The 55291-nt window shown below is 72.1% G+C and carries 54 protein-coding genes, 1 rRNA gene and 1 riboswitch (1 of these 56 cut by a window edge); of the genes, 34 read left to right on the forward strand and 21 right to left on the reverse strand.

From position 1 onward, the window contains the following. Positions 1-141 precede the first annotated feature (141 nt). From rrf to ACIO6U_RS17135, 11 genes are all read left to right on the forward strand, one after another. A 5S ribosomal RNA gene (gene rrf / locus ACIO6U_RS17085) occupies positions 142-258 on the forward strand. 114 nt (positions 259-372) lie between these two features. After that, a complete protein-coding gene (locus ACIO6U_RS17090) occupies positions 373-981 on the forward strand; it encodes a CDP-alcohol phosphatidyltransferase family protein (RefSeq protein WP_401719777.1) in 609 nt (202 codons plus the stop codon). Positions 982-1003: 22 nt separating this feature from the next. Further along, on the forward strand, positions 1004-3499 hold the full coding sequence (locus ACIO6U_RS17095; protein ID WP_355335743.1) for a mannose-1-phosphate guanyltransferase: 2496 nt from the start codon (positions 1004-1006) through the stop codon (positions 3497-3499). A 63-nt stretch (positions 3500-3562) separates the two neighbouring features. Next, positions 3563-4504 (forward strand): DUF881 domain-containing protein, encoded by a 942-nt coding sequence (locus ACIO6U_RS17100; RefSeq protein ID WP_391051111.1) that lies wholly within the window; start codon positions 3563-3565, stop codon positions 4502-4504. After that, on the forward strand, positions 4501-4833 hold the full coding sequence (locus ACIO6U_RS17105; RefSeq protein WP_033175851.1) for a small basic family protein: 333 nt from the start codon (positions 4501-4503) through the stop codon (positions 4831-4833). Before ACIO6U_RS17100 ends, ACIO6U_RS17105 begins: the two co-directional genes overlap by 4 nt. 7 nt (positions 4834-4840) lie before the next feature. After that, on the forward strand, positions 4841-5695 hold the full coding sequence (locus ACIO6U_RS17110; RefSeq protein ID WP_391051113.1) for a DUF881 domain-containing protein: 855 nt from the start codon (positions 4841-4843) through the stop codon (positions 5693-5695). A 358-nt stretch (positions 5696-6053) separates the two neighbouring features. After that, on the forward strand, positions 6054-6587 hold the full coding sequence (locus ACIO6U_RS17115; protein WP_355335734.1) for an FHA domain-containing protein: 534 nt from the start codon (positions 6054-6056) through the stop codon (positions 6585-6587). A gap of 46 nt (positions 6588-6633) precedes the next feature. Next, positions 6634-7368, forward strand: coding sequence for a MerR family transcriptional regulator (locus ACIO6U_RS17120; protein ID WP_401719783.1), 735 nt, complete (start codon positions 6634-6636; stop codon positions 7366-7368). A 179-nt stretch (positions 7369-7547) separates the two neighbouring features. Beyond that, complete coding sequence (locus ACIO6U_RS17125; protein ID WP_031518684.1) at positions 7548-8021, forward strand: bifunctional nuclease family protein; 474 nt, start codon at positions 7548-7550, stop codon at positions 8019-8021. Between the two features lie 166 nt (positions 8022-8187). Next, positions 8188-8793 carry a MerR family transcriptional regulator gene (locus ACIO6U_RS17130; RefSeq protein ID WP_355335727.1) on the forward strand — a complete coding sequence of 202 codons (606 nt, stop codon included), beginning with the start codon at positions 8188-8190 and terminating at the stop codon, positions 8791-8793. A gap of 69 nt (positions 8794-8862) precedes the next feature. Continuing rightward, positions 8863-10353: a DNA polymerase IV gene (locus ACIO6U_RS17135; protein ID WP_401719786.1), complete on the forward strand. Its 1491-nt coding sequence runs from the start codon at positions 8863-8865 to the stop codon at positions 10351-10353. Here the strand turns inward: ACIO6U_RS17135 and ACIO6U_RS17140 are convergent. After that, on the reverse strand, positions 10269-10646 hold the full coding sequence (locus ACIO6U_RS17140; RefSeq protein ID WP_401719789.1) for a PRC-barrel domain-containing protein: 378 nt from the start codon (positions 10644-10646) through the stop codon (positions 10269-10271). The genes ACIO6U_RS17135 and ACIO6U_RS17140 overlap by 85 nt on opposite strands. A 137-nt stretch (positions 10647-10783) precedes the next feature. Continuing rightward, a riboswitch (glycine riboswitch) is annotated at positions 10784-10879 on the forward strand. Between the two features lie 185 nt (positions 10880-11064). Between ACIO6U_RS17140 and gcvP the strand changes: the two genes are divergently transcribed. Beyond that, positions 11065-13959: an aminomethyl-transferring glycine dehydrogenase gene (gene gcvP, locus ACIO6U_RS17145; RefSeq protein ID WP_391051121.1), complete on the forward strand. Its 2895-nt coding sequence runs from the start codon at positions 11065-11067 to the stop codon at positions 13957-13959. Positions 13960-14154: 195 nt separating this feature from the next. Here the strand turns inward: gcvP and ACIO6U_RS17150 are convergent, their stop codons facing one another. Further along, positions 14155-14361, reverse strand: a complete 207-nt coding sequence (locus ACIO6U_RS17150; protein WP_355335718.1) for a DUF5999 family protein — start codon at positions 14359-14361, stop codon at positions 14155-14157. 253 nt (positions 14362-14614) lie between these two features. Next, complete coding sequence (locus tag ACIO6U_RS17155) at positions 14615-15211, reverse strand: hypothetical protein (protein WP_355335715.1); 597 nt, start codon at positions 15209-15211, stop codon at positions 14615-14617. 457 nt (positions 15212-15668) lie between these two features. On the opposite strand from ACIO6U_RS17155, the gene ACIO6U_RS17160 reads away from it, so the two are divergent. Beyond that, complete coding sequence (locus tag ACIO6U_RS17160; RefSeq protein ID WP_355335712.1) at positions 15669-17159, forward strand: glutamate--cysteine ligase; 1491 nt, start codon at positions 15669-15671, stop codon at positions 17157-17159. 47 nt (positions 17160-17206) lie between these two features. Here ACIO6U_RS17160 and ACIO6U_RS17165 read toward each other — a convergent pair whose 3' ends face one another. Next, positions 17207-19003 (reverse strand): substrate-binding and VWA domain-containing protein, encoded by a 1797-nt coding sequence (locus tag ACIO6U_RS17165; protein ID WP_401308107.1) that lies wholly within the window; start codon positions 19001-19003, stop codon positions 17207-17209. Between the two features lie 106 nt (positions 19004-19109). Between ACIO6U_RS17165 and ACIO6U_RS17170 the strand changes: the two genes are divergently transcribed. After that, a complete protein-coding gene (locus ACIO6U_RS17170) occupies positions 19110-19907 on the forward strand; it encodes a type II CAAX prenyl endopeptidase Rce1 family protein (RefSeq protein WP_391051129.1) in 798 nt (265 codons plus the stop codon). Between the two features lie 154 nt (positions 19908-20061). On the opposite strand, the gene ACIO6U_RS17175 is transcribed toward ACIO6U_RS17170, so the two are convergent. Continuing rightward, a complete protein-coding gene (locus ACIO6U_RS17175) occupies positions 20062-20883 on the reverse strand; it encodes a PhzF family phenazine biosynthesis protein (protein ID WP_355335705.1) in 822 nt (273 codons plus the stop codon). A gap of 214 nt (positions 20884-21097) precedes the next feature. Here ACIO6U_RS17175 and ACIO6U_RS17180 point away from each other — a divergent pair, with 214 nt between their 5' ends. Then, positions 21098-21715, forward strand: coding sequence for a PadR family transcriptional regulator (locus ACIO6U_RS17180; protein WP_188283150.1), 618 nt, complete (start codon positions 21098-21100; stop codon positions 21713-21715). A 69-nt stretch (positions 21716-21784) separates the two neighbouring features. Here ACIO6U_RS17180 and ACIO6U_RS17185 read toward each other — a convergent pair whose 3' ends face one another. Beyond that, entirely contained in the window at positions 21785-22804 is a 1020-nt protein-coding gene (locus tag ACIO6U_RS17185) for a substrate-binding domain-containing protein (protein ID WP_391051132.1), read from the reverse strand. A 248-nt stretch (positions 22805-23052) separates the two neighbouring features. Here ACIO6U_RS17185 and ACIO6U_RS17190 point away from each other — a divergent pair, with 248 nt between their 5' ends. Further along, complete coding sequence (locus tag ACIO6U_RS17190; protein WP_401719796.1) at positions 23053-25272, forward strand: glycoside hydrolase family 3 N-terminal domain-containing protein; 2220 nt, start codon at positions 23053-23055, stop codon at positions 25270-25272. Between the two features lie 73 nt (positions 25273-25345). Here ACIO6U_RS17190 and ACIO6U_RS17195 read toward each other — a convergent pair whose 3' ends face one another. Next, entirely contained in the window at positions 25346-25801 is a 456-nt protein-coding gene (locus ACIO6U_RS17195) for an SRPBCC family protein (RefSeq protein ID WP_355335695.1), read from the reverse strand. A gap of 77 nt (positions 25802-25878) precedes the next feature. After that, the gene (locus ACIO6U_RS17200; RefSeq protein WP_355335693.1) at positions 25879-26418 is read right to left on the reverse strand and encodes an HAD domain-containing protein; all 540 of its coding nucleotides are present in this window, start codon (positions 26416-26418) and stop codon (positions 25879-25881) included. Positions 26419-26513: 95 nt separating this feature from the next. Between ACIO6U_RS17200 and ACIO6U_RS17205 the strand changes: the two genes are divergently transcribed. From ACIO6U_RS17205 to ACIO6U_RS17220, 4 genes are all read left to right on the forward strand, one after another. Next, positions 26514-27395 (forward strand): pyridoxal 5'-phosphate synthase, encoded by an 882-nt coding sequence (locus tag ACIO6U_RS17205; RefSeq protein WP_401719800.1) that lies wholly within the window; start codon positions 26514-26516, stop codon positions 27393-27395. Between the two features lie 110 nt (positions 27396-27505). After that, the gene (locus ACIO6U_RS17210; RefSeq protein WP_355335688.1) at positions 27506-28021 is read left to right on the forward strand and encodes a Clp protease N-terminal domain-containing protein; all 516 of its coding nucleotides are present in this window, start codon (positions 27506-27508) and stop codon (positions 28019-28021) included. A 12-nt stretch (positions 28022-28033) separates the two neighbouring features. Then, entirely contained in the window at positions 28034-28993 is a 960-nt protein-coding gene (locus tag ACIO6U_RS17215) for an EamA family transporter (RefSeq protein WP_355335685.1), read from the forward strand. A 520-nt stretch (positions 28994-29513) separates the two neighbouring features. Then, complete coding sequence (locus ACIO6U_RS17220; protein ID WP_401719804.1) at positions 29514-30491, forward strand: DMT family transporter; 978 nt, start codon at positions 29514-29516, stop codon at positions 30489-30491. Positions 30492-30495: 4 nt separating this feature from the next. Here the strand turns inward: ACIO6U_RS17220 and ACIO6U_RS17225 are convergent, their stop codons facing one another. After that, a complete protein-coding gene (locus ACIO6U_RS17225) occupies positions 30496-31182 on the reverse strand; it encodes an FMN-binding negative transcriptional regulator (RefSeq protein WP_401719807.1) in 687 nt (228 codons plus the stop codon). A 10-nt stretch (positions 31183-31192) separates the two neighbouring features. Beyond that, a complete protein-coding gene (locus ACIO6U_RS17230) occupies positions 31193-31867 on the reverse strand; it encodes a pyridoxamine 5'-phosphate oxidase family protein (RefSeq protein ID WP_391051141.1) in 675 nt (224 codons plus the stop codon). Between the two features lie 35 nt (positions 31868-31902). On the opposite strand from ACIO6U_RS17230, the gene ACIO6U_RS17235 reads away from it, so the two are divergent. Continuing rightward, entirely contained in the window at positions 31903-33252 is a 1350-nt protein-coding gene (locus ACIO6U_RS17235) for an aminotransferase class I/II-fold pyridoxal phosphate-dependent enzyme (protein WP_401719810.1), read from the forward strand. Here ACIO6U_RS17235 and ACIO6U_RS17240 read toward each other — a convergent pair. Beyond that, positions 33243-34382, reverse strand: coding sequence for a DMT family transporter (locus ACIO6U_RS17240; RefSeq protein WP_401719813.1), 1140 nt, complete (start codon positions 34380-34382; stop codon positions 33243-33245). The two genes, ACIO6U_RS17235 and ACIO6U_RS17240, sit on opposite strands and share 10 nt — an antisense overlap. Positions 34383-34454: 72 nt before the next feature. Here ACIO6U_RS17240 and ACIO6U_RS17245 point away from each other — a divergent pair, with 72 nt between their 5' ends. Further along, positions 34455-35360 carry a LysR family transcriptional regulator gene (locus tag ACIO6U_RS17245; protein ID WP_401719816.1) on the forward strand — a complete coding sequence of 302 codons (906 nt, stop codon included), beginning with the start codon at positions 34455-34457 and terminating at the stop codon, positions 35358-35360. 83 nt (positions 35361-35443) lie between these two features. Here ACIO6U_RS17245 and ACIO6U_RS17250 read toward each other — a convergent pair whose 3' ends face one another. Further along, positions 35444-35938: a pyridoxamine 5'-phosphate oxidase family protein gene (locus tag ACIO6U_RS17250; RefSeq protein WP_401719819.1), complete on the reverse strand. Its 495-nt coding sequence runs from the start codon at positions 35936-35938 to the stop codon at positions 35444-35446. A gap of 142 nt (positions 35939-36080) precedes the next feature. On the opposite strand from ACIO6U_RS17250, the gene ACIO6U_RS17255 reads away from it, so the two are divergent. After that, positions 36081-36710 carry an isochorismatase family protein gene (locus ACIO6U_RS17255; RefSeq protein ID WP_401719822.1) on the forward strand — a complete coding sequence of 210 codons (630 nt, stop codon included), beginning with the start codon at positions 36081-36083 and terminating at the stop codon, positions 36708-36710. A 168-nt stretch (positions 36711-36878) separates the two neighbouring features. Here ACIO6U_RS17255 and ACIO6U_RS17260 read toward each other — a convergent pair whose 3' ends face one another. Beyond that, positions 36879-37406, reverse strand: coding sequence for a Rieske 2Fe-2S domain-containing protein (locus ACIO6U_RS17260; RefSeq protein ID WP_391051153.1), 528 nt, complete (start codon positions 37404-37406; stop codon positions 36879-36881). Positions 37407-37482: 76 nt separating this feature from the next. Beyond that, on the reverse strand, positions 37483-39630 hold the full coding sequence (locus ACIO6U_RS17265) for a prolyl oligopeptidase family serine peptidase (protein ID WP_401719825.1): 2148 nt from the start codon (positions 39628-39630) through the stop codon (positions 37483-37485). A gap of 30 nt (positions 39631-39660) precedes the next feature. On the opposite strand from ACIO6U_RS17265, the gene ACIO6U_RS17270 reads away from it, so the two are divergent. The 7 genes from ACIO6U_RS17270 (at position 39661) to ACIO6U_RS17300 (ending at position 45119) form a co-directional block, all read left to right on the forward strand. Beyond that, positions 39661-40482 (forward strand): HipA family kinase, encoded by an 822-nt coding sequence (locus tag ACIO6U_RS17270; RefSeq protein ID WP_401719828.1) that lies wholly within the window; start codon positions 39661-39663, stop codon positions 40480-40482. Beyond that, positions 40479-40862 (forward strand): DUF3037 domain-containing protein, encoded by a 384-nt coding sequence (locus ACIO6U_RS17275; protein ID WP_355335651.1) that lies wholly within the window; start codon positions 40479-40481, stop codon positions 40860-40862. The genes ACIO6U_RS17270 and ACIO6U_RS17275 overlap by 4 nt, the downstream gene beginning before the upstream one ends. Positions 40863-41026: 164 nt before the next feature. Further along, positions 41027-41788, forward strand: a complete 762-nt coding sequence (gene fabG / locus ACIO6U_RS17280; RefSeq protein ID WP_391051157.1) for a 3-oxoacyl-ACP reductase FabG — start codon at positions 41027-41029, stop codon at positions 41786-41788. A gap of 58 nt (positions 41789-41846) precedes the next feature. After that, positions 41847-42605, forward strand: a complete 759-nt coding sequence (locus ACIO6U_RS17285) for a glucose 1-dehydrogenase (protein WP_391051159.1) — start codon at positions 41847-41849, stop codon at positions 42603-42605. A 159-nt stretch (positions 42606-42764) separates the two neighbouring features. Further along, entirely contained in the window at positions 42765-43730 is a 966-nt protein-coding gene (locus ACIO6U_RS17290; RefSeq protein ID WP_401719832.1) for an aldo/keto reductase, read from the forward strand. A 144-nt stretch (positions 43731-43874) separates the two neighbouring features. Then, positions 43875-44555 (forward strand): uracil-DNA glycosylase, encoded by a 681-nt coding sequence (gene ung, locus ACIO6U_RS17295; RefSeq protein ID WP_355335794.1) that lies wholly within the window; start codon positions 43875-43877, stop codon positions 44553-44555. Between the two features lie 27 nt (positions 44556-44582). Further along, positions 44583-45119: a hypothetical protein gene (locus ACIO6U_RS17300; protein ID WP_401719835.1), complete on the forward strand. Its 537-nt coding sequence runs from the start codon at positions 44583-44585 to the stop codon at positions 45117-45119. Positions 45120-45236: 117 nt separating this feature from the next. Here the strand turns inward: ACIO6U_RS17300 and ACIO6U_RS17305 are convergent, their stop codons facing one another. Next, positions 45237-45725 (reverse strand): hypothetical protein, encoded by a 489-nt coding sequence (locus tag ACIO6U_RS17305; RefSeq protein ID WP_401719838.1) that lies wholly within the window; start codon positions 45723-45725, stop codon positions 45237-45239. Between the two features lie 206 nt (positions 45726-45931). Between ACIO6U_RS17305 and ACIO6U_RS17310 the strand changes: the two genes are divergently transcribed. Further along, positions 45932-46852 (forward strand): Gfo/Idh/MocA family oxidoreductase, encoded by a 921-nt coding sequence (locus ACIO6U_RS17310; protein ID WP_355335634.1) that lies wholly within the window; start codon positions 45932-45934, stop codon positions 46850-46852. Here the strand turns inward: ACIO6U_RS17310 and lnt are convergent. The 3 genes from lnt to ACIO6U_RS17325 form a co-directional block, all read right to left on the reverse strand. Next, positions 46824-48350 (reverse strand): apolipoprotein N-acyltransferase, encoded by a 1527-nt coding sequence (gene lnt, locus ACIO6U_RS17315; RefSeq protein ID WP_391162910.1) that lies wholly within the window; start codon positions 48348-48350, stop codon positions 46824-46826. The genes ACIO6U_RS17310 and lnt overlap by 29 nt on opposite strands. A gap of 274 nt (positions 48351-48624) precedes the next feature. Further along, positions 48625-49173, reverse strand: coding sequence for a DoxX family protein (locus ACIO6U_RS17320; protein ID WP_355335630.1), 549 nt, complete (start codon positions 49171-49173; stop codon positions 48625-48627). Positions 49174-49426: 253 nt separating this feature from the next. Next, positions 49427-50023: a histidine phosphatase family protein gene (locus tag ACIO6U_RS17325; protein WP_391051170.1), complete on the reverse strand. Its 597-nt coding sequence runs from the start codon at positions 50021-50023 to the stop codon at positions 49427-49429. A 196-nt stretch (positions 50024-50219) separates the two neighbouring features. On the opposite strand from ACIO6U_RS17325, the gene ACIO6U_RS17330 reads away from it, so the two are divergent. Both ACIO6U_RS17330 and ACIO6U_RS17335 read left to right on the forward strand, forming a co-directional pair. After that, positions 50220-51656 (forward strand): dihydrolipoyl dehydrogenase family protein, encoded by a 1437-nt coding sequence (locus ACIO6U_RS17330; protein WP_401719843.1) that lies wholly within the window; start codon positions 50220-50222, stop codon positions 51654-51656. An 81-nt stretch (positions 51657-51737) separates the two neighbouring features. Beyond that, positions 51738-51995, forward strand: coding sequence for a hypothetical protein (locus ACIO6U_RS17335; protein ID WP_391051174.1), 258 nt, complete (start codon positions 51738-51740; stop codon positions 51993-51995). 49 nt (positions 51996-52044) lie between these two features. On the opposite strand, the gene ACIO6U_RS17340 is transcribed toward ACIO6U_RS17335, so the two are convergent. Further along, entirely contained in the window at positions 52045-52752 is a 708-nt protein-coding gene (locus ACIO6U_RS17340; protein WP_401719846.1) for an SDR family oxidoreductase, read from the reverse strand. A 162-nt stretch (positions 52753-52914) separates the two neighbouring features. Here ACIO6U_RS17340 and ACIO6U_RS17345 point away from each other — a divergent pair, with 162 nt between their 5' ends. Further along, entirely contained in the window at positions 52915-53514 is a 600-nt protein-coding gene (locus ACIO6U_RS17345) for a TetR/AcrR family transcriptional regulator (protein ID WP_401719848.1), read from the forward strand. A 202-nt stretch (positions 53515-53716) separates the two neighbouring features. Here the strand turns inward: ACIO6U_RS17345 and ACIO6U_RS17350 are convergent, their stop codons facing one another. Together ACIO6U_RS17350 and ACIO6U_RS17355 are read right to left on the reverse strand one after the other, a co-directional pair. Then, a complete protein-coding gene (locus tag ACIO6U_RS17350) occupies positions 53717-54226 on the reverse strand; it encodes a carbonic anhydrase (RefSeq protein WP_355335616.1) in 510 nt (169 codons plus the stop codon). Positions 54227-54283: 57 nt separating this feature from the next. After that, a protein-coding gene (locus tag ACIO6U_RS17355; RefSeq protein WP_391051181.1) for an LLM class flavin-dependent oxidoreductase crosses the window boundary here: on the reverse strand, positions 54284-55291 show its 3' portion. Its footprint extends 123 nt past the window's final position; the window shows 1008 of its 1131 coding nt (coding positions 124-1131); the start codon falls outside the window, past its right edge; its stop codon occupies positions 54284-54286.

A 55291-nucleotide genomic window follows, 5' to 3' on the forward strand; every position in this document is an offset into this window, starting at 1 on the left:
CCCTGTGAGGGGTGGAGCTGACTGGTACTAATAGGCCGAGGGCTTGTCCATTGTTGCTCGCGTTCACTGTGTGGTTCTGAAACAACCAGCCCACCACCATGCCCCCTTCACCGGGGGTGTGGGGTGTGTGTTTCATGGTGTTTCGGTGGTCATAGCGTTAGGGAAACGCCCGGTTACATTCCGAACCCGGAAGCTAAGCCTTTCAGCGCCGATGGTACTGCAGGGGGGACCCTGTGGGAGAGTAGGACACCGCCGAACAATTTTTATGGAAGAGGCCCGGCCTCGGATCTTAGGATCCGACGCCGGGCCTCTTTTGCGTCTGCGGTAGAGTCTGGCCCGAAACGTCAGGACATACATACAGGAGGGGCCCCGGTGGAGGTCCAGGAGACAAGGGTGCAAACGGATCGGATCTTCACGATCCCCAACATCCTGAGTATGGCCCGCCTGGTGGGCGTACCCGTGTTCCTGTGGCTGATTCTGTGGCCCGAGTTCGGCGGACCGAAGGCTGACGGCTGGGCGCTGCTCGTACTCGCCCTGAGCGGCATCAGTGACTATCTGGACGGCAAGCTGGCCCGGCGGTGGAATCAGGTCAGCAGTCTCGGCCGGTTTCTCGATCCCGCGGCGGACCGGCTGTTTGTACTGTCCACGCTGGTAGGACTCACATGGCGCGACATCCTCCCACTGTGGGTAACGGTCCTGCTGCTGGCCCGTGAGGCCGTGATGGCGGTGATGCTGCTGATTCTGCGGAGGCACGGGTACGGACCTCCCCAGGTGAACTTCATCGGGAAAGCGGCTACCTTCAACCTCATGTACGCCTTTCCGCTGCTCCTCCTGAGCGACGGAAGCGGATGGCTTGCGACACTGGCGTCTATTTTCGGCTGGGCGTTCGCAGGTTGGGGTACAACCCTGTACTGGTGGGCAGGGATCCTCTATGTGGTGCAGGTCCGCCGACTTGTGCGGGCGGACACCACGGCTGACTGAGTCACGAGGAGGACGTTCCGACATGAAGGCGGTTGTCATGGCCGGCGGTGAAGGCACTCGCCTTCGCCCAATGACCTCGAGCATGCCCAAACCTCTGCTGCCAGTGGTGAATCGCCCGATCATGCAGCATGTTCTGACACTGCTCAAGCGGCATGGACTCACTGAGACGGTGGTGACTGTCCAGTTCCTCGCCTCCCTGGTGAAGAATTATTTCGGGGACGGCGAAGAATTTGGAATGGAGCTCACCTACGCCAACGAGGAGAAGCCGCTGGGGACGGCCGGAAGCGTCAAGAACGCCGAAGAGGCGTTGAAGGACGACTCCTTCCTCGTGATCTCCGGTGATGCCCTGACGGACTTCGATCTCACCGAGCTGATCGAATTCCACAAGGAGAAGGGAGCCATGGTCACGGTCTGCCTGACCCGGGTCCCCAATCCCCTCGAATTCGGTATCACCATCGTCGACGACGAAGGCAAGGTGGAACGCTTCCTGGAGAAGCCCACCTGGGGCCAGGTGTTCTCCGACACGGTGAACACCGGCATTTACGTGATGGAGCCTGAGGTCTTCGACTACGTCCAGGCCGACGTGTCCGTCGACTGGTCGGGCGACGTCTTCCCGCAGCTCATGAAGGAGGGCAAGCCCGTCTACGGCTTCATCGCCGAGGGCTACTGGGAGGACGTCGGCACCCACGAGAGCTACGTGAAGGCCCAGGCCGACGTACTCGAGGGCAAAGTCGACGTCGACATCGACGGCTTCGAGATCTCCCCCGGCGTGTGGGTCGCGGAAGGCGCCGAGGTGCACCACGACGCCATCCTGCGCGGCCCGCTCTTCATCGGCGACTACGCCAAGGTCGAGGCGGGTGCCGAGATTCGCGAGCACAGCGTCATCGGCTCCAATGTGGTCGTGAAAACAGGCGCTTTCCTGCACAAGGCCGTCATCCACGACAATGTCTACATCGGCCAGCAGACCAATCTGCGCGGCTGCGTCATCGGCAAGAACACCGATGTCATGCGGGCCGCGCGGATCGATGACGGCGCGGTCATCGGCGACGAGTGCCTGATCGGCGAGGAATCGAACATCGCCGGCAACGTACGCGTCTATCCGTTCAAGACGATCGAGGCCGGCGCCTTCGTCAACACCTCGGTCATCTGGGAGTCGCGCGGGCAGGCGCATCTGTTCGGCGCCCGAGGCGTATCCGGCATTCTGAACGTCGAGATCACCCCCGAGCTGGCCGTACGGCTGGCGGGCGCGTACGCGACCACGTTGAAGAAGGGCGCGACGGTCACCACCGCGCGCGACCACTCACGTGGTGCGCGTGCGCTCAAGCGGGCGGTGATCTCCGCGCTCCAGACCAGCGCGATCGACGTGCGCGACCTGGAGAACGTGCCGATGCCCGTGGCACGGCAGCAGACCGCGCGCGGCAGCGCGGGCGGCATCATGATCCGGACGTCACCGGGGCGGCCGGACTCGCTGGACATCATGTTCTTCGACGAGCGGGGCGCGGACCTGTCCGCGGCCGGGCAGCGGAAGCTGGACCGGGTCTTCGCCCGTCAGGAGTACCGCAGGGCGTTCCCCGGCGAGATCGGCGACCTGCGGTTCCCCGCCACGGTCTTCGACTCCTACACCGGCGCGCTGCTGCGGGCCGTGGACATCTCCGGGATCGCCGACGCCGGTCTGAAGGTCGTGGTCGACGCGGCCAACGGCAGTGCCGGGCTCGTGCTGCCCAGCCTCCTCGGACGGCTCGGCGTGGACGCGCTCACCGTCAACCCCGGTCTGGACGAGGCCCGTCCGACCGAGACCACCGAGAGCCGGCGGGCCGGACTCGTACGCCTTGGTGAGATCGTCGCCTCGGCGCGGGCCGCCTTCGGCGTGCGCTTCGACCCCGTGGGCGAGCGGCTGTCCCTGGTGGACGAGCGGGGCCGGATCATCGAGGACGACCGGGCGCTGCTGGTCATGCTCGACCTCGTCGCGGCCGAGCGCCGCAGCGGACGGGTGGCGCTGCCCGTGACCACGACCCGGATCGGCGAGCAGGTCGCCGCGTACCACGGCACCCAGGTCGAATGGACGACGACGTCGCCCGACGACCTGACCAGGGTCGGCAGGGCCGAGGGCACCATCTTCGGCGGCGACGGGCGCGGCGGCTTCATCATTCCGGAGTTCAGCAGCGTCTTCGACGGATCGGCCGCCTTCGTGCGGCTGATCGGACTGGTGGCGCGTACGCAGCTCACGCTCAGCCAGATCGACGCCCGTATCCCGCGCGCTCATGTCATCAAGCGGGACGTGCCGACACCGTGGGCCGTCAAGGGTTCCGTGATGCGGCGCGTGGTGGAGTCGGCGGGCGACCGCTCGGTGGACACCACCGACGGCGTGCGCGTGGTCGAGGCGGACGGACGCTGGGTGATGGTGCTGCCCGACCCGGCGGAGGCCGTCACGCATCTGTGGGCGGAGGGGCCTGACGACACCTCCGCGGAGGCACTGCTCGACGAGTGGGCGGAGGTCGTGGAGAGCGCCGGGCGCTGATCCTTCGGCCGAACGGCGCGCCGTGAGGGGGCCATTCGAGTGTGGCGGCCCCGACGTGCGACGATGTGCGGCATGCCGCAGCAGCAACCCGATCGGAGCAGCCCCGTCCCCGGGGCTGCCCGGCGGCGTCCTGACGCCTCGATGTCGTTGCTCACCAACGTCATGGAGCACAGTCTCGACGACGGGTACGCGGAGGCCGCCGCGCGCCGCGGCGAGGTCGGCACCTCCAGGCTGCCGAAGCGGCTGAGCGGAAAGCTGGGCCTGGCCGCGGGTCTCGTACTCGCCGCCATCGTCGTCACGGTGGGCGCGGCCCAGACGCGGGTGGCCGCGCCCACCGAGGCCAAGGAGCGCCAGAAGCTCATCGACCAGGTGAAGACCGAGACCGACAGCGCCGACAAGCTCCAGAGCAGTGTGGACGGCCTGCGCGACACCGTGGCCGCCGAGCAGCGGGCCGCGCTGGAGGACCACGGCGGCGACAGCAGCGCCTTGGTCGAACTGCTGTCGGGCGCGACTCCGGTGGACGGTCCCGGCGTCAAGCTGGTCGTGGACGACGCCAAGGAGGCGTCAGAAGGCGGCACAGGCGGCCCGCGGGAGAGCAGCGGCTTCTCCGACACCGGCAGGGTCCGCGACCGCGACATGCAGCGCGTGGTGAACGGGCTGTGGTCCTCGGGAGCCGAGGCGATCACCGTCAACGGCCAACGGCTCACCGCACTGTCCGCCATCCGGGCCGCCGGTGACGCCATACTGGTCGACAACAAGCCGCTGGCGCCGCCGTACACGGTGCTGGCGATCGGGGACGGGGAGCGGTTGAGCGCGGCATTCCAAGACAGTGCGGACGGTCAGTACCTGCACGTCCTGGAGCAGAACTACGGCATCCGCGCGAGCATCTCCGTCCAGGGCACGCTGCACCTGGCCGCCGCGCCCAGCCTGATCGTGCGGTATGCCAAGCCGGTCCCCGGCCAGCAGAAGGCGGACTCCGCCACAACAGGGAAGGGTTCGAAGTGATCGCCGTACTGGGCCTCGTCGTGGGAGTCGTGGTCGGGCTCGTGGTCCGTCCCGTGGTGCCGACCGGGGTCGAGCCGTATCTGCCGATCGCCGTCGTCGCCGCTCTCGACGCGGTCTTCGGCGGCCTGCGGGCGATGCTGGACGGGATCTTCGACGACAAGGTCTTCGTGGTCTCCTTCCTGTCCAACGTGGTGGTGGCGGCGCTGATCGTCTTCCTCGGCGACAAGCTCGGGGTGGGCGCGCAGCTCTCCACCGGCGTCGTGGTCGTCCTCGGCATCCGGATCTTCTCCAACGCGGCGGCCATCCGCCGCCACGTCTTCCGGGCGTGACGACGGTATGAGCGACGAGCACCACGAGTCCGCGGACGACGGGCGGGACCGCCAGCAGCACGGCCCGGCCCACGCCGCGCACGATCACGAGCCCGCCCACGCCGCGCACGCCCATGAGCCGGAGCACGCCGCGCCGCCGGTCACCGGGCGGCAGCGCCTGGTCGCCGGGCTGTGGCCGCCGCGGCTGTCACGCGCCCAGCTCACCGTGGCCGTCCTGCTGTTCGTCCTCGGCCTCGGGCTGGCGATCCAGGTCAGCTCCACGAGCGACAGCGGCGGCGCGCTGCGCGGCGCGCGCAAGGAGGACCTGGTCCGCATCCTGACCGAGCTGGACAACCGCACCCAGCGGCTCGAGGACGAGAAGCGGGGTCTGGAGAGCCAGCGGTCGGAGCTGGAGACCAGTTCCAACCAGGCCGCGGAGGCGCTCAAGCAGACCCAGGCCAAGGCGCAGCAGCTCGGCATCCTGGCGGGCACGGTGGCCGCCCAGGGGCCCGGTATCACGCTGACGATCTCCGACCCCAAGGGCGGTGTCCAGGCAGACTCGCTCCTGGACACCCTCCAGGAACTCCGGGCGGCCGGTGCGGAGGCGATCCAGATCAACGATGTACGGGTCGTCGCCGACACGTACTTCACGGAGGGTACGGACGGTGTGCTCATCGACGGCCACAAGGTGTCCCAGCCGTACGAGTTCAAGGTGATCGGAAATCCGCAGGATCTGGAGCCCGCCCTCAACATCCCGGGCGGGGTCGTGCAGACGCTGGAGAAGGAGCAGGCCACGGCCGATGTCGTCAGGTCGCAGAAGATCGTTGTGTCCGCCTTGCGGCCGTCGAAGCAGCCTGACTACGCTCGGTCGTCATCCCAGTGAGGCGGGGGGTCGGGGCATCTGTGGGGTGCTGTGTGGTGGAAACTGTGTGTAGCGAGGGTTCGTCCTGCCCCACGGGCGGGTCTGTTTCTTTCAAGGGGAATCGCCCGTGAAGTTGTTTGGGAAGTTTTTCGGCAAGAGCGCGCGGCAGTCGGGTGACCCGGCGACGGCGCGCCACCGTGCTCCGCGGAACACCGGGGAGGAGAGCCAGTCCGGCGACCGCCCGCTGTTCCGGCACGAGGACCAGCAAGGCGGCGGCGACTTTTCCGGTGGCCCCGGCGTGGCGCCTGTTGACCCTGCCTCGTCCCCCCGCATAGGTTTCGGGGAACCATCAACCTCAACCCCGGGTGGAGGGTTCGGCTTGCCGGTTTGTACGAGGTGCGGGCACACGAACGCGGAGGCGAGCCGCTTCTGCAACAACTGCGGTGCGCCGCTGCGCGGTTCAGGGGCCGGGCAGGAACGCGCGTCCGAGACCACCTCCACGATCTCCATCTCGGGCCTTGAGGCGTACGAGGCGGAGGTCACCGGCCAGCATGTGACGCCGTCGCTCTCCTCCGAGGCGCAGTCGGCCGTGGACGCGTTGCCGATGGGCTCCGCGCTGCTGATCGTGCGACGGGGGCCGAACTCGGGCAGCCGCTTCCTGCTGGACGGTGAGCTGACCACGGCCGGCCGCCACCCGCAGAGCGACATCTTCCTGGACGACGTCACGGTCTCCCGCCGCCATGTGGAGTTCCGCCGCGGCCCGGACGGCGGCTTCACCGTCTCCGACGTCGGCAGCCTCAACGGCACGTACGTCAACCGGGAGCGGATCGACGCGGTGCCGCTGTCCAACGGTGACGAGGTCCAGATCGGCAAGTACAGGTTGGTCTTCTACGCGAGCCAGCGGGGGATCTAGCTCTTTTCCCCCGGACCCGGTCCGGGGGACCCCAGGGAAGGTGTTCATGCCGAGAACGCAGGGCGGTGCCGGAGACGGCACCGCCACCGCCGACAGCGCGCTGTTGAGCATCGGCGCCGTCCTGGGGCAGCTCCAGGACGAGTTCCCCGAGGTCACCATCTCCAAGATCCGTTTCCTGGAGGCCGAGGGTCTGGTCGAGCCGCAGCGCACCCCGTCCGGATACCGCAAGTTCGCGGCCCGTGACGTCGAGCGGCTCGCCTACATCCTGCGCGTGCAGCGCGACCACTACCTGCCGCTGCGGGTGATCAGGGAGCACCTGGACGCGCTCGACCGCGGCGAGCACACGGCGCTTCCGGGTCCCGCGGAGTCCAGGGAGGCCCAGGAGGCCGCCATCGAGCCCCAGGCGCCCGCGGAGCTGCGGATCGGCCGTACGGAGCTGCTGGCGGCCACCGGGGCCGACGGCGAGGAACTGGACCAGTGGGAGTCCTACGGCCTGGTCGAGGCCGGCCGGGACGGCGGATACGACGCCGACACGGTGAACATCGGACGGCTCATCGTCGACCTCGGCCGTTTCGGGCTCGAACCGCGCCATTTGCGGGCGGTGAAGGCCGCTGCCGACCGGGAGGCGGGTCTGGTGGAGCAGGTCGTGGCGCCGCTGCGGCGGCACCGCAATCCGCAGACGCGCACCCACGCCGAGGTCACCGCGCGCGAGCTGGCCGCGCTCTCCGTTCGGCTGCACGCGGCGATGGTGCAGTCCGCGCTGCGGGTCAAGCTCCTCTGAGCGGTTTTTCGGCTTTTCCCACGCCCTGTAAAGGCGCCGGTACCGGGCGGGTACGGGCTTTCCAGCGGTCTCCCGCGGGGCCCGTGCCGACTTTGTGCCGGGCTTCACGAAGCCGCCGAAGTCCGGCCCAGGGGGTGCCCGACTACCCAAACCCGGCAGGCACGTCCTAGGGTTGCTGTGTGAACGAGCTCGACGTTGTGGGTGTCCGGGTCGAAATGCCCTCCAATCAACCGATCGTGCTCCTGCGTGAAGTGGGAGGCGACCGGTACCTGCCCATCTGGATCGGGCCGGGAGAGGCGACGGCCATCGCTTTCGCGCAGCAGGGCATGACGCCTGCGCGACCGCTCACGCATGACCTCTTCAAGGACGTACTCGAAGCGGTCGGACAGACGCTGACCGAGGTCCGTATCACCGACCTGCGCGAAGGCGTCTTCTACGCCGAGCTGGTGTTCGCCAGCGGCGTGGAGGTCAGCGCCCGTCCGTCCGACGCCATAGCCCTCGCGTTGCGCACCGGTACGCCGATCTACGGCAGTGACGGGGTGCTCGACGACGCCGGGATCGCGATCCCGGACGAGCAGGAGGACGAGGTGGAGAAGTTCCGCGAGTTCCTCGACCAGATCTCGCCCGAGGACTTCGGCACGAGCAACCAGTGAGCCGTTCCCGATACCGGGACACGCCAAACCACTCGTGGGGTGAATATCACTCGGCGTGCCGAGTGTGGCGATCGTTGACGCACCCCTGGCGACTGCCTACCTTCGGAGAGGAAAGTCCCGATGGCACGTGCACGCGGCCCCGGGACGCGAAGGGACGGAGGGCGGCGTGAGAAGCACCGGCGACGGTCTGGCGACCGGCGGCCCGTATCCGACCCAGGGGGCACTGGCGCGCGCCACCGCTGACGCGGGCGGCGGCGGGGCGGCACAGGACGTACCGCCCGAGCAGATCGGCTACCGCGGGCCCACCGCGTGCGCGGCGACCGGCATCACCTACCGCCAGCTCGACTACTGGGCCCGTACCGGCCTGGTCGAGCCCAGCGTCCGCCCCGCCTACGGCTCCGGTACGCAGCGGCTCTACAGCTTCCGGGACGTCGTCGTCCTGAAGATAGTGAAGCGGCTGCTGGACACCGGCGTCTCGCTCCAGAACATCCGGACGGCGGTACGGCACCTGCGCTCCGTCGGGCCGACGGAGCTGGCCAGGATGACGCTGATGAGCGACGGTGCCACGGTCTACGAGTGCACCTCGCCCGACGAGGTGGTGGATCTGCTCCAGGGGGGCCAGGGGGTCTTCGGTATCGCCGTGGGCGTGGTCTGGCGGGACGTGGAGAGTTCGCTGTCCCAGATGCACGGGGAGCGGGTGGACACCGGCGAGACCCTGGTCGGCGACAATCCGTCCGACGAGCTGGCGAAGCGGCGCAATCGGGCGGTCTGAGCGGCTCACCGACGCCGTGCCGTACACGTGTACGGCGATTGTCGGTGTCGTGCGGCACGATCGGTACTTGTGAGAAGTGCGCCGACGATCCTGCATCTGGACATGGACGCGTTCTTCGCCGCGGTCGAACAGGCGTCGAAGCCGAGCCTGCGGGGCAAGCCGGTGGTGGTCGGCGGCCTCGGCCCCCGCGGCGTCGTATCGACCGCGTCCTATGAGGCGCGCGTCCACGGCGTCCACTCCGCGATGGCGATGGCCCACGCCCGCCGCCTCAGCCCCAACGCCGCCTATCTCGTACCGCGCTTCGGCATCTATCGGCAGATCAGCGAGGCCGTGATGGCGCTGCTGCACGAGGTGTCACCCCTGATAGAGCCGCTGAGCCTGGACGAGGCGTTCGTGGACCTGGAGGCGGGCGGGCACGGCGCGGACCCGCGGGCGGTCGCCCGGCGGCTGCGTGCCGAGATCCGGGCCAGCACCGGGCTCACGGCCTCGGTGGGGCTCGCCGGGTCGAAGCTGCTGGCGAAGATCGCCTCCGAGCAGGCCAAGCCGGACGGCCTGGTCGTCGTCGAGCCCGGCACCGAGCGCGCGCTGCTCGAACCGATGCCGGTACGCACCCTGCCCGGCGTCGGGCCCGCCACCGCCGAGCATCTGCGGCGCGTGGGCATCACCACCGTCGGCGAGATCGTGCACGCGGGGGAGCCGGAGCTGGTCCGGCTGCTCGGCAAGGCGCACGGCACGGGCCTGCACTCGATGGCCGCCGGCCTCGACAACCGCCCCGTGGTCGCCGACCGCGACGTCAAGTCCATCTCCGTCGAGGACACCTTCGACGCCGACCTCACCGACCGCGCCCATGTGCGGTACGAGATCGACCGGCTCGCCGAGCGCTGCGTGCAGCGGCTGCGCGGCGCGGGCCGCTCCGGGCGGACGGTGGTCGTCAAGGTCCGCAGATACGACTTCTCGACCCTGACGCGCTCCGAGACGCTGCGGGCGCCGACCGACGACCCGGGACTCGTACGGGAGACCGCCAGGCGGCTGATGGAGGCTGTCGACACCACCGGCGGTGTGCGGCTGCTCGGGGTGGGCGTCGCCGGGCTCGCCGACTTCACGCAGGAGGATCTGTTCGCGCACGCGGCGGGGGAGGGCGAGGAGGACGAGAACGCGCCCGAGGAGCTGCCCTCGGCGCCGCCGCCCGCGCCGGAGCGGGCCAGGCTCTGGTGGCCGGGCCAGGACGTGGAGCACGAGACGTACGGCTCCGGATGGGTGCAGGGAAGCGGGGTCGGGCGGGTCACCGTGCGCTTCGAGGTGCCCTCGGACACCGTGCCCGGCCGGGTGCGGACCTTCGCCGTGGACGACCCGGCGCTCGCGCACCGCGATCCGCTGCCGCTCGACCCGGGGGAAGCGGCGGGTGCGGGCCGGGGGAAGGAAGAGGGCGTGGGGCAGGGGGAGGAAGAGAGTGCGGGCCAGGGGGAGGAGGACGCTCAGTCCTCGCCCGCGAGCCGCCCGAAGTCCCGGTCGGGGGGCGGCGGCGGCTCCGAGCCGGACGTCGGCACGTCCATCCCGTAGTGGTGGTAGAGCTGCAACTCCTGCTCCGGCGACAGGTGGCGCCCCACACCGAAGTCCGGCGCGTCCCTGATCAGCGACTTCTTGTACGGCACCCGCAATTCGTCGTCCACCACTTCGCTGGGCTCCAGCGGTACGAACGCGTCGCGCGTGAACAGCCCGGTCCTGACGGCCGCCCACTCCGGTATGCCGGTCGCGTCGTCGAGGTACACCTCGTCCACCGTGCCGATCTTCGTACCGTCATGGTCGAAGACGCGGCGGCCGATCAGGCTGCGCGGATCGATGTCGGTCTGCACGGTCCCTCCAACCAATGACGAGCGATGTCTGGGTACAGCCAAAGGCACATCCTGGCCGGTGTCGACTCGGGCGGTGATCACCGCCCCCCGCCCCCGCCGGGTCCCGCCGCCTCGCTGGTAGGCTGGTGATCGGCCGCAGACCCCGTGCGGGAGAGCCTCCGAGACAGTGTCGGAGGCGCCGAAGGAGCAAATCCTCCCCGGAATCTCTCAGGCATCCGTACCGCATGGACGAGGTCACTCTGGAAAGCAGGGCACGCACCGGGAGCGGTTTTCCGGCACGGGCCCTCACCGACGGTGAAAGCCGCTCCCACGGGGGCGGTGAAGCTCTCAGGTTCTGATGACAGAGGGGGAGGCCGTACGGGTGTCCGCGCGTCGCGGCACCCCCCGAAGGTCGTCGCAGACCAGGAGGCCTCCGCAGATGACTTCCCGTCGCATTCCCCTCGCCGAGCTGGAAGCGGGCGTGCCGTTCGCCAGGCGCCACATCGGACCCGACGCAGCGGCGCAGGCGAAGATGCTCGCCCAGGTCGGCTACGGCTCCCTGGACGAACTCACCGAAGCGGCCGTGCCCGACACCATCAGGAGCGCGCAGGCCCTGGCGCTGCCCGAGGCCCGCACCGAGGCCGAGGCGCTGGCCGAGCTGCGGGCGCTGGCGGACCGCAATCAGGTGCTGGCTCCGATGATCGGCCTGGGCTACTACGGCACCTTCACCCCGCCCGTCATCCTGCGCAATGTGATGGAGAACCCGTCCTGGTACACGGCCTACACGCCGTACCAGCCGGAGATCTCGCAGGGCCGCCTGGAGGCGCTGCTCAACTTCCAGACCGTCGTCGCCGACCTCACCGGGCTGCCCACCTCCGGCGCCTCGCTGCTCGACGAGAGCACCGCGGCGGCCGAGGCGATGGCGCTGTCCCGCCGGGTCGGCAAGGTCAAGCAGGGCGTCTACCTGGTCGACGCCGACACCTTCCCGCAGACCGTCGCGGTGATCCGGACCCGCGCGGAGCCGACCGGCGTCGAGGTCGTCGTCGCCGACCTGTCCGAGGGCATCCCGGCGGAGATCGCCGAGCGTGGCGTCTTCGGCGTCCTGCTCCAGTACCCGGGCGCCTCGGGCGCCGTACGGGACCCGCGCCCGGTCATCGAGCGCGCGCACGAGCTGGGCGCGGTCGTCACCGTCGCCGCCGACCTGCTGGCGCTGACGCTGCTCACCTCGCCGGGCGAGCTGGGCGCGGACATCGCGGTGGGCACCACGCAGCGCTTCGGCGTCCCCATGGGCTTCGGCGGACCGCACGCCGGATACATGGCCGTACGCGACTCCTACGCCCGCAACCTGCCCGGCCGCCTCGTCGGCGTCTCCGTGGACGCCGACGGCAACCGCGCCTACCGGCTGGCCCTCCAGACCCGCGAGCAGCACATCCGCCGCGAGAAGGCCACCAGCAACATCTGTACGGCGCAGGTCCTGCTCGCCGTGATGGCCGCGATGTACGCGGTCTACCACGGCCCCGACGGGCTCGCGCAGATCGCCGGCCGCACCCACCGCTACGCCGCGGTGCTCGCCGCGGGTCTGCGCGCGGGCGGCGTCGAGATCGTGCACGACGGCTACTTCGACACGCTCACCGCGCGGGTGCCGGGACGCGCGGCCGAGGTCGTGGCCGCCGCCCGTCAGGCCGGGGTCAATCTGCGGCTGACCGACGCCGACCTGGTCGGTATCGCCTGCGACGAGACCACCGACCGGGCCCGCCTCGCGGCCGTCCTCGACGCCTTCGGCGTCCAGGGGAGCGCCGCCGACCTCGACGCGCTGGACGCGGCCACCGAGGACGCGCTGCCCGCCGGACTGCTGCGCACCGACGCGTATCTGACCCACCCCGTCTTCCACCAGCACCGCAGCGAGACCGCGATGCTGCGCTACCTGCGGCGGCTGGCCGACCGCGACTACGCGCTGGACCGCGGGATGATCCCGCTGGGCTCCTGCACGATGAAGCTCAACGCGACCACCGAGATGGAGCCGGTCACCTGGCCCGAATTCGGCGCGCTGCACCCCTTCGCGCCGGTCGAGCAGGCCGAGGGCTACCTGGCGCTGATCCACGGCCTGGAGGACCAGCTCGCCGAGGTCACCGGCTACGACAAGGTCAGCCTCCAGCCCAACGCGGGCTCCCAGGGCGAACTGGCCGGGCTGCTCGCGGTCCGCGCCTACCACCGCGCCAACGGCGACACCGGCCGTACCGTCTGCCTGATCCCGTCCTCCGCGCACGGCACCAACGCCGCGAGCGCGGTGATGGCGGGCATGAAGGTCGTCGTGGTCAAGACCGGCGAGAACGGCGACGTGGACGTCACCGACCTGCACGCCAAGATCGAGCAGCACCGCGACCAGCTCGCCGTGCTGATGGTCACCTACCCGTCCACGCACGGCGTGTTCGAGGACAACATCACCGACGTCTGCGCGGCCGTGCACGACGCGGGCGGCCAGGTGTACGTGGACGGCGCGAATCTCAACGCGCTGGTCGGTCTGGCCAGGCCCGGCCGGTTCGGGGCGGACGTCTCGCACCTGAACCTGCACAAGACCTTCTGCATCCCGCACGGCGGCGGCGGCCCCGGCGTCGGCCCGGTCGCGGTCCGCGCGCACCTGGCGCCGTACCTGCCGAACCACCCGCTCCAGCCCACCGCGGGACCTGCCACCGGCGTCGGCCCCGTCTCGGGCGCGCCGTGGGGCTCGGCGGGCATCCTGCCGATCTCCTGGACGTATGTACGGCTGATGGGCGCGGAAGGGCTCAAGCAGGCCACCCAGATGGCGGTACTGGGCGCGAATTACGTCGCCAAGCGGCTGGAGCCGCACTTCCCCGTGCTCTACACCGGCCCCGGCGGGCTGGTCGCGCACGAGTGCATCATCGACCTGCGGCCGCTGGCCAAGGAGACCGGCGTCAGCGTCGACGACATCGCCAAGCGGCTGATCGACTACGGCTTCCACGCGCCGACGATGTCCTTCCCGGTGGCGGGCACGCTGATGATCGAGCCGACCGAGAGCGAGGACCTGGCGGAGCTGGACCGTTTCTGCGACGCCATGATCGCGATCCGCGGCGAGATCGACCGGGTCGGCGCAGGCGACTGGCCGGCCGACGACAACCCGCTGCGCAACGCCCCGCACACCGCGGCGGCGCTCGGCGGCGACTGGGCGCACCCGTACAGCCGCGAGGAGGCGGTCTTCCCCGCCGGGGTCGTCGCGGCCGACAAGTACTGGCCGCCGGTACGGCGGATCGACGGCGCTTTCGGCGACCGCAATCTGGTCTGCTCCTGCCCGCCGCTGGACGCGTACGAGAGCTGAGCGTGTACGAGAGCCGAGCGCGTACGAGAGCTGAGCGCGTTGGGCCGACCGGGTCCGGTGGTACGGGCCCGGCGGTCTCGCGCGAGGCTGCCCGCACATGACGAAGCCGGTTCCGCTGTCAGCAGTGGAACCGGCTCTGTGTGTGGGGCGGTGCGCGGTGCGGCGCGGTCTCGTGTGCGGGCGGCCCCGTACCGGTCAGGCCGCGGCGGTGATCTGCTCGGTGCCCAGGGGGCGGTGCGGCGCGATGATCTGCCCGTCGGGCAGCAGCTCGCCGGTGTCCTCGAAGAGGAGCACGCCGTTGCACAGCAGGCTCCAGCCCTGCTCCGGGTGGTGGGCCAGGGTGTGCGCGGCCTCACGGTCGGGGCACTCTGCGGTGGGGCACTGGGGCTTGTGCTGGCACATGGATGGTGTCTTTCGCTGCGAGAGGTGGCTGGTGCGGATGATTGCGCTGCCTGACTGGTTCATTTCCGTTCCCCCGTTGGTACGGCCGTTCCCAGTGTTGCTCTACTGACGTCGATCCGCAGGGATTTCACGCAGGCAATCCCTTGGAGGACAGGACGCGTCACTCCGCCGGACGGTTGCGAGGGCGGGACGCGACGGTGCCCCCGCGGCCCAGTGGCTCGCGGGGGCACCGTGGAGAGGCGGCGACAGGCCGTCAGGCGGGCGACCCCAGCAGCGGCGGCGGCGCCATCCGTACCGAGAGCAGCGGCATCAGCTCCGCCAGCCGGTGCAGGCGGTGCGGGGCGATGCCGGGCGGCGCGGGGGCCAGCGGCACCAGCACGTCCGCCGGGGTGGGCTGGGCCGTCGAGGCGTCGGCACGCGGGTCGCAGTGCAGCCACAGCGCCAGCATGTACAGGCTCGGCACGGAGAGCAGATGCGGTTGGTAAGTGGCGGGCAGCGTGTCCCCCTGACGCAGCGCCCGCTCGGTGGAGGCCAGGAACGGCCCCTCGGAGAAGCGCGAGAAGACCCAGCCGTCAGCCGTCGCCACGGTCTCGCCCGCGGCGACGGTGCCTTGCGGCCAGCCCCCGGCGAGGATGTGGAACCGCCAGCCGGTCAATCGTGCGCGAGGCAGGCCGCCGGGGACGTCCGCCGGTTCGAACACATGGACAGGGAGCGGGTGTTCGGCGGTGAGGGGCCCTTGGGCGTTCCGCAGCGCGGGCGTCCGGGCCTCCTGGACCGCGGTGGGAGAGCTGAGCGCGGCAAGGATGCTCCGCAGGGCGGGAGCAGGTGCTGGGGGGACAAGCAGCGGCATGGTGTCGCCTCTCACTGGGAGACAAACAGTGGTGCGGGGGCAGGGGTGCGGACGGCGCATGAGGGCGGAAAGGGGATCGGCTCAGGCGCGTCCGGCGAGGGCGGATGCTTTGCCTTGTTCACGGAGTTTATACGACGTGTGTTCGCTCCGTGTTTCGTCTAGTCGCAGCCAGTATTACGCGCAAGGCGAGAAATCGCCTTCTTCTGCGATGGCCCACGAAGCATTCGTGCAGGGTGCGCGGTGTGTGCCGCATATTTCTGCCCGCTGCGGACGGCTGGATCCCGCCGGTCGTATTCACGAAGTTTTTACGCCGCGCCGTGACCGTGGTATGTGCCACAGGAACCCACTGTGTTAGCCGTTGTGCACAGCCTAGTGGCAGACGCGGGGCCGCCGTGGCGTTATCGATCATTTGGGTGGGCATCCTCCCGTGAGTATCCGTACGAGGAAGGACGCGTCGATGGGCGAGAAGGTCGTTGCCAACGGGTTCGACCTGGCCGACCGGAGGCTGTACCGGCGCAAGCTGCGGCAGTGTCTCGTGGGGCTGGAGCGGCTGTTGGACGAGAAGCGATTCGACCGGCCGCGCAATCTGATGGGTCTGGAGATCGAATTGAATCTCGCGGATTCCGACGGGCTGCCGCGCATGATGAACGAAGAGGTGCTCGAGCGCATCGCGAGCCGGGATTTCCAGACCGAGCTCGCGCAGTTCAATATTGAAGTAAACATCGCGCCGCACCGGCTTTCCGGCCGGGTCATGGACCGCCTCGCCGAGGAACTGCGGATCGGTCTCGGGTATGCCGACCGGATGGCCCGCGAGGTGGGCGCGCACATCGTGATGGTGGGAATTCTGCCCACCCTGGAGGCCCAGGACCTGGTCTCCGCCAACCTCTCCCGCGCCGACCGGTACACGCTGCTCAACGAGCGGATACTGGCGATGCGCGGTGAGGACATCACCCTCGACATCGAGGGCGCCGAACGCCTGCTCTACACCTCCGCGTCCATCGCGCCCGAGGCCGCCTGCACCTCCACGCAGATGCACCTCCAGGTCACCCCCGGCCGCTTCGCCGACGTGTGGAACGCGGCGCAGGTCGTGTCGGGACCGCAGGTGGCCGTCGGCGCCAACTCGCCGTTCCTCTTCGGCCGTGAGCTGTGGCGCGAGACCCGCGCGCCGCTGTTCCTCCAGGCCACCGACGTCCGCCCGGAGGAGCTGGTGGCCCAAGGGGTGCGGCCCATCACGTGGTTCGGCGAGCGCTGGATCGACTCCGCCGCCGACCTCTTCGCGGAGAACGTACGGTACTTCCCCTCGCTGCTGCCGATCTGCGACGAGGAGGACCCGCTGCGGGTGCTGGACGACGGGGGAGTGCCGCAGTTGCGCGAACTCACCCTGCACAACGGCACGATCTACCGCTGGAACCGTCCCGTCTACCAGGTGGTCGACGGCGTCCCGCACCTGCGCGTGGAGAACCGGGTGATGCCCGCCGGTCCCACGGTGGCCGACGTCGTCGCCAACACCGCCTTCTACTACGGTCTGGTCCGCGCCCTGGCCGAGGCGTCACGCCCGGTCTGGCACAAGCTGCCCTTCGCCGCCGCCGCGGCCAACTTCGAGGCGTCCTGCCGCGACGGCATCGGCGCGGTCCTCCAGTGGCCGCGCGGCCGCAACGGCGGCCTCGCGGAGATCCCCGCCACCGACCTGATCCTCGACGAACTGCTGCCGCTGGCCGCGGCGGGGCTCGACGCGTGGGGCATCGAGGCCGTCGACCGCGACCACTACCTCGGCATCATCGAACAGCGCTGCCGTCGCCGTACCAACGGCGCCGAATGGCAGTCGGCGGTCTTCCACCGGATGCTGGAACGCGGCCTCGACCGGCGGCCCGCGCTCGCCGCGATGACCCAGCGGTACCGCGAACTCATGCTGGACGGCGAGCCGGTGCACTCCTGGCCGGTGGCGTGAGCCGTGGCGCGCGGGGGCCTCATGCGGCGCGGGCCCGTACAGCGGCCTCAGGGCGCCTTCGCGGCGGCGCTGGTGGCCGCCGCCACGACGGCCTTCAGCAGGACCGCCTGGATCTCCGAGGGGTCGTTGACCTGATACGCGGCCCCGCCGGTGGCCTTCGCGATGCGGTCGCAGGCCGCCTTGTCGGCGTTCGCGCCGACCGCGATGGCGATCAGCGGCACCGGCCGCGCCGGGTCGTCGAGCGTCTTCAGCCTGGACGTCAGGGCGTTGAGCGAGATGCTGCCCGGGTCCTCGTTGGCGCCGTCGGTCAGGATCACCACCGCGTTGAACTTGCCGGTCCCGTACGAGGAGACGGCGCTTTGGTAGACCGCGAGCGCCGTGTCGTACAAGCCGGTCGAGCCGCCCGGCACCGGCTGGAGGTCATGGAACGCGCTGTCGAGCTGCTGGCGGCGCGTGACGCCCTTGGCGACGGTGCCGCCGAGCGGGCCGGTGCGGACGATCTCCTGGTAGTCGCGCGAGCCGCTGAGCCGGGTGGAGAAGCGCCACAGCCCGATCTCGTCCTTCGGGGTGAACTGCGACAGCGCCTGCCGCAGCGACTCCTTGGTGATGTCGAGCCGCGACCTGCCGCCCGAACCGGGCACGACGTCGGCCATCGACCCGGACACGTCCACGACCGTGGTGATCCGCGCGCTCTGCACGGTGATCTGCCACATCAGCCGGAGCTTTTGGAGCTCGGGCGCGGAGGGTGAGGGCGCGGGCGTGGCCGACAGGGGTTGCGGCGACTGGCCGCCCGCGCGCCGCACGGTCTCCGTGTCCGGATCGCCGCCGGGCGTACGGAAACCCGCGTCCGCGATCGTCCGCACGCCCTCGTCGTTGCCCAGCAGGGTCAGGAAGCGGTTGGCGGCCCGGCCCTGATCGGTGCTCAGATGCAGGTCGTCGACCATCGTGTACGGGTAGTCCAGGGTCGCCGCGCCGTCCGAGGGGTAGAACAGCCGCAGCGGCGGCGCGGAACCGCCGTTGTGCGCGAACGCCGCCTGCTCGGACAGGATCAGCGCCTGGCTCCGCTTGGGGTCGGCCAGCTCCGCAGGCGTCGTGTCGCGCGGCAGCGTCGCGACCGCCTGCTCGTCGCTGGGCTCGGTGCGCTGCGCGAGGGCCTTCGCGGCAGCCGCCGACTCCGTGTCGGAGTCGGTGCCCTCGCTCCCGCCGGCCCGCGCGATCGACGCGTTGATCATCGCCAGCGCCAGCATGCCGGTGGAGTTGAGCGCCGGATCGGCCGTACCGAACCGCAGGTCCGGCCTGCTGCCCGCCACCCCGGCCAACTCCGCCCAGGTGTACGTCTTGGACGGCCAGCCCAGCGTCTTGGCCTGCGACTGGAGCGCGCCGACCACCACCGGGGACTCGGCGACCGACCGCAGCTTCGTCAGCGCCCTGGCGCTGCCGGTGGCGGACGTCTGGGCCACCCACAGACTGTCGTCCGGCACCCACACCGCGAAATCCGGCTTCTTGGTGTTGTCGACCAGTTCCGCGGCGACGTCGGCGGAGTTCCGCGCGGTCACCCGGACGTCGAGACAGCGGCCGTCGGTCGTGTCGTGCTCGCGGCGCGCCCGGTCGGCGACGGCGGTCAGCGCGGGCGCGATGTCGGGCGAGGCGACCGCGCCGATCCGTACCGTGCCGCCGCGGCACGCGCCGCTCAGCGGCAGCAGTCCGCCGCGCAGCACCGCGAAGGTGCCCGCGCCCGCCGTGATCACCAGCGCGGTGGCCGCCGCGGTGGCACGGCGCCGGGTCCTGGCGGGCGGCGCTCCACCCGTCGATTCCCGGCCATCGGATATGCGGTGACGACCCATCGCTCCGTGCCTCTCCTGGGGTGGCTACGAACAGTAGACCCCGGCCTTCGTATCTTTGCCGGAGACCATAGCCATGCGCGGACGGCGCTGAAGCGGGATGACGTAAATGGAGGTCCGCGTGCACGCAGAGTCATACGAGGTGGAGGCAGGGTTGCAGCGGCGGACGCTGCGCAGCGAGACCCTGATCGTCTTGGCGCTGTCGCTGGGAGCGAGCGGCGTTGCCGCGCTGATCGACTTCATCGGTTCCGTGACGAGGCCGGGCGCACTCAAGGACCAGGCGGCCACCCTCGTCGGCTCCCAAGCACCGGGCCGGCCGTGGCTGGATCTGGCCTGGCAGGTCTTCTCCATCGCCACCGCGCTCGCCCCGGTGGCGCTGGTCGCCCACCTGCTGGCCAGGGAGCGGGTCGGCATGCCCGTGATCGGCTTCGACCGCACCCGGCCGCGGCTCGACCTGGCCCGGGGCGCGGCCGTCGCGGCCGTCATCGGCGGCACCGGGCTCGCCTTCTACCTCGGGGTCAGGGCGGCCGGCTTCAACCTCACCGTCGTGCCCGAGTCGCTGCCCGACGTGTGGTGGAAGATCCCGGTCCTGATCGCCTCCGCCGTGCAGAACGCGGTGCTCGAAGAGGTGATCGTGGTCGGCTATCTGCTGCGCAGGCTCGGCCAGTTGGGCTGGAGCCCGGCCGCCGCGCTGGCCGCGAGCGCGCTGCTGCGCGGCTCGTACCACCTCTACCAGGGCGTCGGCGGCTTCGTCGGCAACATGGTGATGGGCGTCGTCTTCGTGCTGCTGTACCGGCGGTGGGGCCGGGTGGGGCCGCTGGTGGCGGCCCACTCCCTCATCGACACGGTGGCCTTCGTCGGCTACGCGCTGCTGGCCGGGAAGGTGGGGTGGCTGCCCACGGGGTGACGCGCGAGCGGAGCCCTTGCGACAGCGTTTACGGCGCTTACGGTCTTACGGCACCGCGTCCGTACGGCACCGCGCTGTGACGCACCGCGGTCTTACGGCACCGCGCTGTGACGCACCGCGGTCTTACGGCACCGCGCCGTGACGCGCCGCGGCCTTACGGCACCGCGTGCAGCTCGCCGTCCACCACGGTGACCGCGGCGCCGGTCAGCAGCACCCGCTCGCCGCGCACCCGGGTACGGACCAGCCCGCCGCGCGGGGACGCCTGGAAGCCGGTGAGCGTCGTGCGGCCGAGCCGCTGGGACCAGAACGGCGCCAGCGCGGTGTGCGCGCTGCCGGTCACCGGGTCCTCGTCGATGCCGACGGCGGGGAAGAAGCCGCGCGAGACGAAGTCGTATCCGCGCGAGTCGTCCTCGGCCGCCGCGGTGGCGATCACCCCGCGCCGCGAGTGCCGGGCGAGCGCCGCGAAGTCGGGCGCCAGTGCCCGTACGGTCTTCTCGTCGGTGACCTCGATCAGCAGGTCGCCGCAGTCGGGGCCGGTGTCCAGCACGGTCAGCGGCTTGGCGCCGAGCGCCGCCGCGACACCCGTCGGCGCGGCCACCGGCGTGAGCGGGGCCGCCGGGAAGTCCAAGGTGATCGAGCCGTCCCCGGCCGCCTCCGCCGACAGCACACCCGCGCTGGTACGGAACCAGACCGTGCCCTTGTGCGCGCCGCTGGTGCGCAGCACATGGGCGGTGGCCAGCGTGGCGTGCCCGCACAGCCCCACCTCCGTGACCGGGGTGAACCAGCGCAGCGCCCAGTCCGCTTCTGGCGCGTCGGCCAGCCGGTGCGCGAACGCGGTCTCTGACAGATTCAGCTCCGCCGCGACCTGCTGAAGCCACCGGTCCGGCGGAAACTCCTCCGAGTCGAGCAGCAGCACCCCCGCCGGATTGCCGGTGAACGGGCGGTCGGTGAAGGCGTCGACTATTCGGATGCGCATGGCGAGAGCGTAGCGGCGCGCCCCACGCCCGGCGGGCGGTGTTCGGCGGATTCCGCTTCCGGTGACCGCGCCCGCTCGTGACCCGTGCCGCGCCCGCCCCGTGGCCCCCCTGTCGCCCTCCCGTCGCCGCCGTCGACCTGGGGCCTTGCCATCCGAACAGTTCCGATATATCGTTGAGCCATCGCGAACGATCAACGATGAAAGGAGCGTCATCATGCGTTCCCAAGGACACGAACATGGACACCGCGGCCCCGGACATCACGGTTGGGGCGAGCGGGACGAGCGACGGTCGGCCTTCGGGCCGTTCGGACCGCCCTTCGGCGGAGGCCCCTTCGGGCCCGGCGGCCGGGGGCGCGGCGGACCGCGCGGCAGGGCACGGCGGGGCGATGTACGCGCCTCGATCCTGGCGCTGCTGAAGGACCGCCCGATGCACGGCTACGAGATGATCCAGGAGATCGCCGAACGCAGTGGCGGCGCGTGGAAGCCGAGCCCCGGCTCGGTCTACCCGACGCTGCAACTGCTGGAGGACGAGGGCCTGATCAGCAGCGCGAGCGAGGGCGGCAAGAAGCTCTTCACGCTCACCGACAACGGCAGGACAGAAGCCGACGCGGGCCCCGAGGCCCCGTGGGAGGACGCCGGCCGCGGCGTCGACTGGGATGCCATGAACGAGATAAGGAAGGCGGGCGGCGGTCTCATCGAGGCCTTCCGCCAGGTGTGGGCCACCGGCACCCCCGAGCAGCGCGCGAAGGCGCTGACCGTGGTGAACGACGCCCGCAAGAAGCTCTACCTGATCCTGGCCGACGAGGACGTCACCGACCTCACCAAGGAGTGACGTCGGCGGTCACCGGGCGCCCGGTCCCGTACCGGCGCCGCCCGCGAATCATCGAGTCGGTCCGGGGCGTCACGCTCCGGGCCGACTCGATCCGCGTATCAGGAGGCGGGTCGGGATGATCCGCGGCTCCGCCGTGTCGACCGGCGCCGCGTCGATCAGCTCGCGCAGCGCCTCCACGGCCGCCTCACCGAGCCCGCGCTGGTCCTGCGCCACCGTGGACAGCGCCGGGCGCACCAGCGCGGCGGCGTCGATGTCGTCGAAGCCGACCACCGCCAGATCGCGGGGCACCGAGAGGCCGGCGTCGGCCGCCGCGTGCATCGCGCCGACCGCCATCTGGTCGCCCGCCGCGAAGATCGCCGTCGGCGGCTCGGCCACCGCGAGCAGCCTGCGGGCCGCCTCCTCGCCGCTGTCGAGGAAGAAGTCGCCCTCGGTCACGTACTGCGGCGGCACCGGGAGCCCCAGCCGGGCGCAGGCCCGCTCGTAGCCCGCCAGCCGCTCGGCGGCCGGGGGAAGGTGCAGCGGACCGGTGATGGTGGCGATCCGGCGGTGCCCCAGCGCGTACAGATGCTCCACCGCCGCCTCCGCGCCCGCCGCGTTGTCGGAGCTGACCCGTACCGTGCGCGGCCCGGTGAACGCGGTGTCGATGCCCGCGCAGGGCACGGCGGACGCGGCCAGGACGCGCAGGCAGCGGTCGTCGGCGGGGGTGGTCAGCACGATGACGCCTTCGAGATTGTGCCGCCGCACCGCTTGCAGATGCGCGGCGTCCGGGTCCTCGGGGCCCGGCGTCGTCAGCAGCATCAGGTGGTAGTCCGCCTCGGACAGCGCGGTGCGCACCGCGCTCAACAGGCCGAGCAGAAAAGGGTTGTGGAGTCCCTGTGCCTCCTGTCCGCTGTCCCAGATCAGACCGATGGTGTCCGAGCGGCGCCTGACCAGGGTGCGGGCCGGTTCATTGGGCGCGTAGCCCAACTCGATCGCCAGTTGCCGGATTCGCGCGCGGGTGGCCTCGCTCACCTCGGCGCGGTCGTTGAGAGCCCGGGACACGGTGGCGGTCGACACACCACTGCGGCGGGCGAGTTCACGAATGTTCACGGCGTACCTGATTCTGCGCGAGGGGAACAACGTGGAAACTTGGGACAGGTGAAAGGTGACTCCTGCGTACAGTCTTGACGATCAGTCAAGGCGAGGACAGACTTCCGGCCGATCGGAAACGTTTACGGCACTAGGTCCCGACAACCGGCCGGGACCCCGACAGGAACGGGACGCCTGCGATGCCTACGAACGCACGACGACGACCACGCCTCAGAGTCATTCTGACACTCGCCACCGCCGCGGCGTGTGTGGCCGCGGTCGCTTCCGTACCGGCGGAGGCCGGGGACAATCCGACGTACACCAACGCGAAAGCACCGGTCGACGTCCGGGTGAAGGATCTGCTGAAGCGGATGACACTGGCCGAGAAGATCGGTCAGATGGACCAGATCTCCGTGGTCAGAATGCAAGGCGACTGCGAGTGGAGCGGTGGCGAATTCACCGAATCCTGCATGAAGAGCGTGCTTCTCGACAACGCGGCCGGATCCATACTGTCCGGCGGCGGCGCGGGACCTGCGGTCAACACGCCCGAGAACTGGGCGAAGATGGTCAACACGGTGCAGAAATACGCCGTCGAGAAATCCCGGCTGCACATCCCGATCATCTACGGCGTCGACGCCGTGCACGGCCACAACAACGTGCTGGGCGCCACGATCTTCCCGCAGGAGATCGGCCTCGGTTCCGCCTGGGACCCGACGCTGGCCAAGAACTCCGCCGCCTCCACCGCCAAGGCGGTCGCGGCCACCGGCATCGACTGGAACTTCGCGCCGGTCACCGACATCGCGCGCGACCAGCGCTGGGGCCGCTACTACGAGACCTTCGGCGAGGACCCGCTGCTCGCGGGCACGCTCGCCGCCGCGGCGGTCGACGGCATCGAGGGCGCCAACGGCGCCAAGAACGTGGCCGCCACCGTCAAGCACTTCCCCGGCTACGGCGAGCCCGGCAACGGCCACGACCGCGTGCCCGGGGACGTCTCGATGCGCTACCTCCAGGACACGCTGCTGCCGTCGTACAAGCAGGCCATCGACGCGGGCGCGCAGTCGGTGATGATCAACTCCGGTGCCGTCAACGGCATTCCGGCGACCGCCTCGCACTACCTGCTCACCGATGTGCTGCGCAAGCAGTGGGGCTTCGACGGCGTCGAGGTCAGCGACTGGGCGGACGTCGCCGCGTTGCAGACCGCGTACCACGTCGCCGCCGACTACCCCGAGGCCATCGCCAAGGCCGTCAACGCGGGCCTGGACATGGCGATGGAGCCGTACGACGCGCAGGGCTGGAGCACCGGCCTGAAGACCGCCGTGCAGCGCGGCCTGGTCACCGAGAAGCGCATCGACCAGTCCGTGTCCCGCATCCTGAAGATGAAGTTCGAACTCGGCCTGTTCGAACACCCCTACGTGGACGCCTCGAAGGCCAACGGCCGGGTGCTCGGCGCCGACACCGCGCTGGCGCGGCAGGCGGCCGACGCGTCCCAGGTGCTGCTGCGCAACGACGGCAATGTGCTGCCGATCTCGTCCTCCGCCAAGAAGATCGTGGTCGCCGGTTCCTACGCCGACGACATCAACGACCAGGTCGGCGGCTGGACGGTGGGCTGGCAGGGCGTGCCCGACGGGGTGACGCTGCCCGGCACCACCGTGCTCCAGGGCATCAAGAAGGCGGCGCCCTCCGGTACGGAGGTCGTCCAGGCCAAGACCGCGGACGACGCGGTGGCGCAGGCCAAGAACGCCGATCTGACCGTGGTGGTCGTCGGCGAGAAGGCGGCGGCCGAGGGCGCGGCGGACAGCCCGCGGCCCGCCCTGACCGCCGACCAGGTGGCGTTGGTGAAGTCCCTGAAGGCGACCGGCAAGCCGGTGGTCACCGTGGTCCTCGCCGGACGCCCGCTGGTGCTCGGCGAGGCGGACGGCACCCAGGGCCTGCTGATGTCCTGGCTGCCCGGCAGCGAGGGCGGCAACGCCGTCGCCGACGTGCTGTTCGGCAAGGTCAACCCGAGCGGCCGGCTCAACGCGACCTGGCCCAAGGACATCGGCAACGAGCCGATGTACTACCAGCAGTTGCCCGGCACCAACGGCGGCCCCGAGTCCTTCGTCGACGCCGCCTACCCCTTCGGGGCGGGCCTGTCGTACACCACCTACGGCTTCGACTCGGTCAAGGCCGACTCGTCCACCGTGCGGGCCCGGGACACTATCCACCTGAAGGTGAAGGTCTCCAACTCCGGTGGCCGTGACGGCGATCTGGTGGTGCCGGTGTTCGTGTCGCAGCCGTCGAGCGACGTGCTCGCCCCGTCCCGGAAGCTGGTCGCCTTCACCAAGGTGCACCTGAAGGCCGGGCAGTCCCGTACCGTCGCGCTCGACGTGCCGCCGAGCCGTCTCGCCGTCACCCCCGGTGACGTCAACGGCGCGGGCAAGCAGGAAGTGGCACGCGGCGCCTACGTCTTCACGGCGGGGACGCAGACCGCCACGGTGACGGTCCGCTGATCCACGCACACCGCCGGGCCGCGTGAGGGACGATCCCCTCGCGCGGCCCGGCGCCTCGCGTACGGGCGGACCGTCACGCGCCCGGCGCGGGGGGCTCGGCCGGTTCGACGAGCCCGGCGATGGCGCGCAGCGAGTCGTTGAGCGCGGTCGTCGCCGAGTCCTTCAGCTTGCCCGCCATGAGGGAGACGGCGGCCCCGGTGAAGGTGCCGTCGATCCGTACCTCGGTGGCGTCGCCGTCGGGCGTGAGCGCGTACCGCATCCCGAGGCTCACCCCCATCGGCCCCTTGCCGCTGCTGCCCAGCACCCGCTCGGGCTCGAACTCGTCGACCGTCCAGGTCACGTCCGCGGGGAAGCCCATCATCCGCAGGCTCTCCTGGTACGTGGCCCCGGCCGTCAGCGGCCGCGGGCCGCCGTCGGGGAAGGCGGTGTGGGTGGCGTTCCACTCGCCGTAGGAGGAGAAGTCGGTCAGCAGGTCCCAGATCTTCCCTGCGGGGGCCGCGATACGCGCCTGTGCGGAGACTTCGGCCATGCGATCACTCCCTGAGTACCGGTCCACTCCCTGAGTACAGGTCGTGCCGCGCACCGTAACCGCGGGCGCCGCAACACTCAATACTGATGGACCGTCAGATACGGGGAGTGCGGCCTGCCGACACTGCGCGACAGCGTCGGGGGAGCGGCCAGCAGCCGGTTCACGTGCGCCCGCGGCAGACCGTGCGCCGGATTGACCGGCAGCAGCAGCCGGTCAGGACGGAACCTGGCCCTGCGGACCAGACGGCGCGGGATCACGTCGTCGGTCCAGGCGAAGGGCCGCCCCGCCGCGTACCGCAGGATCGGCGCCCACTTGCGCGCCGAGTACCGCTCCGCCTCGCGCAGCGGCGGATCGCCGGGCCGCGGCCGGTAGCCGCTGAATTCCACCACCGGCAGCGGCGGCAGACCCAGGCGCGGGGCGATGTGCGTGTTCGCCTCGTGCTCCCAGGTGGTCGCCCACACGAGGTCGTACATATCCGCCAGTTCGCGCAACCACACGCCGTGCCGGGCGGACAGCAGCACGGTGTGGGTCAGGATGTCGTGCACGGTGAAGTCCGGCGAGGGCAGCACCGGATTGAGCACACCGTCGACATCCAGGAAGAGCAGCGGTCGGACCATGGAACTCCTTCCCCGGTGGCGGGGCAGGTCGGTGTGTGTCGCCAGAGAGGGACGAGGCGACGGCCGGTACGGTTGCGGGTCGGACGGGAGGACATATGCGCGAAGACGACGGTCCGGCTACCCCCGACGGCGGAAGCGACGCGTCACCCGGGGGCGCGTCACCCGATGATGCGGCACCCGCCGGGGCGGCAGTCGGTAACGCGCCGCCGGACGAGGCGGCACCCGGCGGACCGGGACGCGGGCATACGTCGCCCGGCGACCCCACGCCGGGCGACGCGGCACTGCTCGCCAGGCTGCGGGCCGCCCCCGTACTGGCCGGGCCGCTGCCGGAATTCGACCCGGACGACGCACCCGACACCCCCGGCCCGCTCTTCGCGACCTGGCTGGAACTGGCGCTTTCCGACGCACTGCCGGAACCGCACGTCATGACACTCGCCACGGTCGGCGCCGACGGCACGCCCAGCGCCCGCGTCCTGATGCTGCGCGGAGTCGACACCGCCGACTGCGCCGTCGACTTCGCGTCCGACGCGGTCAGCCGCAAGGGCCGCGACCTGGCCGCGCACCCCGTCGCCGCCCTGACCTGGTACTGGCCCGCGCACGGACGGCAGATCCGGATGACGGGACCGGTCGACGTACTGGACGAGGAGACCGCCCGGCGGGACTTCCTCGGCCGCTCCCCGGCCTCCCGCGCCGCCGGCTTCACCGGGCGGATGAGCGGCCCGCTGACCGGAGCGATGGAGTACGAGCGGGCGCGCGCCGCGGCGGACGCCCTGGTGGCCGCGGAACCGGAACGGATTCCCGAGGGCCACACCGTGTACCGGCTGCGTGCCCAGGAGGCGGAGTTCTTCCAGGCCGACCCCGGCCGCTTCCACGTACGGCTGCGCTACACCCGCTCCGGTCAGGCGGGGGAGGGCCGGGACGGGCGCGGCGACGGGGACACGGACGGCGGTTGGACCCGGACCCTGCTGTGGCCATGACTCATCCCTGGGGATGACGCGGGAACCGGCCAACCCCCTCCATGGGCGGAGGCACGGATGGCCCCCGGTGCGGATGCGCCGCACCGGGGCCGCCTGATGAAGTGGATGGCGTGTACAGCAACCACGGGCCGCCGCTCGACCTGAGCCACCTGGCGGACGACCTCCGCCTCACGGTCGAACTGCGTTCCGTGGCGGCCAGCGCGCGCCGCCGGGCCACGCGCGACGGCGACCAGCAGATCGACACCGCCCACCTGCTGCACTCCCTATTGGAGATCGACCCCTTGGCGCGGGCCGCCTGCGACGCCGGGACCGGCCAGGTCGTCCGCGTGCTCGGCTACCTGGTGCAGCGCAGCATCGGCTACGGGCTGCGCTGGCGCGGCACCGTCGAGGACTCCGGCGCGCTGCCCACCGTCCAGGCCGTCGCCGGCACCGGCTGGAGCCCGTCCGCCGCCGCCGCGATCCGCAACGCCGTCGCCCTCGCCCGCCGCCGTGGCCGCACCCAGGCCGACGGCATCGACCTGCTCGACGCGCTCGCCTCCGACCCCGAATGCCGCGCCGTGGACGTGCTGCGCGCCGCCGGACTCGACGTCAGCGGCTACCGGGATGACGGTCCTGTCGCGAGCTGACATCATGACCCGATGCACGTAACTCAGCGGCGAAACGGGGGCCTCGGGCTCGCTCTGGTGTCCGCCTTCGCCTTCGGCGGCTCGGGCGTGGCCGCCAAACCGCTGATCGAATCAGGGCTCGACCCGCTGCACGTGGTCTGGATGCGCGTCGCGGGCGCCGCGCTCATCCTGCTCCCCATCGCCCTGCGCCACCGCGAACTGCCCCGCCGCAGGCCGGGACTGATCCTCGGGTTCGGCCTCCTCGGCATCACCGGCTGCCAGGCCCTGTACTTCGTGGCCATCTCCCGCATCCCGGTCGGCGTCGCCATCCTCGTCGAATTCCTCGGCCCCGCCCTGCTGTTGGGCTGGGTCCGCTTCGTCCAGCGCCGCCCCGTCAGCCGGTCCGCCGCCCTGGGTGTCGTCCTCGCCATCGCCGGCATGGCCGCCGTCGTCGAGATCTGGTCCGGCCTGGCCTTCGACCCGCTCGGCCTGCTCCTCGCCTTCGGCGCCGCCTGCTGCCAGGTCGCCTACTTCGTCCTCGCCGACGACGGCGCGGAGAGCGCGGACGCGCCGGAACCCATCGCCGTCATCGCCTACGGCCTCCTCGTCGGCACCGCCGTCCTCTCGGTCGTCGCCCGCCCCTGGAACATCGACTGGGCGATCGTCTGGCAGCAGTCCGCGCTCGGTGAGCGCGAGGTCCCGGCCGTTCTCCTCGTCGCCTGGATCGTCCTCGTCTCCACTGTCGTCGCCTACCTCGCAGGCGTCCTCGCCGTCCGCCGCCTCACCCCTCAGATCGCCGGGGTCGTCGCCACCCTCGAAGCCATCGTCGGCACGGTCCTCGCCTGGGTCCTCCTCGACGAGCACCTGGGCGCCGCCCAGGTCGTCGGCGGCGCCCTCGTCCTGGCGGGCGCCTTCACGGCCCAAACGGCCAGCCGCGCCAAGCCGGCGGCGACGCCGGACCCCCTCCCAGAACCCGACTTGGCCGACGCCTAGCGCCAAACGCCTCCCCACCGCGGTTCGCCGCACGGGTGCCCCTGCACAAGGGGCTGAGCCCTTGCGGCACCGCTGCGCAGGTGGGTTCGCCGGTAGCCAGCGAGCCAAAGGCGGCGCCGGTGTTGAAAGGGAGAACGCGCACAGCGACCGAGGAACGAGGGAGCGAGCACGATCGACCGTCGACACCGGATCTAAGCCGCCGGAGGCGAGAGGGCGGCAAAAAAGGGGAAGGACGGTGAGCCTGCGCAAGAGGGCTCCCACGCACGGTTCGCCGTACCGGTGACCTGACGCGAGTGGCGACCCGCCCCCACCCCCCCCGACCCCACCCCCCTCACGTAAGCTTCCCCCATGCATCTCACCGTTCTCCCGCCTCCTGCCGTCTGACGCGGGCGGCGACATTTCGGAAGACCTGGGGCCGGACCCGGCGCGGTGACTCGCGTTCGAGGTGAACGGCCGGGTCGCCGCTGTCCGCATATGGCGACCGGCGACCTCACCCCACCTCTTCCGCGGGAGAATTCTCGTGTCACTCACGCATGTCCACACCCCGGTCGACGCTGCCCTGTCGACGAACCGGGGCCTGATCTATGTCGTTTTCGCGGCCACCGCCTGGGGCACGGCGGGCGCCGCGGCGGCGCTGTTGTACGACGGGAGCGGGCTCGGCCCGCTGTCGCTGACCTTCTGGCGGGCGGCCGGCGGCTTTCTGCTGCTGTCTGCGGTGCGCGCGGTGCGTCCGGCCGCCGCGGTGCGGGTGGTGCGGGCGGAGCCGCGGCGGCGCAAGGCGGTGCGGATCCTGGTCACCGGCGCGGGCCTGACGCTCTTTCAGACCGCGTACTTCTGCGCGGTCAAGTCCACCGGGCTTGCGGTGGCCACGGTGGTGACGCTCGGGTCGGGCCCGGTGCTGATCGCGGTCGTGGCGCGGCTGGCGATGGGGGAGCGGCTCGGGCGCGGCGGTACGGCGGCCGTGGCGGGCGCGCTCGGCGGCCTCGCGGTGCTGGTGCTGGGCGACGGCGGTACGGGCGTACAGCCGCTCGGTGTGCTGCTCGCGGTGCTGTCCGCCACGGGGTACGCGGCGATCACGCTGCTCACCCGGTGGCTGGGGCGCACGGGCTCCGCGGGCGACCCGCTGGACACCTCGCTGTGGTCGTTCGGCATCTGCGCGGTGGCGCTGCTGCCCGCGGCCTGGGCCGAGGGGCTGTTGCCGCAGGCGGCGGGGCTCGGCCGTACGGTGCTGCTGCTCTGCTACCTGGCGTCGGTGCCGACGGCCGCCGCGTACGGACTGTACTTCGCGGGCGCCGCGGTCCTGCGGGCCGCGACCGTCTCGGTGATCGCCCTGATCGAGCCGGTCTCGGCGGCCGTCATCGCCGTGGCACTGCTCGGTGAACATCTCACGGCCGCGACGGTGACGGGCACCGTGATCCTGCTGGCGGCCGTGACCGGTCTCGGTCTCGAGGAGGCCAGGTCCGCGTCGGCGCAGCGGAGGGCGGCGCCCGTGGGGTGAGCCCTCAGGCGCCGGTCCCGGCGTCGGCCGCCGCGGACAGGCGGCGGATCTGATGGGTACGGGCCGCCGCGTCGTGCGGCCCGTCCCGGTCCGCGAGCAGGTCCATGACGCGCCGTCGCATCCGCTCCGGTTTGTTGCCGCCGTACTTGAACTTCGCCCGTACGTCGGTGACGTCGAGGCGGACACCGCGGATGCCGGGCAGCATGCGGCCGAACGGCTCCTGGCCCGGTTCCACGGGCGCGGTGCCGCCGCGGGGCTGGAAGTGGCCGACCTGGCGCCGCAGGAGGTCGGCCTTGAGCTGCGGGTCGTCCACGATGTGGGCGGTGCAGTACAGCAGGACGGCGGCGTAGAAGCTGGTCGGTGTGCCGTGTTCCGTGGGGGCGCCCTCGGGCGTGTGCCAGGGGCCGGGGATGAACGTGTAGTCGTCCACGACGCTGAGCGTGACCCGCGGGCTCGCCTCCAGGGCTCGCCAGATCGGGTTCGGGCGGGCGAGGTGCGTGACGGCCTCGCCCAGCCCGGCCGGTCCGGGGCCGTCGGCGCCGGCCCGCGGGTCGTAGGCGAAGTGCAGCGGCTGGACGAACGGCGGCTCTCCGTCGAGGCCGTTGACGGTGAGCTGGCCGAAGTCGTGGACGGCCAGCCACTCCTGCCACTCGCTGTCGGAGGTGGGCGCGTCCCAGGGGTGGATCAGCATGCCGCGGCCCTCACTTTCCCGGTCGGCCGGGCAGGTAGCCGGGCAGCGGTATCGACGGGTCGAGGTCGTCCGCCGGGATCGGGGCGCCGTAGGTCCTGGCGACCGGGACCACGCCGGTCCAGTAGGGGAGCGAGATGTCCTCCGGCTCGTCGTTGGGGCCGCCGGTGCGGACCTTCGCCGAGACCTCCAGCAGGTCGAGCCGGATGACGGCGGTGGCGGCCAGCTCCTTCGCGTCCGCCCGGCGGGAGTCGGCGGCGCGTCCGGGCACGGCCTGCTCGACGATCGCGTCCAGCGCGAGCGACCGCTCGGCCGGGTCGGTCACCTGGTGGGCGATGCCGTGCACCACCACCGAGCGGTAGTTGATCGAGTGGTGGAAGGCGGACCGGGCCAGCACCAGGCCGTCGACATGGGTGACGGTGAGGCAGACCGCGAGCCCGTCGTCGGCCCGCGCCCCGCGCAGCGGCCGGGACCCGGTCGAACCGTGCACGTACAGCCGCTCGCCCGACCTGGCGTAGAGCGTCGGCAGCACGACCGGCGCGCCGTCGCGGATGAAGCCGAGGTGGCACACATAGCCCTCGTCCAGGATGCCGTGCACCACCTCCCGGTCGTACGCGGCGCGTTCGCGGCTGCGGGTCGGGACGGTGCGGTCGGTGGGCGGATATCCGACGGGAGGTGCGGAGGCCATGGCGAGATCCTTTGCACTAGTGCATAATAAGGTTTGTGCTAGGAGATTACCGGATCACAGGTCGGGGCGCATCGGATATCGCCGCCAGCGTCGAGAGCGCGGTCGGCACGGGCGCGCTGCGTCCCGGTGAGGCGCTGCCGCCGCTGCGGGAACTGGCCCAGGAGCTGGACGTCAACCCGAACACCGTGGCCGCCGCCTACCGGCTGCTGCGCGACCGCGGGGTGATCGAGACGGCGGGGCGGCGCGGCAGCCGGGTACGGTCACGGCCCGCCACCGCGCCCCGCGACGAGATCCGGATCGACGTCCCGGCGGGCGTCCGCGACATCGCCTCGGGCAACCCCGACCTCGCGCTGCTGCCGCCGCTCGACCGGGCGCTCGCCGCCGCCGCAGCCCGCCACGCGGAGGCACCCGCGCTCTACGGCGCCGTCCCGGTCGATCCCGAACTGGCGGCGGCGGCCCGCGCCGCGTTCGACGCCGACGGCGTTCCCGGCGGGCCGATCGGCATCACCTCCGGCTCGCTGGACGCCATCGAGCGCGTCCTGGCCGCCCATCTGCGGCCCGGCGACGCCGTGGCCGTCGAGGACCCCGGCTGGGGCAGCACCCTCGACCTCGTACCGGCGATGGGGCTGCGCGCCGTCCCCGTCGGCGTGGACGACGAGGGACCGCTCACCGAGGACGTGGCGCGGGCCGTCCGGGCGGGCGCCCGGGCGCTCGTCGTCACCGACCGGGGACAGAATCCGACCGGCGCGGCCGTCTCGGCCGCCCGCGCCCGCGAGTTGCGCGCCCTGCTCGCCGACCACCGGCAGGTGCTGGTCATCGACGACGACCACGTACACGGACTGGTCGACCTGCCGCTGCACTGCCTGTCCGGGGTCACCGACCACTGGGCGCTGGTCCGCTCCACCGCCAAGGCGTACGGCCCCGACCTGCGGCTCGCGCTCTACACCGGCGACGCCGTGACCGTCGACCGCGTGCGCGGGCGGCACCGCCTCGGCGCCGGATGGGTCAGCCACCTGCTGCAACGGGCCGTCGTCCACCTCTGGGAGTCCGGCGCCGTCGATCCGGCCCGCACCGCGCGGTCCTACGGGGAGCGGCGCGACGGTCTGGTGCGGGCGCTGGCCGAGCGCGGGATCACGGCGCACGGCCGCAGCGGCATGAACGTATGGGTGCCGGTCAGTGACGAGACCGGCGCGGTGGCCGGGCTGCTCCAGCGCGGCTGGGCGGTGGCGCCGGGCGCCCGCTTCCGGCTGGCCTCACCGCCGGGCATCCGGCTGACCGTCTCCGCGCTCGCCCCCGCCGATGTCGTCCCGCTGGCCGACGCCGTCGCCGCCGTACTGCGCCCCGCGGGGCCGGGCGCGGCGTCAGGCGCGGGCCGCTACGGCTGAGCCCTGACGGCCGAAGTGGGTGCGTTCGCCTCGGGCTCGGCCGCGGACCGGGGCTCCGCGGCGGGCAGCGCGTCCTCCGTCCGTATCAGCGTCTGGAGCCGGACCTCGGCCTCCACGGGCACGGCGGCCGGGTCCGGTTCCGGTGCGGGCGCGGCCTTGGGGCGGCGCTGGGTGAGGGCCGCGCCGATCAGGATGACGGCGGCGCCGACCGGCTCGTTCCAGCTCAGTGCCTCGCCGAGCAGCAGGACACCGGCGGCGGTGGCCACGATCGGGATGAGGTAGGTGACCATCGAGCCGATCGTCGGCCCCTTCTCCGCGACCAGGCCGTACTGGATGAGGAAGGCGACCCCGGTGCCGAGCGCGCCCAGCGCCAGCACCGACAGCACCGACTTGAGCGGGTACGAGTCGGGCATCGAGGTGAAGAACGGCGTGACCAGCAGCAGTTGCGCGGTGCCGAGGCTCAACTGGCTCGCGGACATGGCCAGGTGGGAGCTGTCCGTGCCGGACAGGGTGCGGCGCACGTACGCCCAGCCGACCGCGTAGCTGAAGGCTGCGGTGAGCGCCATGATCGTGCCCTTGGGGTCCTGTCCCGAGAAGCCCTGCCAGGCGCCGAGCACGGTCAGCACGCCGATGAAGCCGAGGCCGACACCCGCGAAGCGCTGCCGCGAGGGCCGGTCCTCCGACAGCGCGACCACGGACACCAGCATCGAGAACAGCGGTGTCGCCGCGTTGCATATCCCCGCCAGCATCGACGGGATGGTCTGCTCGGAGTAGGCGAAGAGCGAGAACGGCAGCGCGTTGAGCAGCACCGCGGCGACCGCCAGGTGCAGCCAGACGCGCGGTCCGCGCGGCAGCCGCTCCCGCTTGACCGCGACGGCCACGGCCAGCACCGCCGTGCCGAAGACCATCCGGCCGAGCGTGACCTGGAGGGGCGCGAACGCCTCGTTGCCCACCTTCATGAACAGGAAGCTGAAGCCCCAGACCAGGCCGAGCGCGGCGAAGCGGATCCGCCAGTCGACGGTCCTGCGCGGTATGCGGCGCGAGGTCCGGCCGGAGCGGGGCGAAGAGGAGGCGGGTGTCGGGGAGACGGAAGTGGAAGCGGCTGTCCTGGGCTCGGCGGGTGCGGTCATGCGACTACGATGGCGCGTTCGACCTCGTAGAACAAGCGAGAATTTGTACACGGACGACGTAGGATTACTAACATGTTGAGTCTGGAGCGCCTGCGCGTCCTGCACGCCATCGACACCTACGGCTCGGTGTCCGCCGCGGCGGACGTGCTGAGTGTGACGACGTCGGCCGTGTCGCAGCAGATGGCGAAGCTGGAGCGGGAGACCGGCCAGTCCCTGCTCACGAAGAACGGCCGCGGGGTACGGCTGACCGACGCGGGACGGCTGCTGTCCGGGCACGCCGACCGGATACTGTCCCTGGTCGAGCTGGCGCACGCCGACCTGGAGGCGCACCGGGGCGCCGCCGTCGGCGAACTGCGGGCCGGCGCCTTCCCCACCGCCGTCCGGGGCCTGTTCCCCGACGCCCTCAACGCGCTGCGGCGCGAGCACCCGCAGCTCAGGACCGTCGTGCACGAGCTGGAGCCGCAGGAGTCGCTGGCCCGGCTGGCCCGCGGCGACATCGACCTCGCGGTCGTCCTCGACTGGTACAACAAGCCGCTGTCGCTGCCCGGCGGCCTCGCCAAGGCGCCCCTCGTCGACGACATCGCCGACATCGCGCTGCCCGTGGGGCACCGGCTGGAGGGCTGCGACCAGATCGAGCTGGACGAACTGATCGACGAGGACTGGATCGCCTGGCCCGACGGCGGCTTCTGCAACGAATGGCTGCTGTTCACCCTGCGCGGCAAGGGCATCGAACCGCGGATCGCGCACCACGCCGAGGAGCACGCCACCGTGCTCGCCCTCGTCGCCGCCGGTCTCGGCGTCGCCGTCATGCCCCGCCTCGGCCGCGACCCGATGCCCGAGGGTGTCCGCATCGCCCCCGTCCAGCACACCATGCGCCGCCATGTCTACGCCGTCTGGCGCGAGGACGCGGACCGCCGCCCCGCCATCCGCGTGGCGGTCGAGGCCCTGCGCCGCTCGGCGGGACGCGTGGGCGACTGACCCCCGGCGAAGCGGTACGGAGCCCGGCCCGCAGTAGCCTCCGGAATCCGGTCGGACGGTGAGGCTCGCGCCGGCCGGCGGATTCAGGAGCGCCCCGGCTCCGGCCTGGCCGCCGCGGCGGCCATCTTCGTGAAGTCCCACGAGACGACCCGCTCCGGTGTCAGCCGCAGCCACGCGTGCCGTCCGTCGTGCGGCATCGCGGGCAGGCCGAAATTCCGCTCGGAGAAAAGGCGTTCCGGTGTGTCGAGTTCGGGGTGCGGCACGCCGGTACGGGGGGCCTCGCCGACGAAGTCGACCGAGCCGGACAGCTCGACGCCGCGCAGCTCGCCGTAGTCCTCGCCGTCGTCCACGACCACGGCGATCCGCGGGTCGCGCCGCAGGTCGGCCCAACGGCGGCTGCGGACCAGGGAGTAGAGCCAGAGCGAGGTGCCGTCCCAGGCGAACCACAGGGCGCCCGCGTGCGGACGGCCGTCCGGCGAGACGGTCGCGACCCGGCAGGTGCGGTGTCCGGCGAGGAAGACGTCGATCTCCGCCGCGCTCATCATGATCCTGCGGCCCCGACGCTGGGTGGCGGTCATGGCACCTCCGTGCGCATCGCCCATGGCTGACGAGGAGCTGATCCCATGTCAGGTCCTCCGCCGGAATCATCCGGCACCGGACCGCGAGGGTCCAGCCCCTGATCCCTTCCGATCTGACGGACCGTCAATTATGGTGCGCGCCATGACCTCCGCCGACCGCCTCGCCGCACTGCTGCGACCCGCGACCACCGCGCTGCTGACCGTCGAGTGCCAGCGCGGTGTGGTCGGGAGCGACAGCGCGCTGCCCGAACTGGCCGCCGCGGCACGCGACTCGGGCGTGCTGGACCGCGTCGGCCGCCTGGTCGCGGGCGCGCACGCCGCGGGCGCCGCCGTCCTGCACGCCGTCGCGATCCGCCGCCCGGACGGACGCGCCGCCAACCGCAACGCCCGGCTGTTCCGCGCCGCCGACCGGCTGCCGGTCAAGCAGCTCGACGGCACCGACGCCGTACGGCTCACCGAGGAGATCCCGGTCGCCGACACCGACCTGACGGTCACCCGGCTGCACGGTCTCTCGCCGATCGCGGGCACCGACGTCGACGCGCTGCTGCGCAACCTCGGCTGCCGGACCCTGATCGTCACCGGGGTCTCGCTCAACATCGCGGTCCCCAACGCGGTCTTCGACGCCGTCAATCTCGGCTACGACGTGGTGCTGCCCGCCGACGCCGTCGCCGGAGTCCCCGCCGACTACGCGGCGGCCGTCGTCCGGCACAGCCTGTCGCTGGTCGCCACGGTGACGACGACCGACGACATCCTGGCCGCCTGGAAGCGGTGACGCGAGCGCCACAACACCGTTGTCCCGAAGCGTCGTTGGCCGCCTCGGATTCCGGTCGCCGCCCGGCGCCGGACGCGGCACCCACCCGCCGCGCCCGGCACCGCAGCCGACGACGTAAGCCCGTAGACCCGTAAGCCCGTGAGCCCGTAGGTCGTACGTCCGGACCGATCAGCTACCGAGCATCACCTGGTCACCCGACACCGTCACGTTCTCCGAAGGGAGCGGCCTCGTCGCCGGGCCGCTGGCGACGCTGCCGTCGGCCACGTGGAACTTGCTGCCGTGGCAAGGGCAGTTGATCGTGCCGTCGGACACGCTGCCGACCTGGCAGCCCGAGTGGGTGCAGGTCGAGGAGAACGCCTTGTACTGCCCGGCGGTCGGCTGGGTGACGACCACCTTCTGGTCGGCGTAGATCTTCCCGCCGCCGACCGGGACGTCCGAGGTCTTGCCAAGCGCGGTGCCGCCACCGGAGGCCGCGGACGAGGTGGGCGCCGTGCCCGCGTCCGACGTGGTGGGGTCCGCGCCGGCCGAGGTCGTCGGCGCCCCGGCGTCCGACGGCGACGCGGAGTCGGAGGCGGCGTTCGACGAGCCGTCCGAGCTGCCGCAGGCGGCCAAGGCCGCGGCGAGTCCCACGCCGCCCGCCGCCGCTACGAAGCCGCGACGCGTGGGAGGCACGGAGAAGCGGGGGGTCTCTGCCATGAGGTGCGTCCTGTCCGTTCGGGGGGCCGGGCGGTGGAGGGAAACCGCCCGGCAGCGTGGTGTCACGCGTGCTGTCTCATACGGGCGTCCGCTCCGGAACGTTCAACGCCGCACGCAAGAAGTTCACCTGGTGCCTCAGGAGTCCCTCCACCACCGTCTCGTCCGTCGGCGAGTGCGTGACGTTCGACAGCGGCAGCACCTGGTGCGGGCGGTGGGCCGCGAGCAGGGCCGCTGACATCCGCAGCGTGTGCGCCACCACCACGTTGTCGTCCGCCATACCGTGCACCAGCAGCAGCGGGCGCCGCAGGTCCGCGGCCTCGCCGATCGGCGACGAGCGGTCGTACGCGGCGGGCTCCTCGTCCGGGTGGCCGAGGAAGCGCTCCCGCCAGTGCGTGTCGTACAGCCGCTGGTCGCTCGGCGCCGCGCCGCTGACCGCCGCGTGGAAGACCTCGGGCCGGCGGATCACCGCCGCGGTGGCCAGCGTGCCGCCGTACGACCAGCCGCGGATCCCGACCCGCCCGAGGTCGAGGTCGGGGCAGTGCTCGGCCGCCGCGCGCAGCGCCGTGACCTGGTCCTCGATCGGCGCGCTGAGCGAGTCGCCGCGCACGGTCTTCTCCCAGGCCGGGCCGCGCGCCGGTGTGCCGCGCCCGTCCGCGACGACCACCGCGAAGCCCTCCTCGGCGAACCACTGCGCCTCGTACATCGACCAGCCCCCGCCGCGCGTCACCAGCCGCATCGCGGGCCCGCCGTAGGAGGCGACCAGCACCGGCAGCGGCCCGCCGCCCGGCTCGTACCAGGACGGCAGCAGCAGCGCCGTACGGATCTCCCGCTCACCGGCCCGCAGCCAGGTCACGCGCGGGGTCAGGACGGGCTCCGCTGCCAGGCAGCCGACCGCGGTCTCCTGACCGCCGTCGCGCAGCAGCGTCGTGCGGTGGCCGCGCTCGGTGCGGGAGTCGAGCAGCAGCGTGCCGCCCGCGCGCAGGCCGGTGTGCACGCCGGGTCCGGAGCTGAGCCGTACGGGGCCGCGCTCGCGGTCGTACGACCACAGGTGCTCCTCGGTCGGCTCGTCGCAGGCGGTGAAGAGCACCGACTCGCCCGCCGCGCCGAGGACTTCGCGGACGTGCAGACCGTCCGGCGTCACCGGCTCGCCGCCGACCGTCAGCCGCCGGGACCCGCCGGTGTCCGCGGTGTGCACCAGCGCGCCGGACCCGGTCCTGGCGGGCGTGCCGGGGATCAGTTGCACCCACGCCGGGTCGCGCTGTTCGTGCAGCAGCCGCGTCCCGCCGCTGCCGGGGTCGGCGGCGAGCACCCGTACCGTCCGCTGGTCCCGGCTCTGGACCGCCAGCAGCGGGCCGTGCGCGTCCCAGTCCGCGCTCGTCAGATATTCGTACGCCGCGCGGTCCCAGCGGACCTCGGTGCGCCTCCCGTCCAGGCCCAGCACGTGCAGCGAGACATCGGCGTTGGCCGTGCCCGCCGTCGGGTAGGGCACCGCGCGCGGCGGCTTGGCGGGATCGGCCGGGTCGGAGATCCACCAGCGTCGGACGCGGGCGGTGTCGACGCGGGCGGTCAGGACCGCGGCGCCGTCGGGCGACCACCAGTGGCCGCGGTACCGGTGCATCTCCTCCGCCGCCACGTGCTCGGCGAGCCCGTACGTCACGTCCGCGGTCTCCGGCGCGGCGAGCAGCAGATCGGCGCCGCCGTCGAGGTCCGCCACCCGCAGCGCGCCCTCCGTCACATACGCCACGCGCCGCCCGGCCGGGTCCGGCCGCGGGTCGACCACGGGCCCGGCGGTGGCGACCGGGCGCGCCGCGCCGCCGTCGGTCCGCACCGTCCACAAGGCGCCGTCCAGCGCGAAGACGACGGTGCGCGCGGCGGCGTCGGTGGCGTACGCGACGATGCCGCCGCTGCGTTCCCTGGTCCGCTCGCGCCTGACCAGCTCCGCCTCCGGCACCTCGCCCGGCGCGGCGCCGAGCGCGTCCGGATCGGCCAGCAGCCGCTCCTCGCCGTCCGCGAGCAGCCACAGACAGCTCGTACGGTCCTCGCCGCCGCGGGTGCGCAGGAAGAGCAGCCTCCCGCCGTCGGGGGAGAGGGTGAAGGAGCGGGGCACACCGAGCGAGAAGCGCTGGGTGCGGGCGAGTTGGCGGGGCAGGTCGCCGGAAGGGGTACGGAGCGGGGCGCGCGCCGGGTCACGCGCGAGGTCAGGTGCCGGGTTATCGGTGTCCATGAGGGGACTCTGGCCCATTAGCCTGGAGCGATGTTGAGAGAAGTGACGGGCATCCGCTATGTGACGCCGCTGCGCGAGGGCGGCTCGGTGCCCGGTGTCGTCGAGGCCGACGATCTCGGTACGTACGTCGTGAAGTTCACCGGCGCGGCCCAGGGCCGCAAGGCGCTGATCGCCGAGGTGATCGCGGGCGAGCTGGCCAGGCGGCTGGGCCTGCGGGTGCCGGAGCTGGTGCGCTTCCACTTCGATCCGGCCATCGCGCCCGGCGAGCCCGACCAGGAGATCCAGGATCTGCTGAAGGCGAGCGGCGGGCTCAATCTCGGAATGGACTTCCTGCCCGGATCTCTCGGCTTCGATCCACTGGTCTTCCCCGTGGACACCGCGGAGGCGAGCCGCATCGTCTGGTTCGACGCGCTCATCGGCAACGTCGACAGATCGTGGCGGAATCCTAACATGCTGGTCTGGCACCGGGACTTGTGGCTCATCGACCACGGCGCCTCACTGATCTGGCACCACAACTGGCGTACGGCGCGCGCCGCTTCCGACAAGCCGTACAACGCCGCCGACCACGCGCTGTCCCGCTTCTCGCCCGATCCGGCCGCGGCGGCGGCCGAGTTGGGGCCACTCGTCACCGACGCGCTGCTCTCCGAGGTGACCGCGCTGGTCCCCGACGAGTGGCTGACCGACGAGCCGGGGTTCGACTCGCCCGACGACGTACGCCGCGCCTACCGCGAGCTGCTGCTGGCCCGCGCCGGGGACGTACACCTGCGGACCACGCTCGCGCCTCGGCAGGAGGAGAAACAGCCGCCGCCGGAGTGGCTGCGGACCTGGGTCGAGGGGAAGAACGCCCAGTGACCGGCCGGGACGTCTTCGAGTACGCGCTGGTGCGCGTGGTGCCGCGGATCGAGCGCGGCGAAATGATCAACGCGGGCGTGCTGGTGTACTGCCGCGCGCAGGGCTTCGTCGGGGCCCGTGTGCACCTGGACGAGGCCAGGCTGCGCTGCCTGGACGCGGAGGTGGACGTGCTCGGCGTGCGGGTGGCGCTGCGCGGCTACGAGGACATCTGCGAGGGCGGCGAGCGGGCGGGACAGGCGGCGGGGGACGACCCCGGACGCCGTTTCCGCTGGCTCACCGCGCCGCGCAGCACCATCGTGCAGCCGGGCCCGATCCACACCGGTCTCACCGCGGACGCGGGCCGGGAGGCGGACCGGCTGCTGGAGCTGTTGGTGCGCTGAGCCATCTCGCACAGCCGTGCCCTGAGCCACATCGGCCGTGGTGGCGTTGACACAGGGTCACGGCGCTCCTACGGTTTCGGCAACGGGACCTACTAAGCGGTCGCTCATGTGCCAGGCGCGGGCCGGGCACGGACGGCGCCGCACCACAGGGCTGAGGAGATCAGATGTCCACCACCGAGCAGCGCGTCGCGATCGTCACCGGTGCCGCGCGCGGAATCGGCGCCGCCACCGCGGTGCGTCTGGCCGCCGAGGGCCGCGCCGTCGCCGTACTCGACCTCGACGAGAGCGCCTGCAAGGACACCGTCGAGACGATCACCGCGGCGGGCGGCAGGGCCATCGCGGTCGGCGCCGACGTGTCCGACGAGGCGCAGGTCGAGGCGGCCGTCGCCAAGGTGGTCCAGGAGCTGGGCGCGCCGACGATCCTGGTGAACAACGCGGGCGTGCTCCGCGACAATCTGCTGTTCAAGATGAGCGCGTCCGACTGGGACACGGTCATGAACGTGCACCTGCGCGGCGCCTTCCTGATGACCCGCGCCGTCCAGAAGCACATGGTGGACGCCGCGTTCGGCCGCGTCGTCAACCTCTCCTCGTCCTCCGCGCTCGGCAACCGCGGCCAGGTCAACTACTCGGCCGCCAAGGCCGGTCTCCAGGGCTTCACCAAGACCCTCGCCTTCGAACTCGGCAAGTTCGGCGTCACCGCCAACGCCGTCGCGCCCGGCTTCATCGCCACCGACATGACCGCCGCCACCGCCGCGCGCGTCGGCATGGGCTTCGACGACTTCAAGGCCGCCGCCGCCACCCAGATCCCGGTCCAGCGGGTCGGCGTCCCCGACGACGTCGCGAACGCCATCGCCTTCTTCACCGGCGAGCAGGCCGGCTTCGTGTCCGGCCAGGTCCTGTACGTGGCCGGTGGCCCGCTCGACTGACGCGCGCCGCGCCGACCGAGTGACACCCCCACAACCGACAGGCCGGAGGCCCCAGACCATGACCCAGCCCCCCGACAGCGGGCGCGTCGCCCTCGTCACCGGCGCCAGCCGGGGCATCGGCTACGGCATCGCCGAAGCCCTCGTCGCCCGCGGCGACCGGGTGTGCATCACCGGGCGCAACGAGGACGCGCTCAAGGAAGCCGTCGAGAGGCTCGGCGCCGACCGCGCCATCGGCGTCGCGGGCAAGGCCCACGACGAGGCGCACCAGGCCGTCGCCGTGGAACGCACCATGGAGGCGTTCGGCCGCGTCGACTACCTCGCCAACAACGCGGGCACCAACCCGGTCTACGGGCTGCTCGCCGACCTCGACCTCGGCGTCGCCCGCAAGGTGTACGAGACCAACGTCATCTCCGCGCTCGGCTTCGCCCAGCAGACGTGGAAGGCGTGGCAGAAGGAGAACGGCGGCGCGATCGTCAACGTCGCCTCCGTCGCGGGCCTCGCCCCCTCGCCGCTCATCGGCGCCTACGGCATCAGCAAGGCCGCGATGATCAACCTCACCGTGCAGCTCGCCGCGGAGATGGCGCCCGGCGTCCGGGTCAACTCCGTCGCGCCCGCCGTGGTGAAGACGAAATTCGCCGCCGCGCTGTACGAGGGCCGGGAGGCCGAGGCCGCGGCCGCGTACCCGCTCAAGCGGCTCGGTCTGCCCGAGGACATCGGCGGCGCCGCCGCCTTCCTGCTCTCCGACCAGGCGAGCTGGATCACCGGGCAGAATCTCGTCCTCGACGGCGGGCTCTTCCTCCAGGCGGGGGTCGCGTAGCGGCGGCCGTCCGAGGGGTCCGCGAGCCGGCCCGTACGAACGCGGCCCGGACGCGCGGGCTTGCCTTCGTCCGTACTCCAACGTGCACAGTCCTCGTGTGGGTGACCGCGACGGTCGCCCGCCGAGGACTTCCCACGTTACGGATTACGGAGACCGCACATGCGTTACCGCACACTCGCAGGAGGCGCGGGGCCCGAGGTCAGCGCCCTGTGCCTGGGCATCCTGCCGTTCGGCACGACCGTGGACGAAGCCACGTCCTTCGCGATCCTGGACCGCTTCGCCGAGGCGGGCGGCACCTACGTCGACACCGCCAACAACTACTCGGTCTGGGCCCCCGGCGGCACCGGCGACGAGAGCGAACTGCTGCTCGGCCGCTGGCTGCACAGCCGCGGCGCCCGGGACCGTACCGTCGTCGCCACCAAGGTCGGGGCCCGGCCGCCCGTCGGATCGACCGCCGTGTGGCCCGACGCCTGGGAAGGGCTGTCGGCCAAGGCGATCGAGGCCGGGATCGAGGGCAGCCTGCGGCGGCTGGGCACCGACCGCGTCGACGTGTACTACGCGCACGTCGAGGACCGCGACGTGCCGATGGCCGAGACCGTCCAGGCATTCGCGGACGTCGTGCGCGGCGGCAGCACCCGCGTCCTGGGATGCAGCAACCACGCCGCCTGGCGCGTCGGCGCGGCCCGGCAGTACGCCGCCGACCACGGGCTGCCCGGCTACACGTGCGTGCAGCAGCGCTACACCTACCTGTGGCCCGTGCCGGGCGGCGAGTGGGGCGCGCAGTGGTACGCCCGCGACGACATGCAGGACCTGGTCGCCTCGAACGACGACATGACGCTGATGGCGTACGGGCCGTTGATGAGCGGCGCGTACACCCGCACCGACAAGGAACTGCTCGCGCAGTACGACCACCCCCTGTCGCACCGCAGGCTCGAAGTGCTGCGGGAGGTCGCGGCCGAGGCGGGCGCGACGCCCAACCAGGTCGTCCTGGCCTGGCAGATGGGCGGCGCGCTGCCGGTGGTTCCCGTGGTCGGGGTGAGCAGCCTCGCGCAGCTCGAAGAGGCCCTGGGAGCCGTGGAGTTGGACCTCGACCCGGAGCTGCGGGCCCGGCTGGACGCCGTCTGAGCGCGGCGGGCGGGTGAGGCCGCCGACGCCGATCGGCGAGCCGGCCGGTGAGTTGGCCGGGGGTGCGGGGATGTCAGTGGGTGGCGGTACGTTCTGGGGCAGTAGCAAACGGATCGATTGCCGGAGGTTCCTGACGTGCCCAGCATGCTGCCCGACTCCTGGGAGACCGTTCTCGGCGAGGAGTTGGACAAGCCGTACTTCCAGCAGCTCACCGAATTCGTCGAGGCCGAGCGGGAGGAGCACCGGATCTTCCCGCCGCGCGACGAGGTCTTCGCGGCGCTGGAGGCGACGCCGTTCGACCGCGTCAAGGTGCTGATCCTCGGTCAGGACCCGTACCACGGCGCGGGACAGGGGCACGGGCTGTGCTTCTCGGTGCGGCCCGGCGTGAAGACGCCGCCCTCGCTGCGGAACATCTTCAAGGAGATGAAGGAGGAGCTGGGCCACCCCATTCCGGACAACGGCTATCTGATGCCGTGGGCCGATCAAGGTGTCCTGCTGCTCAACGCGGTGCTGACGGTCCGCGAGGGCGAGGCCAACTCGCACAAGGGCAAGGGCTGGGAGAAGTTCACCGATGCGGTCATCAAGGCCGTGGCGGCCCGCCCCGACCCGGCCGTCTTCGTCCTGTGGGGGAACTACGCGAAGAAGAAGCTGCCGCTGATCGACACCGAGCGGCACGCCGTCGTCCAGGGCGCGCACCCCTCGCCGCTGTCGGCGAAGCTCTTCATGGGCAGCCGCCCCTTCACCCAGATCGACAAGGCCGTCGCCGACCAGGGGCACACCCCGATCGACTGGCGCATCCCCGATCTCGGGGCGTCCGCGAGTTAGCTTCGTGGGTGAGGCGAGGAGGCTCGGGTGGAGCGACGGGACGAGCCGGGTGGACCGGACGCGATCATGACCAGGATCGGACAGGTCGTGATGCTGCTGCACGCCGGGGACCGGGAGGAGGCCAGAACCCGGTTCGGCGCGCTGTGGGACGAGATCGGGGAGCGGGGCGACCCCCTGCACCGCTGCACGCTGGCGCACTACATGGCCGACACGCAGGACGACCCCGAGGACGAACTGGCCTGGGACCTGCGGGCGTTGCGGGCCGCCGACGCCGTCACGGCGCGCGGCGGCACCGAGCCCCGCGGGGGCCCCGGCGGCCCTGACAGCCCCGACAGCCCCGGTCGCTCCACCGGCGCCGCGCAGATCCGCGGCTTCTACCCCTCGCTCCACCTCAATCTCGCCGCCTCCTACGCGAAGGTGGACGAGGACCGGCTGGCCCGCAGCCACCTCGGCCTGGCCCGCAAGGCGTGCGACGCGCTCGCCGACGACGCGTACGGGGACGGGGTGCGGGCCGCCGTGGCCCGGATGGAGTTGCGGCTGCTGGGCTCCGACCAGCTTCCGTAGCCGTGAGCCGTGAGCCGTGAGCCGTGAGCCGTGAGCCGTCAGGGGGCAGGGGTCAGGGGTCCCCCGTCACCCTTCGGCCTTCGGCCTTCGCGAGCCGTGCCGCCCGTCCGGCCCGGCTCACCGGCCGTAGGACTGACGGCAGATCCGGGCCGCGTCCCCGTCCTTCGCCCAGCCGCCGTAGGTCTCGCCCAGCGCGCAGACGTCGGCGGCGCCGGGCAGCGCCGCTGCCGGTCCGCGCGGGAGGGACCTCGGCGGCGGCACCGAGCGGGAGCGCGGCACCGGCCGGTGCCGCGGCTCAGAGCCAGGCCGCGGCCCTTGACCCGCGGAGTACGGGGCCGCGCCCGGTCGGCCGCCCGGCCCACCGGCACCGCGCTCCGGCTCGGGCGAGGGCGTCCTGGAAGGGGCCGGATCCGGCTCGGCCGTCTCCAGCAGCACATGGTCGGGCCGCCGCACCAGCGGCCCGCCGTCCGGCGCCGCCACCCGCGGCGCGGCCCTGCCGGGCACGGGAGCGGGGACGGGGACGGGGGCCGGGGGAGCGGAGACGGTGGTGCACCCGGCCGCGGCGGAGGCCGCCACCAGGAACACGACCACGGGTAGGCGGCGCATTCCGACAACTGTGCCGAAACATGGCGGAGCCGGGTATGCCCCGCAGGGGTGAGCGGCCGGGCGGGGCGTACCGCGCGCTCACCCGTCCGGGGCCGGTCCGCCGCGGGGCCGCGCCGTACGCCCGCTCCCCGAAGGCCCCGGAAGCGTTCCCGAACCGTCCCCGTATGCTGCGGGGACACCGTGAGAAGGAACGACAGGAGCAGCGCATGGCATCCGGCAGCGCCCCACGGAAGATCGGCGTGATCGGGCTCGGTGACATCGCGCAGAAGGCGTATCTGCCGGTCCTCGCCTCGCAGCCGGACCTCGAACTGCACCTCCAGACCCGCACCCCGGCGACCCTCGACCGGATCGGCGACGCCTACCGGCTGCCGCACCGCCACACCTCACTGGACACGCTGCTCGACCAGGGCCTCGACGCCGCCTTCGTGCACGCGCCCACCGACCTCCACGTCGAGATCGCCGGACGGCTGATCGAAGCGGGCGTCCCCGTCTACGTCGACAAGCCGCTCGCCCGCGATCTGGACGGCGCACGGCAACTGGTGGCCCTCGCCGAGGAGCGCGGCGTCCCGCTCATGGCGGGCTTCAACCGCCGTTACGCGCCCGCCTACGCGCAGTGTCTCGACCACCCGCGCGACCTGATCCTCATGCAGAAGAACCGCGTCGGCCTCCCCGAAGAGGCTCGCGGGATGATCTTCGACGACTTCATCCACGTCGTCGACACCTTGCGCTTCCTGGCCCCCGGCACCGTCCGGGACGTCCACGTCTCCGCCAAGGTCCGTGCCGGCCTCGTCCACCACATCGTGCTGCACCTGTCGGGTGACGGTTTCACCGCGATCGGCTCCATGAACCGGATGAGCGGGTCCACCGAGGAGAGCCTGGACGTCAGCGGTGACGACACCCGCCGTCAGGTGCTGAATCTCGCCGAGGTCATCGACCACAAGGGCCAGCCGACGGTACGCCGCCGGGGCGACTGGGTGCCGGTGGCCCGGCAGCGCGGCATCGAGCAGATCACCCTGGCCTTCCTCGACGCCGTCCGCGCGGGCAAGCACCTCGACGCCCAGGACGCGCTGCGCACCCACGAGCTGTGCGAGCGGGTCGTCACCGAGGTCCGGGAGCTGACCGCCTGACCAGCACCACGCGCCGGATCTCGTAGGCGGCGGCCAGCACGACCAGCAGCAGCGCCAGACGCGGCACCCAGTCGCCGAACCGGTCGTACGGGCTGCGGCCGGTGGCCAGCGGCACCGCGTAGACCCGCGCCGTGCTGCTGCTCTCGCTGATCCGCTGCCCGACCGGGTGGCCGTTCGCGTCGTAGACGGCGCTGATCCCGGTCAGGGTCGCGTGCACCATCGGACGCCAGCTCTCCGCGGCCCGCAGTGCCGCGAGCGAGGCGTGCTGCGCGGGCGCCCACGACCCCTGGAACGACGACGTGGACGACTGCGCCACCAGCACCTGGGCGCCCTTGTCCGCGAGATTGCGGCTCATGTCGGCGAAGGCGGACTCGAAGCAGATCAGCGGCCCGATCCGTACCGTCCCGGTGTCCATCACGACCTGGTGGTCGCCGCGCTGCCGGTCCTCACCCGCGGCCTTGCCGACCGAGGTGGCCCAGCCGAGCAGCGACCGGAAGGGGATGTACTCGCCGAACGGCACCAGCCGCATCTTGTCGTACGTGGGTCCGGTGACGCCGTCCGGGCCGATCAGCACCGACGTCTTGGAGATGCCGGTGCCGTCCGCGCGCTCCGCGTCCACATTGACCAGGATGTCGGCGCCGACCTGCTGGGAGAGGGCCGCCAGCTCCTCCGCCAGTTGGGGCCGCGAGGTGAGGTCGAAGCCGACGCTGCTCTCACCCCAGACCACGAGATCCGGGTGGCTGCCCACCAGGCCGCGGGTGAGCGCCACCTGCCGGTCGATCCGGGCCTCGGGGCCCACGACGACGCCCGGCTGGACGACCGCGACCCGCACGGCGCCGGACTGCTGCGGGTGCGGCGCCCACAGCCACACCATGCCGGTCAGCACGGCGGCCGTGGCCAGCGCGGTCGCCGCGGGCCTGCGGACGGCGGGCACCGCGACGAGCGCGGTCAGCGCGGTGTTGACGAGCACCACCAGGAGGCTGACCAGCCACACCCCGCCGACGGAGGCCAGCCGCAGCGCGGGCCGCACCTGCCACTGGCTGGCGCCCAGCAGTCCCCAGGGGCCGCCGAGATACTGCCAGGAGCGCACCAGCTCCACCATCAGCCAGCCGCACGGCACCAGCACCATCGCCGCCGCGGCCCGCCGCGACCCGGTGCCCTCACCGAGCAGCCTGCGCACCAGCCAGCCCCACGGCGCCCACAGCGCGCCCAGCAGCAGGGCGAGCACGACGATGAACACGTTCAGACTCGCGAAGAGCCAGTGGTGCACCGCCAGCATGAAGCCCGCGCCGCCCAGCCAGCCGTCCAGCGCCGCCCGCCGCGCACTGCCCGCGGAGCGCACCAGCAGCATCCACGGCACCAGCGCCACGTACGCCAGCCACCACAGCGACGGCGCGGGGAAGGCGAGCGCCGGGAGCGCCCCGGCGGCGGCGGCGCCCAGCCCGCGCGCCCACGGCGAGGACAGCCGTGACCGCTGCTCCTGGGCCGTCACCGTCATGCGTGCTCCCTCGCCGCCGTTCACCGTCGCCCTGTTCCGCCCTGTTCCGTCCGCACGCCGCCATCCGCGCCGAATCCGCTCAGGCGTTCCTGGCTCCGGCCTACCCTGCGCGGATGGCGGCATGCGGACGACGGCGTGTCGTCCGCATGCCGCCGTCCCCGTGCCGCCGTGTCCCTGCCGTCGCCCGCGCGTCGCCGCGCACCCCGCCGGTGGCTGCCGCGCGTGCCGCTGCCCCGGGTCGGTACGGCGTTCCCCGCACCGGTCCGCGGGCGGCTCAGCCGTCCTGGTCCTCCAGCACGGCGAGATCCTCGGGCGCAGGACCGTTGCCGACGGCGCGGCGGCGTACGACCGTGAAAGCGGCGGCTGCCGAGCCGGTGAAGGCGGCGGCCACCACCCACGGGCGGTTCAGGACATGGCCGGTCAGATGGTCCAGAGAGTAGCGGCCGGGTCCCGTGACACCCAAAGCGGCGGCGCAGAAGCCGAGGAAGGCGGGGTACTCGTAGCCGCCGGACGTGTTGAAGAAACCGGCGGGGGCGTGGACGGAGACCGCGCCCGCCATGGCGCCGGCCGCCGCCGCGCCCGCGGCCGGGGTGGCGATCCCCAGGGCCAGCAGCAGCCCGCCGCCCGCCTCGCCGAGCCCGGCCGCGACGGCGCTCGCCCGCTCCGGCTTGAAGCCCATCTGCTCCATGGCCGCCGAGGTGCCGTCGATCCCACCGCCGCCGAACCAGCCGAAGAGCTTCTGCGCGCCGTGCGCGAAGAGCACCCCGCCGGTCCCCGCGCGCAACGCCAGCAGTCCGATGTCCTTGCGGTGCGCGAGTGCCATGACCGGGTCCTCTCCTGTTGCCGGGCCCCGGTCCCGGTCCGACTCCGGACCGCCGGGCTGCTCCCAGTCTTCGCGGACCCCACCGGATGCCGCCGCTCCTGGCGGTCCGTCCGGGCTACACGGCTGACACGGGCCTCGCGGCTCGTCCGGACGCCACCGCTCGTCCGGACGCCATCGCTCGGACGCACACCGGCGCCGTACAGAGACCACTGCTTGTACGGAGGCCACCGCCGTCGCAGACGTCACCGCGCGCTCAGGGCAGCCGGTTCCACGCGGTCAGCACATGGCGGCCGTGTTCCAGGCCGAGTCGGCTGACGGTGCCGGTGGCGAGCTGGAACAGGGCGCCGTCGGCCGGGGGCAGCCCCAGTCTGCGGGCGGTCAGCACCCGCAGGAAGTGGGCGTGCGCGACCAGCACCACATCGCCGCCGTCGCTGTTGGTGAACGCCGCGTCGGCGAGGGCCAGCACCCGGTCGGCCCGCTCGCCGACCTGTTCCGCCGTTTCCCCCGGATGGCCCTCGGGGCCCTCGGGGACCCCGTCGGTCCACAGATCCCAGGAGGGACGGGTGCGGTGGATGTCACGGGTGGTGACGCCCTCGTAGCCGCCGTAGTCCCACTCGCACAGGTGGGCGTCGACCCGTGTGCGCTCGAGCCCGGCCAGCTTCGCGGTGTCCCGCGCGCGCCGCATCGGGCTGGTGATCACGGTGGAGATGTGCCTGCTGGCCAGCATCGGAGCCAGCGTTCTGGCCTGCTCCTCGCCGTTCGGGGTGAGGGGCAGATCGGTGTAGCTGGTGTGCTGGCCGGTCAGCGTCCACTCGGTCTCGCCGTGACGGATCAGTACCAGTTCGCCCATCGGTACACCTCCCGCGGCGCCCCTCGGCGCCCCGAAGTGATCATACGTCCGCCCGGTCCCGTCAGTAGGATGACGGCCTGGCCACCCCTTCTCCGCGCGCGACCCGGATGTGTGAACACCGACATGTGAGTACAGATGTGTGTGCACAGACGTGTGCACACCACCGCGTGATTCAGACAGCAGCCCAGGAGCCGGTATGAACGACGCTGCCCGTACCTACGACGTGATCGTCATCGGAGCCGGACCGGTCGGTGAGAATCTCGCCGACCGCACGCAGGCCGCAGGGCTCAGCACGGTTGTCGTGGAGAGCGAGCTGGTCGGCGGCGAGTGCTCCTACTGGGCGTGCATGCCGAGCAAGGCACTGCTGCGCCCGGTGGTCGCCCGCGCCGACGCGAGCCGGCTGCCGGGACTGGCCCGCGCGGTCGCGGGACCGCTGGACGCCGCTGACGTCCTCGCCCGCCGCGACGAGTTCACCTCGCACTGGAAGGACGACGGCCAGGTGGGCTGGCTGGAGTCGGTCGGCGTCGATCTCGTACGCGGCCAGGGCCGCCTGGACGGTCCCAAGCAGGTCGCGGTGCTGACGCCGGAGGGCGAGACCGTACGGCTGACCGCGCGGCACGCCGTCGCCGTCTGCACCGGCACCTCCGCCGCGCTGCCCAAGCTGCCGGGCATCGCCGACATCAACCCGTGGACCAGCCGTGAGGCGACCAGCGCCAAGGAGGTCCCCGGCCGCCTGGTCGTGGTCGGCGGCGGTGTGGTGGCCGTCGAGATGGCGACCGCCTGGCAGGCGCTCGGCTCGCGGGTGACCATGCTCGTGCGCGGCGACCGCCTGCTGGAGCGCATGGAGCCCTTCGTCGGCGAACTGGTCACCGAGGGCCTGCGCGAGGCGGGCGTGGAGGTGCACTTCGGTACGAACGTGCCGATCGTCGAGCGCGACGGCGCGGACGGCGAGGTACGGGTCGGCCTGGAGGGCGGCCAGCGGGTCGTCGCCGACGAGATCCTCTTCGCCACCGGCCGCTCGCCGCGCACCGGCGACCTCGGGCTGGAGACGGTCGGCCTGCGCCCCGGGGACTGGCTGGACGTGGACGTCACCTGCCGGGTCACCGGTGTGCCGGACGGCTGGCTCTACGCGGCGGGCGACGTCAACCACCGCGCGCTCCTCACCCACCAGGGCAAGTACCAGGCCAGGATCGCCGGGGCCGTGATCGCCGCCCGCGCCAAGGGCGAGCCGGTCGACGACGCGCCCTGGGGTCCGCACGCCGCCACCGCCGACGACGCCGCCGTGCCGCAGGTGGTCTTCACCGACCCCGAGGCGGCCTCCGTGGGCCTCACGGCGAGCGAGGCGGAGCACGCCGGACACCGGACCAAGGTCGTGGACTACGACCTCGGCCAGGTCGCGGGCGCCTCCCTCTACGCCGACGGCTACCGCGGCAAGGCCCGCATGGTCGTGGACCTCGACCGGGGCATCCTGCTCGGCGTCACCTTCGTCGGCCCCGGCGTCGGCGAACTCCTGCACTCCGCGACGGTCGCCGTCGCGGGCGAGGTGCCCATCGAGCGGCTGTGGCACGCGGTCCCGGCGTACCCGACGATCAGTGAGGTGTGGCTGCGCCTGCTGGAGGAGTACCGGGGCTGACCGCGGTCATGGCCGCGGCGGATGTGCCCTGACGTTTGTCAGGAGCGGCGCGGACGGGGGCCTTCCTAATGGTGCGCCCCCGTGACGGCCGTCGACCCCGGCTCGTATCTGGCCTCGCACCACGGGCCGAGCTACGGCTCCGGTCAGACCGGGCGGCGCTATTACAACGGCGAGGAGAGGGAACTCGCCTGCTGGACGACCGGCGACGGCGACGCCGACGGGCACGGCGACCGCTACTGGTTCATGCTCGACTTCGACGGCGACAGCGGCTACGTCAACGACTGGTATCTGACGACCGGTTCCGCCGCCCAGTGGCAGCCGCACGTCCCGCACTGCTGACTGACGCATCCTCAGAAGCGTTCAGCGTTCAGCGTTCAGCGTTCAGCGTTCAGCGCGCGGCGAGTTCGGCGTAGAGAGCCGAAGGGTCGGCGGCGAGGCCGGCCTTGACCTGACGGCTGGTGTCGTCGGCCAGCACTTCGTACAGCCCGGCCTCGACGCCGTCGAGCGCGATGCGCGCGATCTTGGCGGGGTCCGACTTGGGGGCGTCGACGCCCGCGGCCATGTCGGTGTCCATGTAGCCGACGTGCAGGCCGGTGACGAGGGTGCCCTGGCCGTGCAGCGCCAGGCGGGTGGCGTTGGTCAGGGACCACTCGGCGGACTTGGCGGCCGAGTAGACGGCGCTGCCCGGCGTGGTGAACCAGGACAGGGCCGACAGCACGTTGAGCACCGCGCCGCCGCCGTTGCGGGCCAGGACCGGCGCGAAGGCGCGGCTGACGGCGAGCGTGCCGAAGACGTGGGTCTCGAACTCGTTCCGGACGACGTCCATCTCGCTGGTGAGCAGGTCCACCCCGTTCGACGCGCCCGCGTTGTTGATCAGCAGGGTGACGTCACCGGCCGCCTCGGCCGCCGCCCGTACCGACTCGGGGTCGGTGATGTCCAGCGCGAGCGGTACGGCGCCCGGGACGGTGACCGAGGCCGGGTTGCGGGCGGCGGCGTAGACCTTGGCCGCGCCCCCGTCGAGCAGGGCCTGGACGAACTTCTCGCCGAGGCCGCGGTTGCCTCCGGTGACGAGGGCGACAGCGCCGTTGATCTGCATGGGAGTGCCTTTCGGGAGGAGAGCGGTCCGCGGCCGGTACGCGCGCGGCCCGGGGGGTCGCGTGCGGTCCGCACGGATGCGGCCGACCATGGAAACCGATCGGTTTCCACCACCGTATACCGATCGGTTTCCGATGCCAAGCCGGAGCGGTAACCTCGGGGTATGACCACGACACAGAAGTCCGGCGCTACGGAGAAGTCCGGCACGCGCGACCGCCTGCTCGACGCCGCGGCCGGGCTCTTCTACCGGGAAGGCGTCGGCACCGGCATCGACGCGCTGTGCAAGGCCGCCGGGGTGTCCAAGCGCTCGATGTACCAGCTCTTCGCGAGCAAGGACGAGGTGCTGGCCGCCGCGCTCGACCGGCAGGGGCCGCCGGTCGAGGCCCGGCTGCTGCCGCCGCCCGGCGCGCCCGCGGAGCCGCGCGACCGCGTCCTGTACGTCTTCGAGCGGCTGGAGGAGGCCGCCGCCTCGGCCGACTACCGCGGCTGCCCCTTCCTCGCCACGCAGGTCGAGCTGAAGGACCCGGAGCACCCGGCGAGCGTCGTGGCCCGCCGCAACAAGCAGGTGCTCACCGACTTCTTCCGCGCCGAGGCCGCGCGCGGCGGGGCCGCCGACCCCGCACTGCTGGCCCGCCAGCTCACGCTGGTCTTCGACGGCGCCAGCGCCCGCGCCGGGATCAAGGCGGAGGTCCTGGACGGCCTGGCGCTGAGCACGGCCGTCGCCGTCCTGGACGCGGCGGGCCTGACGGCTCCTCGGGTCTGACGGTGAGGAGGGTCTGACAGCGCGGCGGATCACGAACGGCCCCTTCGGCAGCCGGCACGCACGGCCGCCGCGTTGCCGGGATGCCCGAGTAGCTCTGCTATTAGGGCATCCCGGTGCGTTGCGCTCACCGGGTCCCCCCCAAGACGGAGTCCGGGGGAGGACCGGGCACCGCCGGGACCGCCCATGATCCGCCGGACAGGCGCTAGTCGGGCAGTGCCACCTCCGCGAGCCTGCCGCTCGCCACGTCGAACACGAAGCCGCGCACCGCGTCGGTGTGCGGGATGAACGGGCTGTTCCTGATCCGGGCCGCGGACTGGCGGACGTCGGTCTCCAGATCGGTGAACGCCTCGGCCGCCCACGGCGGTTTGATGCCCGTCTCCTCGCGGATCGACTCGCGGAAGGCGTCGTCGCCGAAGGTGAGCATGCCGCAGTCGGTGTGGTGGATCAGCACGATCTCCCGTGTGCCCAGCAGCCGCTGACTGATCGCCAGCGAACGGATCGCGTCGTCGGTGGCCACCCCGCCCGCGTTGCGGATCACATGCGAGTCGCCCTCGGCGAGACCGAGCGCCCCGTACACATTGAGCCGGGCGTCCATGCACGCCAGAACCGCCGTGTGCCGGGCGGGCGGCAGCGGCAGCGGACCCTCGAAGGCCGCCGCGTACGCCGTGTTGTTCTCCAGATAGCCGTCGGTGGCGGTGGGGTGGTCGGTCATGGGAGCCTCCTGGTCGCGCTGAGCGGTGACGTCATGCGTGACGTCATACGGGTGAGGTCATGCGGTCCGCCGCCAGGCGTCCGCCAGCAACTCGTGGGAACGGACCCGGTCCCGGTGGTCGTGGGTGATGGTGGTGACCAGCAACTCATCGGCGCCCGTGGCCTGTTGGAGCACCCGCAGCCGGTCCGCGACACTTTCGGGTGTGCCGGTGAACTGGGTGCGCACCCGGTCCTCGACCAGCGCCCGCTCGTCCGCCGTCCACGAGTGGACCGCGGCCTCCTCCGGACTCGGGAAGGGGATCGCGCCCTGACCCGAGCGGATGCTGTGCACCCACAGCGCGTACGGCGACGCCAAGTGCCGCGCGGTGGCGTCGTCCTCGGCGACCACGACATCGGCCGAGACCAGCACATGCGGCTCGTCGAGCGTGGCGGAGGGTACGAACGCCTTGCGGTACGCGTCCACCGCTTCGAGGACGGCGGCCGGACTCACGTGGTAATTCGCCGCGAAGGGCAGGCCGAGAGCGCCCGCCGCCTGCGCGCTCGCCCCGCCGCTGCTGCCCAGCACCCACACCTGGAGATCGGCGCCCTCGCCGGGCACCGCGTGCGCGTCGAGTCCCTCCGGGGTCCGGTAGTCCCCGCGCAGCAGCCCGAGGATCTGGTCGAGCTGGTCGCGGTACTCGGGCAGTTCGGCCCCCGGGTACTGCACGAGCTGCGTGTAGCGGGTCAGCAGCGGAGAGCCGATCAGCCGGCTGAAGTCGTACGGCGCGGGGATCAGCAGCCCCTCCGGTGTGTACCGGGCCTCGGTGCGGCGCGGCGCCGGGGGAGCGGCGGGCGCGCCGCCGGACGCGGACGGCTTACGGAATCCGGTACGGCCGAGGCCCAGGTCGATCCGGCCCGGGTACAGCGCGTCGAGCAGCCCGAACTCCTCGACCACAGACAGCGGTGTGCGGTGCCCGAGCTGCACCGCGCCCGCGCCCACCCGGATTCGTGCGGTCGCCGCCGCCACGAGCTGGATCACCAGCGCGGGCGACACCCCGGCGACCCCGGTCGTCAGATGGTGCTCGGC

This window comes from Streptomyces sp. NPDC087422, from assembly GCF_044744145.1.
Lineage (GTDB): Bacteria > Actinomycetota > Actinomycetes > Streptomycetales > Streptomycetaceae > Actinacidiphila.

Excerpts from the sequence above, each read along its gene's own strand:
- ACIO6U_RS17095 (WP_355335743.1), top strand. The coding sequence starts at position 1,004 with ATGAAGGCGGTTGTCATGGCCGGCGGTGAAGGCACTCGCCTTCGCCCA.
- ACIO6U_RS17100 (WP_391051111.1), top strand. The coding sequence starts at position 3,563 with ATGTGCGGCATGCCGCAGCAGCAACCCGATCGGAGCAGCCCCGTCCCC.
- ACIO6U_RS17110 (WP_391051113.1), top strand. The coding sequence starts at position 4,841 with ATGAGCGACGAGCACCACGAGTCCGCGGACGACGGGCGGGACCGCCAG.
- ACIO6U_RS17120 (WP_401719783.1), top strand. The coding sequence starts at position 6,634 with ATGCCGAGAACGCAGGGCGGTGCCGGAGACGGCACCGCCACCGCCGAC.
- gcvP (WP_391051121.1), top strand. The coding sequence starts at position 11,065 with ATGACTTCCCGTCGCATTCCCCTCGCCGAGCTGGAAGCGGGCGTGCCG.
- ACIO6U_RS17150 (WP_355335718.1), bottom strand. The coding sequence starts at position 14,361 with ATGTGCCAGCACAAGCCCCAGTGCCCCACCGCAGAGTGCCCCGACCGT.
- ACIO6U_RS17155 (WP_355335715.1), bottom strand. The coding sequence starts at position 15,211 with ATGCCGCTGCTTGTCCCCCCAGCACCTGCTCCCGCCCTGCGGAGCATC.
- ACIO6U_RS17160 (WP_355335712.1), top strand. The coding sequence starts at position 15,669 with ATGGGCGAGAAGGTCGTTGCCAACGGGTTCGACCTGGCCGACCGGAGG.
- ACIO6U_RS17165 (WP_401308107.1), bottom strand. The coding sequence starts at position 19,003 with ATGGGTCGTCACCGCATATCCGATGGCCGGGAATCGACGGGTGGAGCG.
- ACIO6U_RS17170 (WP_391051129.1), top strand. The coding sequence starts at position 19,110 with ATGGAGGTCCGCGTGCACGCAGAGTCATACGAGGTGGAGGCAGGGTTG.
- ACIO6U_RS17175 (WP_355335705.1), bottom strand. The coding sequence starts at position 20,883 with ATGCGCATCCGAATAGTCGACGCCTTCACCGACCGCCCGTTCACCGGC.
- ACIO6U_RS17180 (WP_188283150.1), top strand. The coding sequence starts at position 21,098 with ATGCGTTCCCAAGGACACGAACATGGACACCGCGGCCCCGGACATCAC.
- ACIO6U_RS17195 (WP_355335695.1), bottom strand. The coding sequence starts at position 25,801 with ATGGCCGAAGTCTCCGCACAGGCGCGTATCGCGGCCCCCGCAGGGAAG.
- ACIO6U_RS17200 (WP_355335693.1), bottom strand. The coding sequence starts at position 26,418 with ATGGTCCGACCGCTGCTCTTCCTGGATGTCGACGGTGTGCTCAATCCG.
- ACIO6U_RS17205 (WP_401719800.1), top strand. The coding sequence starts at position 26,514 with ATGCGCGAAGACGACGGTCCGGCTACCCCCGACGGCGGAAGCGACGCG.
- ACIO6U_RS17215 (WP_355335685.1), top strand. The coding sequence starts at position 28,034 with ATGCACGTAACTCAGCGGCGAAACGGGGGCCTCGGGCTCGCTCTGGTG.
- ACIO6U_RS17225 (WP_401719807.1), bottom strand. The coding sequence starts at position 31,182 with ATGCTGATCCACCCCTGGGACGCGCCCACCTCCGACAGCGAGTGGCAG.
- ACIO6U_RS17230 (WP_391051141.1), bottom strand. The coding sequence starts at position 31,867 with ATGGCCTCCGCACCTCCCGTCGGATATCCGCCCACCGACCGCACCGTC.
- ACIO6U_RS17240 (WP_401719813.1), bottom strand. The coding sequence starts at position 34,382 with ATGACCGCACCCGCCGAGCCCAGGACAGCCGCTTCCACTTCCGTCTCC.
- ACIO6U_RS17245 (WP_401719816.1), top strand. The coding sequence starts at position 34,455 with ATGTTGAGTCTGGAGCGCCTGCGCGTCCTGCACGCCATCGACACCTAC.
- ACIO6U_RS17250 (WP_401719819.1), bottom strand. The coding sequence starts at position 35,938 with ATGACCGCCACCCAGCGTCGGGGCCGCAGGATCATGATGAGCGCGGCG.
- ACIO6U_RS17255 (WP_401719822.1), top strand. The coding sequence starts at position 36,081 with ATGACCTCCGCCGACCGCCTCGCCGCACTGCTGCGACCCGCGACCACC.
- ACIO6U_RS17260 (WP_391051153.1), bottom strand. The coding sequence starts at position 37,406 with ATGGCAGAGACCCCCCGCTTCTCCGTGCCTCCCACGCGTCGCGGCTTC.
- ACIO6U_RS17265 (WP_401719825.1), bottom strand. The coding sequence starts at position 39,630 with ATGGACACCGATAACCCGGCACCTGACCTCGCGCGTGACCCGGCGCGC.
- ACIO6U_RS17270 (WP_401719828.1), top strand. The coding sequence starts at position 39,661 with ATGTTGAGAGAAGTGACGGGCATCCGCTATGTGACGCCGCTGCGCGAG.
- fabG (WP_391051157.1), top strand. The coding sequence starts at position 41,027 with ATGTCCACCACCGAGCAGCGCGTCGCGATCGTCACCGGTGCCGCGCGC.
- ACIO6U_RS17285 (WP_391051159.1), top strand. The coding sequence starts at position 41,847 with ATGACCCAGCCCCCCGACAGCGGGCGCGTCGCCCTCGTCACCGGCGCC.
- ACIO6U_RS17290 (WP_401719832.1), top strand. The coding sequence starts at position 42,765 with ATGCGTTACCGCACACTCGCAGGAGGCGCGGGGCCCGAGGTCAGCGCC.
- ung (WP_355335794.1), top strand. The coding sequence starts at position 43,875 with ATGCTGCCCGACTCCTGGGAGACCGTTCTCGGCGAGGAGTTGGACAAG.
- ACIO6U_RS17305 (WP_401719838.1), bottom strand. The coding sequence starts at position 45,725 with ATGCGCCGCCTACCCGTGGTCGTGTTCCTGGTGGCGGCCTCCGCCGCG.
- ACIO6U_RS17310 (WP_355335634.1), top strand. The coding sequence starts at position 45,932 with ATGGCATCCGGCAGCGCCCCACGGAAGATCGGCGTGATCGGGCTCGGT.
- lnt (WP_391162910.1), bottom strand. The coding sequence starts at position 48,350 with ATGACGGTGACGGCCCAGGAGCAGCGGTCACGGCTGTCCTCGCCGTGG.
- ACIO6U_RS17320 (WP_355335630.1), bottom strand. The coding sequence starts at position 49,173 with ATGGCACTCGCGCACCGCAAGGACATCGGACTGCTGGCGTTGCGCGCG.
- ACIO6U_RS17325 (WP_391051170.1), bottom strand. The coding sequence starts at position 50,023 with ATGGGCGAACTGGTACTGATCCGTCACGGCGAGACCGAGTGGACGCTG.
- ACIO6U_RS17330 (WP_401719843.1), top strand. The coding sequence starts at position 50,220 with ATGAACGACGCTGCCCGTACCTACGACGTGATCGTCATCGGAGCCGGA.
- ACIO6U_RS17340 (WP_401719846.1), bottom strand. The coding sequence starts at position 52,752 with ATGCAGATCAACGGCGCTGTCGCCCTCGTCACCGGAGGCAACCGCGGC.
- ACIO6U_RS17345 (WP_401719848.1), top strand. The coding sequence starts at position 52,915 with ATGACCACGACACAGAAGTCCGGCGCTACGGAGAAGTCCGGCACGCGC.
- ACIO6U_RS17350 (WP_355335616.1), bottom strand. The coding sequence starts at position 54,226 with ATGACCGACCACCCCACCGCCACCGACGGCTATCTGGAGAACAACACG.